The organism is Streptomyces sp. enrichment culture, assembly GCF_964272855.1.
Lineage (GTDB): Bacteria > Actinomycetota > Actinomycetes > Streptomycetales > Streptomycetaceae > Streptomyces.
In genome coordinates this window covers 6,824,663-6,880,745 of sequence record NZ_OZ186847.1, presented here as the reverse complement: position 1 = coordinate 6,880,745, position 56,083 = coordinate 6,824,663, and the positions used below count along the sequence as shown (strand labels likewise).

The 56,083-nt window shown below is 71.6% G+C and carries 54 protein-coding genes (1 of these 54 only partly in view); 13 read left to right on the top strand and 41 right to left on the bottom strand.

The window, feature by feature from the left end:
* Positions 1 to 43 precede the first annotated feature (43 nt).
* Entirely contained in the window at positions 44 to 694 is a 651-nt protein-coding gene (gene infC / locus ACSU6L_RS30490; RefSeq protein ID WP_241842694.1) for a translation initiation factor IF-3, read from the bottom strand.
* A 384-nt stretch (positions 695 to 1,078) separates the two neighbouring features.
* Between infC and ACSU6L_RS30485 the strand changes: the two genes are divergently transcribed.
* Entirely contained in the window at positions 1,079 to 1,426 is a 348-nt protein-coding gene (locus tag ACSU6L_RS30485; protein ID WP_073942415.1) for a DUF1844 domain-containing protein, read from the top strand.
* Positions 1,427 to 1,438: 12 nt separating this feature from the next.
* Here ACSU6L_RS30485 and ACSU6L_RS30480 read toward each other — a convergent pair whose 3' ends face one another.
* From ACSU6L_RS30480 to ACSU6L_RS30470, 3 genes are all read right to left on the bottom strand, one after another.
* Entirely contained in the window at positions 1,439 to 2,170 is a 732-nt protein-coding gene (locus ACSU6L_RS30480; RefSeq protein WP_073942416.1) for an SseB family protein, read from the bottom strand.
* Between the two features lie 78 nt (positions 2,171 to 2,248).
* Positions 2,249 to 3,421, bottom strand: coding sequence for a type VII secretion-associated serine protease mycosin (gene mycP, locus ACSU6L_RS30475; protein ID WP_437061966.1), 1,173 nt, complete (start codon positions 3,419 to 3,421; stop codon positions 2,249 to 2,251).
* A complete protein-coding gene (locus tag ACSU6L_RS30470; RefSeq protein WP_437061964.1) occupies positions 3,418 to 4,788 on the bottom strand; it encodes a hypothetical protein in 1,371 nt (456 codons plus the stop codon). The genes mycP and ACSU6L_RS30470 overlap by 4 nt, the downstream gene beginning before the upstream one ends.
* 241 nt (positions 4,789 to 5,029) lie before the next feature.
* Between ACSU6L_RS30470 and ACSU6L_RS30465 the strand changes: the two genes are divergently transcribed.
* Positions 5,030 to 6,232, top strand: a complete 1,203-nt coding sequence (locus ACSU6L_RS30465) for an amino acid deaminase/aldolase (RefSeq protein ID WP_437061962.1) — start codon at positions 5,030 to 5,032, stop codon at positions 6,230 to 6,232.
* A 37-nt stretch (positions 6,233 to 6,269) separates the two neighbouring features.
* Here the strand turns inward: ACSU6L_RS30465 and ACSU6L_RS30460 are convergent, their stop codons facing one another.
* Genes ACSU6L_RS30460 through ACSU6L_RS30445 form a run of 4 tightly spaced genes read right to left on the bottom strand, consistent with a single transcriptional unit; the run spans position 6,270 to position 10,774 of the window.
* Entirely contained in the window at positions 6,270 to 7,220 is a 951-nt protein-coding gene (locus ACSU6L_RS30460) for a DUF2510 domain-containing protein (protein ID WP_437065120.1), read from the bottom strand.
* A gap of 29 nt (positions 7,221 to 7,249) precedes the next feature.
* Positions 7,250 to 8,032 carry a 3-oxoacyl-ACP reductase gene (locus ACSU6L_RS30455; protein WP_073942028.1) on the bottom strand — a complete coding sequence of 261 codons (783 nt, stop codon included), beginning with the start codon at positions 8,030 to 8,032 and terminating at the stop codon, positions 7,250 to 7,252.
* The gene (locus ACSU6L_RS30450) at positions 8,029 to 9,396 is read right to left on the bottom strand and encodes an aldehyde dehydrogenase family protein (RefSeq protein ID WP_437061960.1); all 1,368 of its coding nucleotides are present in this window, start codon (positions 9,394 to 9,396) and stop codon (positions 8,029 to 8,031) included. Before ACSU6L_RS30450 ends, ACSU6L_RS30455 begins: the two co-directional genes overlap by 4 nt.
* Before the next feature lie 13 nt (positions 9,397 to 9,409).
* Entirely contained in the window at positions 9,410 to 10,774 is a 1,365-nt protein-coding gene (locus ACSU6L_RS30445; protein WP_437061958.1) for a glutamine synthetase family protein, read from the bottom strand.
* A gap of 77 nt (positions 10,775 to 10,851) precedes the next feature.
* On the opposite strand from ACSU6L_RS30445, the gene ACSU6L_RS30440 reads away from it, so the two are divergent.
* Positions 10,852 to 11,598, top strand: a complete 747-nt coding sequence (locus tag ACSU6L_RS30440; RefSeq protein WP_437061956.1) for a FadR/GntR family transcriptional regulator — start codon at positions 10,852 to 10,854, stop codon at positions 11,596 to 11,598.
* Between the two features lie 63 nt (positions 11,599 to 11,661).
* Positions 11,662 to 12,360, top strand: coding sequence for a gamma-glutamyl-gamma-aminobutyrate hydrolase family protein (locus ACSU6L_RS30435; RefSeq protein ID WP_437061954.1), 699 nt, complete (start codon positions 11,662 to 11,664; stop codon positions 12,358 to 12,360).
* Between the two features lie 19 nt (positions 12,361 to 12,379).
* Here the strand turns inward: ACSU6L_RS30435 and ACSU6L_RS30430 are convergent, their stop codons facing one another.
* The gene (locus tag ACSU6L_RS30430) at positions 12,380 to 13,327 is read right to left on the bottom strand and encodes a LysR family transcriptional regulator (protein ID WP_437061952.1); all 948 of its coding nucleotides are present in this window, start codon (positions 13,325 to 13,327) and stop codon (positions 12,380 to 12,382) included.
* A gap of 70 nt (positions 13,328 to 13,397) precedes the next feature.
* Here ACSU6L_RS30430 and ACSU6L_RS30425 point away from each other — a divergent pair, with 70 nt between their 5' ends.
* Complete coding sequence (locus ACSU6L_RS30425; protein WP_437061950.1) at positions 13,398 to 14,522, top strand: TDT family transporter; 1,125 nt, start codon at positions 13,398 to 13,400, stop codon at positions 14,520 to 14,522.
* Here ACSU6L_RS30425 and ACSU6L_RS30420 read toward each other — a convergent pair.
* From ACSU6L_RS30420 to ACSU6L_RS30405, 4 genes are all read right to left on the bottom strand, one after another.
* Positions 14,434 to 15,153, bottom strand: coding sequence for a helical backbone metal receptor (locus ACSU6L_RS30420; RefSeq protein WP_437061948.1), 720 nt, complete (start codon positions 15,151 to 15,153; stop codon positions 14,434 to 14,436). The two genes, ACSU6L_RS30425 and ACSU6L_RS30420, sit on opposite strands and share 89 nt — an antisense overlap.
* Positions 15,153 to 15,719, bottom strand: a complete 567-nt coding sequence (locus ACSU6L_RS30415; RefSeq protein ID WP_073942036.1) for a helix-turn-helix domain-containing protein — start codon at positions 15,717 to 15,719, stop codon at positions 15,153 to 15,155. The genes ACSU6L_RS30420 and ACSU6L_RS30415 overlap by 1 nt, the downstream gene beginning before the upstream one ends.
* Positions 15,720 to 16,239: 520 nt before the next feature.
* Positions 16,240 to 18,063 carry an ABC transporter permease/substrate binding protein gene (locus tag ACSU6L_RS30410; protein ID WP_437061946.1) on the bottom strand — a complete coding sequence of 608 codons (1,824 nt, stop codon included), beginning with the start codon at positions 18,061 to 18,063 and terminating at the stop codon, positions 16,240 to 16,242.
* The gene (locus ACSU6L_RS30405; RefSeq protein ID WP_437061944.1) at positions 18,056 to 19,132 is read right to left on the bottom strand and encodes a quaternary amine ABC transporter ATP-binding protein; all 1,077 of its coding nucleotides are present in this window, start codon (positions 19,130 to 19,132) and stop codon (positions 18,056 to 18,058) included. The genes ACSU6L_RS30410 and ACSU6L_RS30405 overlap by 8 nt, the downstream gene beginning before the upstream one ends.
* 192 nt (positions 19,133 to 19,324) lie before the next feature.
* Between ACSU6L_RS30405 and ACSU6L_RS30400 the strand changes: the two genes are divergently transcribed.
* From ACSU6L_RS30400 to ACSU6L_RS30390, 3 genes are all read left to right on the top strand, one after another.
* On the top strand, positions 19,325 to 20,269 hold the full coding sequence (locus ACSU6L_RS30400) for a 5'-3' exonuclease (protein WP_437061942.1): 945 nt from the start codon (positions 19,325 to 19,327) through the stop codon (positions 20,267 to 20,269).
* Between the two features lie 212 nt (positions 20,270 to 20,481).
* Positions 20,482 to 21,333, top strand: a complete 852-nt coding sequence (locus tag ACSU6L_RS30395; RefSeq protein ID WP_437061940.1) for a siderophore-interacting protein — start codon at positions 20,482 to 20,484, stop codon at positions 21,331 to 21,333.
* Positions 21,334 to 21,355: 22 nt separating this feature from the next.
* On the top strand, positions 21,356 to 22,285 hold the full coding sequence (locus tag ACSU6L_RS30390) for an RluA family pseudouridine synthase (protein ID WP_437061938.1): 930 nt from the start codon (positions 21,356 to 21,358) through the stop codon (positions 22,283 to 22,285).
* A 3-nt stretch (positions 22,286 to 22,288) separates the two neighbouring features.
* Here ACSU6L_RS30390 and ACSU6L_RS30385 read toward each other — a convergent pair whose 3' ends face one another.
* From ACSU6L_RS30385 to ACSU6L_RS30320, 14 genes are all read right to left on the bottom strand, one after another.
* Positions 22,289 to 23,767 carry a cytochrome P450 gene (locus tag ACSU6L_RS30385; RefSeq protein ID WP_437061936.1) on the bottom strand — a complete coding sequence of 493 codons (1,479 nt, stop codon included), beginning with the start codon at positions 23,765 to 23,767 and terminating at the stop codon, positions 22,289 to 22,291.
* Positions 23,768 to 23,801: 34 nt separating this feature from the next.
* Entirely contained in the window at positions 23,802 to 24,422 is a 621-nt protein-coding gene (locus ACSU6L_RS30380; protein ID WP_437061934.1) for a GTP-binding protein, read from the bottom strand.
* Positions 24,403 to 24,795, bottom strand: a complete 393-nt coding sequence (locus tag ACSU6L_RS30375) for a DUF742 domain-containing protein (protein WP_437061932.1) — start codon at positions 24,793 to 24,795, stop codon at positions 24,403 to 24,405. Before ACSU6L_RS30375 ends, ACSU6L_RS30380 begins: the two co-directional genes overlap by 20 nt.
* A complete protein-coding gene (locus ACSU6L_RS30370) occupies positions 24,792 to 25,202 on the bottom strand; it encodes a roadblock/LC7 domain-containing protein (RefSeq protein ID WP_073942045.1) in 411 nt (136 codons plus the stop codon). Before ACSU6L_RS30370 ends, ACSU6L_RS30375 begins: the two co-directional genes overlap by 4 nt.
* A complete protein-coding gene (locus tag ACSU6L_RS30365; RefSeq protein WP_437061929.1) occupies positions 25,199 to 26,869 on the bottom strand; it encodes an ATP-binding protein in 1,671 nt (556 codons plus the stop codon). Before ACSU6L_RS30365 ends, ACSU6L_RS30370 begins: the two co-directional genes overlap by 4 nt.
* Positions 26,870 to 27,203: 334 nt before the next feature.
* A complete protein-coding gene (locus ACSU6L_RS30360) occupies positions 27,204 to 30,056 on the bottom strand; it encodes a DEAD/DEAH box helicase (RefSeq protein ID WP_437061927.1) in 2,853 nt (950 codons plus the stop codon).
* A 40-nt stretch (positions 30,057 to 30,096) separates the two neighbouring features.
* Positions 30,097 to 30,987: a diacylglycerol kinase gene (locus ACSU6L_RS30355; protein ID WP_437061925.1), complete on the bottom strand. Its 891-nt coding sequence runs from the start codon at positions 30,985 to 30,987 to the stop codon at positions 30,097 to 30,099.
* Positions 30,988 to 31,017: 30 nt separating this feature from the next.
* A complete protein-coding gene (gene tatC / locus ACSU6L_RS30350) occupies positions 31,018 to 31,971 on the bottom strand; it encodes a twin-arginine translocase subunit TatC (protein ID WP_437061923.1) in 954 nt (317 codons plus the stop codon).
* Between the two features lie 47 nt (positions 31,972 to 32,018).
* Positions 32,019 to 32,303, bottom strand: a complete 285-nt coding sequence (tatA, locus tag ACSU6L_RS30345; protein ID WP_073942050.1) for a Sec-independent protein translocase subunit TatA — start codon at positions 32,301 to 32,303, stop codon at positions 32,019 to 32,021.
* 297 nt (positions 32,304 to 32,600) lie between these two features.
* On the bottom strand, positions 32,601 to 32,795 hold the full coding sequence (locus tag ACSU6L_RS30340) for a hypothetical protein (protein ID WP_437061921.1): 195 nt from the start codon (positions 32,793 to 32,795) through the stop codon (positions 32,601 to 32,603).
* Positions 32,796 to 32,815: 20 nt separating this feature from the next.
* Positions 32,816 to 33,106 (bottom strand): hypothetical protein, encoded by a 291-nt coding sequence (locus ACSU6L_RS30335; RefSeq protein ID WP_437061919.1) that lies wholly within the window; start codon positions 33,104 to 33,106, stop codon positions 32,816 to 32,818.
* Positions 33,103 to 34,134 carry a helix-turn-helix transcriptional regulator gene (locus tag ACSU6L_RS30330; RefSeq protein WP_437061917.1) on the bottom strand — a complete coding sequence of 344 codons (1,032 nt, stop codon included), beginning with the start codon at positions 34,132 to 34,134 and terminating at the stop codon, positions 33,103 to 33,105. The genes ACSU6L_RS30335 and ACSU6L_RS30330 overlap by 4 nt, the downstream gene beginning before the upstream one ends.
* Positions 34,135 to 34,152: 18 nt before the next feature.
* A complete protein-coding gene (locus ACSU6L_RS30325; RefSeq protein ID WP_437061915.1) occupies positions 34,153 to 35,130 on the bottom strand; it encodes a helix-turn-helix transcriptional regulator in 978 nt (325 codons plus the stop codon).
* Between the two features lie 210 nt (positions 35,131 to 35,340).
* The gene (locus ACSU6L_RS30320; RefSeq protein ID WP_437061913.1) at positions 35,341 to 35,712 is read right to left on the bottom strand and encodes an FKBP-type peptidyl-prolyl cis-trans isomerase; all 372 of its coding nucleotides are present in this window, start codon (positions 35,710 to 35,712) and stop codon (positions 35,341 to 35,343) included.
* Positions 35,713 to 35,839: 127 nt separating this feature from the next.
* Here ACSU6L_RS30320 and ACSU6L_RS30315 point away from each other — a divergent pair, with 127 nt between their 5' ends.
* Positions 35,840 to 36,184, top strand: a complete 345-nt coding sequence (locus ACSU6L_RS30315; RefSeq protein ID WP_437061911.1) for a hypothetical protein — start codon at positions 35,840 to 35,842, stop codon at positions 36,182 to 36,184.
* A 22-nt stretch (positions 36,185 to 36,206) separates the two neighbouring features.
* Here ACSU6L_RS30315 and ACSU6L_RS30310 read toward each other — a convergent pair whose 3' ends face one another.
* The 3 genes from ACSU6L_RS30310 to ACSU6L_RS30300 form a co-directional block, all read right to left on the bottom strand.
* Positions 36,207 to 37,208 (bottom strand): FKBP-type peptidyl-prolyl cis-trans isomerase, encoded by a 1,002-nt coding sequence (locus ACSU6L_RS30310; protein ID WP_437061909.1) that lies wholly within the window; start codon positions 37,206 to 37,208, stop codon positions 36,207 to 36,209.
* Positions 37,209 to 37,338: 130 nt separating this feature from the next.
* Positions 37,339 to 38,700 (bottom strand): Pup--protein ligase, encoded by a 1,362-nt coding sequence (gene pafA, locus ACSU6L_RS30305; RefSeq protein ID WP_073942056.1) that lies wholly within the window; start codon positions 38,698 to 38,700, stop codon positions 37,339 to 37,341.
* A 9-nt stretch (positions 38,701 to 38,709) separates the two neighbouring features.
* On the bottom strand, positions 38,710 to 39,969 hold the full coding sequence (locus ACSU6L_RS30300; protein WP_437061906.1) for an MFS transporter: 1,260 nt from the start codon (positions 39,967 to 39,969) through the stop codon (positions 38,710 to 38,712).
* Positions 39,970 to 40,087: 118 nt separating this feature from the next.
* On the opposite strand from ACSU6L_RS30300, the gene ACSU6L_RS30295 reads away from it, so the two are divergent.
* Positions 40,088 to 41,104 (top strand): LacI family DNA-binding transcriptional regulator, encoded by a 1,017-nt coding sequence (locus ACSU6L_RS30295; protein ID WP_437061904.1) that lies wholly within the window; start codon positions 40,088 to 40,090, stop codon positions 41,102 to 41,104.
* 67 nt (positions 41,105 to 41,171) lie between these two features.
* Here the strand turns inward: ACSU6L_RS30295 and prcA are convergent, their stop codons facing one another.
* The 6 genes from prcA to arc all read right to left on the bottom strand — a co-directional run bounded on the left by prcA (position 41,172) and on the right by arc (position 47,334).
* Complete coding sequence (gene prcA, locus ACSU6L_RS30290) at positions 41,172 to 41,930, bottom strand: proteasome subunit alpha (protein ID WP_437061902.1); 759 nt, start codon at positions 41,928 to 41,930, stop codon at positions 41,172 to 41,174.
* Between the two features lie 59 nt (positions 41,931 to 41,989).
* Complete coding sequence (gene prcB / locus ACSU6L_RS30285; protein ID WP_437061900.1) at positions 41,990 to 42,835, bottom strand: proteasome subunit beta; 846 nt, start codon at positions 42,833 to 42,835, stop codon at positions 41,990 to 41,992.
* Complete coding sequence (locus ACSU6L_RS30280; RefSeq protein WP_437061898.1) at positions 42,787 to 43,392, bottom strand: endonuclease VII domain-containing protein; 606 nt, start codon at positions 43,390 to 43,392, stop codon at positions 42,787 to 42,789. Before ACSU6L_RS30280 ends, prcB begins: the two co-directional genes overlap by 49 nt.
* Positions 43,393 to 43,434: 42 nt before the next feature.
* The gene (locus ACSU6L_RS30275) at positions 43,435 to 43,653 is read right to left on the bottom strand and encodes a ubiquitin-like protein Pup (RefSeq protein WP_031486664.1); all 219 of its coding nucleotides are present in this window, start codon (positions 43,651 to 43,653) and stop codon (positions 43,435 to 43,437) included.
* 169 nt (positions 43,654 to 43,822) lie between these two features.
* A complete protein-coding gene (dop, locus tag ACSU6L_RS30270) occupies positions 43,823 to 45,334 on the bottom strand; it encodes a depupylase/deamidase Dop (RefSeq protein ID WP_437061896.1) in 1,512 nt (503 codons plus the stop codon).
* Between the two features lie 233 nt (positions 45,335 to 45,567).
* Complete coding sequence (arc, locus tag ACSU6L_RS30265) at positions 45,568 to 47,334, bottom strand: proteasome ATPase (RefSeq protein WP_073942063.1); 1,767 nt, start codon at positions 47,332 to 47,334, stop codon at positions 45,568 to 45,570.
* Between the two features lie 245 nt (positions 47,335 to 47,579).
* On the opposite strand from arc, the gene ACSU6L_RS30260 reads away from it, so the two are divergent.
* The gene (locus ACSU6L_RS30260; protein WP_073942065.1) at positions 47,580 to 47,885 is read left to right on the top strand and encodes a ferredoxin; all 306 of its coding nucleotides are present in this window, start codon (positions 47,580 to 47,582) and stop codon (positions 47,883 to 47,885) included.
* A 58-nt stretch (positions 47,886 to 47,943) separates the two neighbouring features.
* Here the strand turns inward: ACSU6L_RS30260 and ACSU6L_RS30255 are convergent, their stop codons facing one another.
* From ACSU6L_RS30255 to ACSU6L_RS30245, 3 genes are all read right to left on the bottom strand, one after another.
* Positions 47,944 to 48,519 (bottom strand): hypothetical protein, encoded by a 576-nt coding sequence (locus tag ACSU6L_RS30255; protein ID WP_437061893.1) that lies wholly within the window; start codon positions 48,517 to 48,519, stop codon positions 47,944 to 47,946.
* 265 nt (positions 48,520 to 48,784) lie between these two features.
* Positions 48,785 to 49,687, bottom strand: coding sequence for a tRNA (adenine-N1)-methyltransferase (locus ACSU6L_RS30250; protein WP_073942067.1), 903 nt, complete (start codon positions 49,685 to 49,687; stop codon positions 48,785 to 48,787).
* Between the two features lie 59 nt (positions 49,688 to 49,746).
* Positions 49,747 to 51,384 (bottom strand): site-2 protease family protein, encoded by a 1,638-nt coding sequence (locus tag ACSU6L_RS30245; protein ID WP_437061891.1) that lies wholly within the window; start codon positions 51,382 to 51,384, stop codon positions 49,747 to 49,749.
* Between the two features lie 174 nt (positions 51,385 to 51,558).
* On the opposite strand from ACSU6L_RS30245, the gene ACSU6L_RS30240 reads away from it, so the two are divergent.
* Together ACSU6L_RS30240 and ACSU6L_RS30235 are read left to right on the top strand one after the other, a co-directional pair.
* On the top strand, positions 51,559 to 52,530 hold the full coding sequence (locus ACSU6L_RS30240) for a RecB family exonuclease (protein WP_437061889.1): 972 nt from the start codon (positions 51,559 to 51,561) through the stop codon (positions 52,528 to 52,530).
* A gap of 81 nt (positions 52,531 to 52,611) precedes the next feature.
* Positions 52,612 to 53,283 carry a response regulator gene (locus ACSU6L_RS30235; RefSeq protein WP_437061887.1) on the top strand — a complete coding sequence of 224 codons (672 nt, stop codon included), beginning with the start codon at positions 52,612 to 52,614 and terminating at the stop codon, positions 53,281 to 53,283.
* A 78-nt stretch (positions 53,284 to 53,361) separates the two neighbouring features.
* Here ACSU6L_RS30235 and ACSU6L_RS30230 read toward each other — a convergent pair whose 3' ends face one another.
* Positions 53,362 to 54,942: an ABC transporter substrate-binding protein gene (locus ACSU6L_RS30230; protein ID WP_437061885.1), complete on the bottom strand. Its 1,581-nt coding sequence runs from the start codon at positions 54,940 to 54,942 to the stop codon at positions 53,362 to 53,364.
* A gap of 66 nt (positions 54,943 to 55,008) precedes the next feature.
* Positions 55,009 to 56,083: the 3' portion of an ABC transporter substrate-binding protein gene (locus tag ACSU6L_RS30225; protein ID WP_437061883.1), read on the bottom strand. It continues 530 nt past the right edge of the window; only the last 1,075 of its 1,605 coding nucleotides appear in the window; its start codon lies off the right edge, out of view; it ends in the stop codon at positions 55,009 to 55,011.

Genomic DNA, 56,083 nt, shown 5'->3' with positions numbered 1-56,083 from the left:
GCTCTTGTTTCGGTTACTGCCTGGGACTCGGAAGTCCCCGGGATCACGCCTCGGCGGGTTCCTCGGCGGCAGCCTCGGGGGCGGCCTCGGCGTCGGCGGGGTTCTGCGAACGACCGGGGTTGGCCTTCGCCTCCGCCTTGCGGGCTTCCTGGGCCTGGCGAGCCTCGGCCATCGCCTCGGTCTTCTTCTTGTGCGGACCGAGGACCATGATCATGTTGCGGCCGTCCTGCTTCGGGTTCGACTCGACGAAACCAAGGTCCTGGACGTCCTCCGCGAGGCGCTGCAGCAGCCGGTAGCCCAGCTCGGGCCGGGACTGCTCGCGACCACGGAACATGATCGTGATCTTGACCTTGTCGCCCTGCTTGAGGAACCGGACGACGTGACCCTTCTTGGTGTCATAGTCGTGCGGGTCGATCTTCGGCCGGAGCTTCATCTCCTTGATGACCGTGTGCGCCTGGTTCTTGCGCGCCTCACGGGCCTTCATGGCCGACTCGTACTTGAACTTCCCGTAGTCCATGAGCTTGCACACGGGCGGACGGGCGTTCGCCGCGACCTCGACCAGGTCCAGGTCGTACTCCTGCGCAAGCTCCAGGGCCTTGGCAAGCGGCACGATGCCGACCTGCTCGCCACTGGGACCGACAAGTCGCACCTCGGGAACGCGAATCCGGTCGTTGATGCGGGGCTCGGCGCTGATGGATCCTCCTCGGTAGCACCACGCGACGGTCTGGCGGACAGCCGCGTAACGTCTGTGTTCGTTAGACCTAACCGCGCCGAAGCACAAAAAATGCCCCGGACGATCACAGGCGGGGCTCCTCGAACTACCGGAGCACCGCCGCGATCACCGCGGGGCGCGCATTCGGACGGATCGCCGCCTCGGGGACGGGACCGTCTGACCGGTGACCCGCCGCCCTGAGGGCGGTCGGGTGGGAGTTCGAAAGCCTCCACTTGTAGGCCGGACTCGACAGCCGTGAAGCGCACGTGTCCGACCGGTCGTTACACAAGGTTAGCAGCTCCGTCCAGGAACGGCTAACCGAGGCCAACTAGGGCCTGTTCCGTTCCTGCCCCTATGGTGAACGCCATGAGTGAAGAGACGCCCGACTTCAACGCCATGACCCGCGACATCGCGGAGGTCCCCGCGGTCGAGGTGATCGTGACGGTCGCCGTCAACCTGATGAGCGCCGCCGCCGTGAAGCTCGGTCTGACCGAGGAGGGCGACAAGTACAAGGACCTGGACGAGGCCCGCAAGCTGATCCACGCCCTGGCCGGCCTGCTGGACGGCAGCGCGACCGAGATCAGCTCCTTCCACGCGGCGCCGCTGCGTGACGGCCTGAAGTCGCTGCAGCTGGCGTTCCGCGAGGCGTCCGTGGTCCCGGACGAGCCGGGCCAGGGGCCGGGCGAGAAGTACACCGGCCCGGTCTACGGCTAGGTCCTCGGCACGTCACCCGCGCACGTACAAGGGCTCGCCCGGAGGCGTGGTCCCGGCCGGCAGCAGTGCCAGGTCGAGGCCGCGTACCAGGCGGGCCCGCAGTGTCTCGTCGGCGGCGAGGCGCCGGGCGATCACCCGGGCGGCCGCGGCGGGCTCGGCGGCCGGGTCCAGGACGAGCGCGAGCGTGCCGTCGGCCTGGCCGGGGCCGAGGTGGGCGCGCACCACGGCGGGCTCGGCGGCGACGGCGGCGCGCACCGCCTCCAGGACGGCCGGATCGGCGAGCGGGTCGGTCGTCGTACGGCCCTCCGCGAGCGCCAGCAGCGCGGGCCCGGTCAGCTCGAACGGCACGGGTCCGGCCAGGTCCAGCACGACCGTGTCGGCCTTCTCGTGGGCGGCGGCCTGGAGCGCCTGGTGCAGCGGTACGGCCACCGGGCGGGCCTGCGGGTCCCAGCGGGCCAGCGAGTCGGTGGAGGTGAACGCCGGGAGGGCGGTGCGGCCGCCCGCCTTGAGGGTGGGGACGGCCATGTCGCTGGTCTTCTCGCGGCGCAGCCCGTTCTCGTCCTCCTCGACCTCGCCGAGCACGGCGACGACGGGGACCAGCAGCCGGGCGCCCTTCAGTGCCTGGAGCACCGGCGCCAGGGCGGTGCGGTCCTCGGCCCAGGCCGCGAGCGCCGCGCTCAGCCGGGGGTCGGCGGAGCCGTCGTCGTCGGAGAAGCCGGGGTCGGGAATGTTCTTGTTCGCCACGGTCACCGACCCTATCGGGGGGATGGGGGCGGAACGCGGGCGGGCTTGCCCCCGGCCCCTTGAAGGATCGTCCTGCGGCTAGAGGATCGTCCTGCGGCCCCGCCACAGGACCACCGCCGCGACGAGCAGCACCCCGCCGGCGCTTCCGGCGAGGGCGCCCGCCCAGCCGGTGCCGTCGTCCTCGGGTTCGGCGGCGTCGGGGCCGGGGCCGAAGTACTCCTCGCCGTAGGCGGCCGAGCGCAGGCTCCCCGGCTTCAGGCGGCCGGCCTCCTCGATGGCGGCGGCCGGGTCGATGAAGCCGAAGCCGCGGGAGTCGTCGCGGCCGTCGGCCGGGGCGTTGCGGGCGGTGTCCTCCAGGAGGCGCTTGATCTGCGCCGGGGTCAGGCCGGGATGGGCCGCCTTGACCAGGGCGACGGCGCCGGAGACGAACGCGGCGGCGGCGCTGGTGCCCCAGCCCTCGTAGTACTTGCGGTCGGGGTCGGCGATGACGACGTCGACGCCGGGGGCGCTGACCGTGGCGTACCAGCGGCGGGTGGAGAAGGAGGCGCGGGTGCCGTACTTGTCGACGGCGGTCGCGGCGATCACGCCCGGGTAGGCGGCCGGGTAGGAGATATGGTCGCCCTTCTCCCCGCCGTTGCCGGCCGAGGCGACGACGACGGCGCCTTTCTTCAGGGCGTACTGGACGGCCTCGTCCTCGGCGGGTTCCGGGTGGGCGGAGGCCGAGTCGTCGCCGAGGGAGAGGTTGATGACGTCGGCGCCCTGGTCGGCGGCCCAGCGGATGCCGGAGGCGAGGGCGTTGCCGCGGGTCTTGCGGGCCTTGCTCCGGGCGGGGTCGCCGTCCTCCAGGATCACCCGGACGGGGAGGATCTTCGCGGCGGGCGCGATGCCCATGACGCCGTCGGTGCCGCCGTAGCCGTGTCCGTGGCCGGCGATGATCCCGGCCATGGCGGTGCCGTGCCGGGCCCAGGCGCGGTCGCCCCGGTCGGCGCCGAAGCCGACCATGTCCCTGCCGGTCAGGACGTTCCCGGCGAGGTCGGGGTGGGTGGCGTCGACGCCGGTGTCGAGGACGGCGACGGTGATGCCGGCGCCCTTGGTGGTCTGCCAGACCTGCCGGGTGTGCAGGGCGTCCAGGGCCCACTGCTTGGCGCGGATGCCGTCGGCGTGCGCGGCGGTGGGCGGGACGAGGGCGAGGGATGCGGCCAGGAGGGCGCTGAGCGCGGCGGCCCGGTGGGTCGTACGGCGGCGGGTCATGAGGGCTGCTCCGTGGCGGCGACGACGGACTTGCGCAGGCCCCGCTCGACTCGGTCGGCGAGGCCCTTCGCCTCGTGGCCGAGGCCTGCCTGGGCGGGGGCGGTGGTGGCGCCTGAGCGCATCGCGTCGGCGGCGGGCTGCGGCTCGTCCACGGCGCGGCCGTCGGCCCAGCCGGAGACGGCGTAGACGACGACGGGCGCGTCGGTGAGGACGGAGACGGTCCACGCGGCGCGCTGGGCGTCGCCGAAGCCGGCGGCGACGGTGCCCTTCGCGGCGTACGGGCGGGGCATCAGGTCGGTACGGCGGTGCAGGCCCTCGTCCTCGAACCGTGCCTGAAGGGCGCGCATGGCGGCCGCGTCGGCCTTGGTGAAGAGCAGGCCGACGGTGGTGACGTGGCTCTGGGTGGCGTCGGTGTAGGTGGCGCGCAGCAGGCGCTGGCAGCCGACGGGGGCGAGGGCCTTGCGCAGCAGCGGGTCGAAGGCGTCGGCGCAGCCGGTGTCGGGGGCGACGGCGATCCTGGTCCAGGTGCGGTCGGCCTCGCCGGGGCCGGCGCCGGTGCCCGTGACGGTGCGCGGGAACAGCTGGTCGACGGGCACGTTGTGCCAGAGTCCGGCGGCCGTGGCGAACGCGCCGCGCTCCCCCGCGTCCGTGGAGTCGCCGGCCAGCCAGCTGCCCGTGACGGCACCGCCGATGAGGCCGAGCCCGAGCACGACGCAGGCGGCGGCCGCGACGGTCTGCCGCCGCACCCGGCCGCCGGGCGGCGGAAGCGGACGGTCGTCGCCGAAGGCGTGGGGCATCGCGGTTCGGGGGGCGGGTGGGGCGCTCCAGGAGTGCGGGGGGTTCGGCGCCGGGGTCGCCGACGCCATCGAACCGGTCCCGGACGAGGTCGGGCTCTGCGGTCGGTGCGCCGGGGGGCGGCCGGGGTGGCGCGGCACGGACCCGGCCTGCGACCGGGCGGCGGGTACGCCTGTCCGGGGGCGGGGTTCCGGTGTCCCGGCGCGCGGGCGGGACGCCTGCGGTGTCGGGTGGTGTACCGATTCGGCCGGTGCGGGGGCGGCGGGATCGGCGGCGGGGTCCGGCGTCTCCGGCGGGACGGGGCGCAGGCGGGTGGTGCGTTCCGTGGCCGTCTCGGCGGGGGCGTCGGCGGAGCGGGGCGGCACGGGGCCGCGGGCCGCCGGGGGCGGCAGGTCCGGGAAGCGGGCCGAGGCGGCCGGCGGGGGCGGGGTGACGGAGGTGTCCGTCTGGGAACGCGGGGCCTGTGGGGGCCTGGTGCCGTCGGCGGGGGCCGTGGGGTTCGCGGCCGGTCGCTCGTCCGGTGGGGAGTCGGGGCGCGGTGGGATGGGAGCGTGCCGCGCTTCCGTGCTCATGCACCCCCCGTTTCCTCGTGCCCGGGCCCGTCTCCACGTACGCGGCTCGTCCTCACGTCGCACGCATACCCGCACGGATGGACCGCCATCCGGCGGGGGCATCCCCGCGGGGCCGTTCCGACATGCGTGCGCGTCACTCTACGGGTTGCCCGCGCCGATGCGGGAACCAGTCCACGACCGCGGGGCATCTGCCCGGAACATCCCCCTACCCTGCGGTAATCCTGTCTGGCAGGCTGCGCTCATGACTGCGCGTGCCGCCGACCGGGCCCGTTACGACCGGGCCACCGCCCATCTCGACGCTCCTGTGGCGATCGTGGACCTGGACGCCTTCGACGCCAACGCGGACGACCTGGTCCGCCGGGCCGGGGGCAAGCCGATCCGGGTGGCCAGCAAGTCCGTGCGCTGCCGGGCCCTGCTGGAACGCGTGCTGGCGAAGGACGGTTTCGCGGGCGTCATGTCCTTCACGCTCGCCGAGTCGCTGTGGCTGGCCCGTTCCGGCTTCGAGGACGTGCTGCTGGCCTATCCGTCCGCCGACCGCGCCGGTTTCGCCGAGCTGACGAGCGACCCGAAGCTGGCCGCCGCCGTGACCGTGATGGTCGACGATCCGGCGCAGCTGACGCTGATCGACCGGGCGCGGGACGGCGGGCGTGAAGTGGTGCGGGTCTGCCTGGAGTTGGACACCTCACTGCGGCTCCTCGGGGGCCGGGTGCGGGTCGGCGCGCGGCGCTCCCCGCTGCACTCCCCCGCCCAGGTCGCCGAGCTGGCGCGGGCGGTGGACCGGCGGCCGGGGTTCGAGGTCGTGGGGATCATGGCCTACGAGGGTCATGTCGCAGGGGTCGGGGACGCGGTGGCGGGGCGGCCGGTGCGCTCGCGTGCGGTGCGGCTGATGCAGGCGGCGGCCCGCCGGGAGCTGGCCGAGCGGCGGGCGGCGGTGGTGCGCGCTGTGCGGGCGGTCGTGCCGGGTCTGGAGTTCGTCAACGGCGGCGGCACGGGCAGCGTGCAGCACACGGCGGCGGAGGACGCGGTGACCGAGATCGCGGCCGGGTCGGGGCTGTACGTGCCGCGGCTGTTCGACAACTACACGTCGTTCAGCGGGCGTCCGGCGGCCCTGTTCGCGCAGCCGGTGGTGCGGCGGCCGGGGGTGGGTGTGGTGACGGTGCTCGGCGGGGGCTATCCGGCGTCCGGCGCGGCCGGGTGGGACCGGCTGCCGGTGCCGTGTCTGCCGGAGGGTCTGCGCTACGACCCGCAGGAGGGGCCCGGCGAGGTGCAGACGCCGCTGCTCGGTTCCCCGGCCGACGATCTGCTGATCGGCGACAAGGTGTGGTTCCGGCACGCCAAGGCCGGTGAGCTGTGCGAGCGGTTCGACTCGCTGCACCTGGTCGAGGGCGACCGGGTGACGGCCACCGTGCCGACGTACCGGGGCGAGGGCCGTACGTTCCTCTAGGAGTGACCGGCTGGAGAAGCCGGCTAGGAGGGGCCGGCTAGGAGGGGCCCACGCTGCTGCCGACGCCTCCGCTCCCGCCGGTGTCCCCGAGTACGCGGATGCCCTTGGTGATGAGGTCCATCTCGGCGAGCGGCGGGCCGTCCTCGCCCGCGTCGAAGACGTAGCGGACGATGACCGGCGACTCGGTGCCGACGCTGGACTGGAAGGCGAGGGACTGGACGTAGCCGCCGGGCCCGTCCGCGGTCCTGACCCGCCAGCGCACGAAGTACCCGGCGCGGCCGGCCACCGCGACCGGCCCGGAGTCGACCAGCTGGTGGGACTCGATGCCGCCGTAGGGGCGCCGGTCGAGGGCGTCGCGGTCGTAGGCCTCGTCGGCGGCGTCGGCTATGTCGCCCTCGGCCAGGGCCTTGGGCGAGGTCTCGTCGTTCTCGGTGACCGTGCGGGAGAAGACCATGCCGTGCCGGCAGACGCCGATGCCGCTGGGGCAGTCGTAGGTGCCGTCGGTGGTCATCACGACGTTCTCCTGGCTGACGTTCCGGGGACGGACCCAGCCGGCGGGCAGCGGGAAGGTGATGCCGTTGAGCTGGTCCTCGACGACGGCCGGGTCGTCGCCGGACGGCTCGGAGGCGGTGGGGGACGGTGCCGTGGACGGCTGCGAGGTGGTGCTCGGCACGAGTGTCGGGCCGGGGCCGGCGACCGGCCCGCCGTCGTCACCGTCGCCCGTCGCGTCTTCCTGCAGGAAGACGGCGCCCGTGACGATCGCCGCGACCAGCACGGCCCCGGCGACGGTGAGGGCCATGGCCCTCGACCGTGCGGAGCCGCCGCCCACGGTGGTGGGAGGCTGCGGCCAGGGGAGCGGCGGCGGGCCCGGCACCGGGTGCCCGGCGGGTTCGGGGGCCCGCTGGTGCTCGGTCCAGGCCGTGCCGTCCCACCATCGCTCGGCGTGCGGAGCCGTGGGGTCGCGATACCAGCCGGGCGGCGGTGTCATGCTCATATCCCGGCACTGTAGGCCCAGAACTACAGCGGTGTGACGTACGCCCCCGAGATCCCGCCGTCCACCAGGAAGTCGCTGGCGTTGACGAAGGAGGAGTCGTCGCTGGCGAGGAAGGCGACGGCGGCGGCGATCTCCTCGGCCTCGGCGAACCGGCCGAGCGGGATGTGGACGAGGCGGCGCGCGGCCCGCTCCGGGTCCTTGGCGAACAGCTCCTGCAGCAGCGGGGTGTTGACCGGCCCCGGGCACAGCGCGTTCACGCGGATGCCCTCGCGGGCGAACTGCACGCCCAGCTCCCGTGACATGGCGAGGACGCCGCCCTTGGACGCGGTGTACGAGATCTGGCTGGTTGCCGCTCCCATCCTCGCCACGAACGACGCCGTGTTGATGATGGAGCCCTTGCCCTGGCGCCGCATGTAGGGGATGGCGGCCTTGCAGCACAGGTAGACGGAGGTGAGGTTGACCTCCTGGACCCGCTTCCAGGCCTCCAGGCCGGTCTCCAGGATGGAGTCGTCGTCGGGCGGGGAGATCCCGGCGTTGTTGAAGGCGATGTCGACGCTGCCGTAGGTGTCGTACGCCGTTCTGAACAGCGCCTCGACCTGTTCGGGGTCGGTGACGTCGACCTTGACGAAGATGCCGCCGGTCTCCTCGGCGGCCGCCTTGCCGCGGGCCTCGTCGACGTCGCCGCAGACGACGTGCGCGCCCTCGGAGGCGAGCCGGCGGACGGTGGCGAGGCCGATGCCGCTGCCGGCTCCGGTGACGACGGCGGTGCGGCCGACCAGCCGGCGGCAGATGATCTCTTCGGTCACTGTGCGGGGCCCTCCGTACTGATGAAGACGTTCTTGGTCTCGGTGAAGGCGGTCAGGGCGTCGGGGCCGAGTTCACGGCCGACGCCGGACTGCTTGAAGCCGCCGAACGGGGTCCAGTAGCGGACGCTGGAGTGGGAGTTGACGGAGAGGTTGCCGGCCCGCACGGCCTGGGAGACGCGCAGGGCGCGGCCGACGTCGCGGGTCCAGACGGACCCGGAGAGGCCGTAGTCGGTGGCGTTGGCCAGGGTCACGGCCTCCGCCTCGTCGTCGAAGGGGAGGACGACGGCGACCGGGCCGAAGACCTCCTCCACGGCCACGCGTGCGCGCGGGTCGACGCCGGTGAGGACGGTGGGCGGGAACCAGAAGCCGGGGCCTTCGGGGGCCTTGCCGCGGATGCCGGGGGCGTCCGGGTCGACGTACGAGCGCACCCGGTCCAGCTGGCCGCGGGAGATGAGCGGGCCCATGTCCGTGCTCTCGTCGGCCGGGTCGCCGACGCGCACCGCCTCGATCGCGGGGGCCAGCAGCTCCAGGAAGCGGTCGTACGCGGTGCGCTGGACGAGGATGCGTGTCCGGGCGCAGCAGTCCTGGCCGGAGTTGTCGAGGAAGGACATGGGGGCGGCGGCCGCGGCGGCCTCCAGGTCGGCGTCGGCGAAGACGATGTTGGGGCTCTTGCCGCCGAGTTCGAGGGTGACGCGTTTGAGGTGGACGGAGCCCTTCGCCAGCACCTGCTTGCCGACGGCCGTGGACCCGGTGAACACGATCTTCGCCACGCCCGGGTGCCGGACGAGCGCGTCGCCCGCGACGGGGCCGTGGCCGGGCAGCACCTGGAACAGGTGCTCGGGCAGGCCCGCCTCCAGGGCGAGTTCGGCGAGCCGCAGCGCGGTGAGCGGGGTGGTCTCGGCGGGTTTGAGGAGCACCGCGTTGCCCGCCGCGAGGGCGGGGGCCGTGCCCCAGGCGGCGATCGGCATCGGGAAGTTCCAGGGCGCGATCACGCCGACCACGCCGAGCGGTTCGAGGATCGTGACGTCGAGGCCGCCGGGGACCGGGATCTGGCGGCCGGTGAGCCGCTCCACTCCCCCGGCCGCGTAGTCGAGCAGGTCGCGGACGTTGCCCGCCTCCCAGCGGGCGTTGCCGAGGACGTGACCGGCCTCCCGCACCTCCAGCCGGGCCAGTTCTTCGAGGTGGCCGTCGACGGTGACGGCGAACCGGCGCAGCAGCCGGGCCCGGTCGCCCGGGGGCAGCGCGGCCCACGCGGTCTGCGCCTTCGCCGCCCGTACGACCGCCTGGTCCACGTCCTCGGCCGTGGCTGCCGGGACGGTGGCGACGACCTCCTCGGTCGCGGGGTTGAGTACCTCGAGGGTCACGGTCACGGGGTCCTCACATCCGTTCGAAGGAGCGGCGCAGCTCCCAGTCGGTCACCGCGGCGTCGAAGGCGGCGAGTTCGACGCGCGCCATGTTGCGGTAGTGGTCGACGACCTCGTCGCCGAACGCGGCCTTGGCGACGGGGCTGGTCTCCCACAGCTCGGCGGCCTCGCGCAGGGTGGTCGGCACCTGCGCGTACCCGGCGGTGTAGGCGTTGCCCTCGCAGGCCTCCGGCAGCTCCAGCTCCTGCTCGACGCCGTACAGGCCGGCGGCGACCATCCCGGCGACCGCGAGGTGCGGGTTGACGTCGCCGCCGGGCAGCCGGTTCTCGAAGCGCAGGGAGCGGCCGTGGCCGACGACCCGCAGGGCGCAGGTGCGGTTGTCGTGGCCCCAGGCGACGGCGGTCGGGGCGAAGGAGCCGGGCTGGAACCGTTTGTAGGAGTTGATGTTGGGGGCGTACAGGAGGGAGAAGTCGCGCAGCGCCGCCAGCTGTCCGGCGAGGAAGTGCCGCATGAGCGGGGACATGCCGTGCGGGCCGTCCCCGGCGAAGGCGGGGCGCCCGTCGGTGTCCGTGAGGGACAGGTGGATGTGGCAGGAGTTGCCCTCGCGCTCGTTGTACTTCGCCATGAAGGTCAGGGACACGCCCTCCTGCGCGGCGATCTCCTTGGCGCCGGTCTTGTAGATCGCGTGCTGGTCGCAGGTGACCAGGGCCTCGTCGTAGCGGAAGGCGATCTCGTGCTGGCCCGGGTTGCACTCGCCCTTGGCCGACTCGACGGTCATCCCGGCGCCGGCCATCTCGTTGCGGATGCGGCGCAGCAGGGGTTCGACGCGGCCGGTGCCGAGCACCGAGTAGTCGACGTTGTACTGGTTGGCCGGGGTGAGGGCCTGGTAGTTGGTGTTCCAGGCCTGCTCGTAGGTGTCCTTGAAGACGATGAACTCCAGCTCGGTGCCGACCTGGGCGGTGAGGCCGAGTGCGGCGAGCCGGTCGAGCTGGCGGCGCAGGATCTGGCGGGGGGCGGCCGTCACCGGGGAGCCGTCCTCCCAGGCGAGGTCGGCGACGACGAGGGCGGTGCCGGGGTGCCAGGGGACCCGGCGCAGGGTGGCGAGGTCCGGGCGCATGGCGAAGTCGCCGTAGCCGCGGTCCCAGGAGGACATCGCGTAGCCGTCGACGGTGTTCATCTCGGCGTCGACGGCGAGGAGGTAGTTGCAGCCCTCGGTGCCGTGCCGGAGCACCTCGTCGAGGAAGAAGCGCGCGGCGAACCGCTTGCCCTGGAGGCGTCCCTGCATGTCCGGGAAGGCGAGGACGACGGTGTCGAGCTCGCCGCCCGCGACGAGGGCGTGCAGCTCCTCGACGCTGAGCGGGGGTGTGCGGTCTGCCACGGGGAGGGCCTCCTTCGGTCAGCCGGGAGCCCTAAGGTATGAGTGACGACCATTGGTTGGGAAGGGGGCACAGCCACATGCCACTGGATCCGGTGGAACCCGCCGGTGCCGCCGCCGGGGACCGGCTGGCCCGGGTGCTGCGTCCCGTGCGGGCGGGCAACGGCTTCGAGGAGGCGCTGGAGCAGATCCTCCAGGTGGTCCGGCTGGGACTGGTGCCGGGCGGCGGGCGGCTGCCCGCCGAGCGGGAGCTGGCGGAACGGCTGGGGATCAGCCGGGTGACGCTGCGCGAGGTGCTGAAGGTGCTCCAGGACCAGGGGCTGGTGGAGTCGCGGCGCGGCCGGTACGGCGGAACGTTTGTGCGCGAGCGGGCGGACGCCGTCGGCGAGGCCGAGCTGCGGCGCCGGGTCGCCGGCGTCGACCTGGAGGACGTGCTGCGCTTCCGGGAGGTGCTGGAGACCGGCGCGGCCGGGCTGTGTGCCGCGCACGGGCTGACGGACGCGCGGGCGGGGCGGCTGCGCGAGGCGCTGGCCGGTACCCGGGACGCCCCGCCGGCCGACTACCGCCGCCGGGACACCCTGCTCCACCTCACCCTCGCCGAGCTGTCCGGCTCCGCGACGCTGACCGCGCAGTACGCGGCGGTCCGGGCCACGGTGAACGACCTGCTCGACTGCATCCCGCTGCTGGTGCGCAACCTGGAGCACTCCCAGCGCCAGCACACCGCGCTGGTGGAGGCGGTGCTCGACGGGGACGCGGACGGGGCGCGGGAGATCATGCGGGAGCACTGCGCGGGCACGGCGGCGCTGCTGCGCGGGTTCCTCGGGTGAGCGTCTTGCCGTGCGCCCCGCACCTCGGCAATGGTACGGAGGGGATCCATTGAGGGAGGTCGGATGACGGACGGGCGGCCGCTGATCGGGGTCAGCACCTACCTGGAGGCCGGGGCGCGCTGGGGTGTGTGGGAGCTGGAGGCGGCGCTGCTGCCCGCCGGGTATCCGCGGCTGGTGCAGGAGGCGGGCGGGCTGGCCGCGCTGCTGCCGCCGGACGCGCCGGAACGGGCGGCGGCGGCCGTGGCCCGGCTGGACGGCCTGGTGATCGCGGGCGGCCCCGACGTGGAACCGGTGCGCTACGGCGCCGACCGCGACCCCCGCACCGGCCCTCCGGCGCGGGAGCGGGACGCCTGGGAACTCGCCCTGATCGAGGCGGCGTTGGCGGCCCGGCTGCCGCTGCTGGGGATCTGCCGGGGCATGCAGCTGCTGAACGTCGCCCTCGGCGGCACCCTGACCCAGCACGTCGACGGGCACGCCGAGGTGGTCGGCGTCTTCGGCCGCCACCCGGTCAAGCCGGTGCCGGGCACGCGGTACGCGGGGATCGTCGCGGAGGAGACGGCCGTACCGACGTACCACCACCAGGCCGTCGACCGTCTCGGCGCCGGTCTGCTGCCGTGTGCCCACGCGACGGACGGCACGGTCGAGGCGATCGAGCTGCCCGCCGCCGCCGGCTGGGTGCTCGGCGTCCAGTGGCATCCGGAGATGGGCGAGGACGTCCGCGTGATGCGCGCGCTGGTCGAGGCCGCCACGACAGCGCTCTGAACCCCGTCGGGCGCGGCGGCTACCTCCGGGTGAGCGACAGCAGGTCCCGCGCCGGTCCCGTCGGGCGGTGGCCGGTGCGCCAGACCGCGCGCAGGTCGCGGCGGAGGCGGACGCGGTCCACGGGGACGCTCACCAGGCGGCGGGTGGACAGTTCCTCGCGCACGGAGAGCTCGCTCAGCACGGCGGGGCCGGCGCCGGCGACGGCGGAGGCCTTCACCGCGGTCGTGGAGGACAGCTCGATCAGCGGGCGGGCCAGGCCGCCGAGGGCCGCGTCGAGGACCTGGCGGGTGCCGGAGCCCTTCTCGCGCAGCACGAGCGGGGTCGAGGCCAGTTCGTCCGGCGACAGCGGCAGCCGGCGGCGGGCCCAGGGGTGGCCTGGGGCGGTGACCACGATGAGCCGGTCGCGCGCGACGACCGCCGAGTCCAGGCCCGCCGGCACGGTCAGGCCCTCGACGAAGCCGAGGTCGGCCTCGTGCGCGAGGAGCCGTTCCGCCACGGCCGTCGAGTTGCCGGCGAGCAGCGACACCGCCGTGTCGGGCCGTTCGGCGCGCAGCGCGAGCAGCCAGCCGGGCAGCAGGTACTCGGCGATGGTCATGCTGGCCGCCACCCGCAGCCGTGAGTCACGCCGGTCCCGCAGCGCCTGCGCCCCCGCGTCGAAGGCCTCCGCCGCCTCCACGACCCGCCGGGCCCAGTCGGTGACCAGTGCCCCGGCGTCGGTGAGCCGGGAGCCGCGCGGGGAGCGGTCCACCAGGGCGACACCCAGCTGGCGTTCCATGGAGCGGATCCGGCTGCTGGCCGCGGGCTGGGTGATGCCGACCTCGCGGGCCGCCGCACCGAGGCTGCCCAGCCGCGCCACGGCCAGCAGCAGCTCCAGCGCCCCCAGGTCGGGCACCCGGTGTGCCAGCGACCCGGTCGGCGCGGCCCCCTCCGTACCGTTCCGCCCACTCGTGCCACCCGTGCTGCTCATAAGACCAGTTTATGCCCCCATAGAAAGATCATCCCTGGTGGGAGCCCTTCGAGCCCTGGACAGTGGGGGCATGGTCACCGCAGTACGCCACCTCGGCCCCAACTGGTACGCCTCCGTGATGGGGACCGCCGTCGTCGCCACGGCCGGCGCCACGCTCCCCCTGCCCGGCCGGGGTGCGCGCACCGCCTGCACCGCCGTGTGGGCTCTCGCCCTGGTCGTGCTGGTGACCCTGCTCGCCGCCCGCGCCCTGCACTGGATCCACCACCGCGACCAGGCGCGCGCCCACCTCCTCGACGCGGCCGCCGCCCCCTTCTACGGCTGCCTGGCCATGGCCCTGGTGTCGGTGGGCGGCGGCGCCCTGTCCCTCGGCCGGGACTGGATCGGCGCGACGGCGGCGGTCGCGCTCGGCGCCGCCCTGTACACGGCCGGTACGGCGGTGGGGCTGGCCTCGGCGGTCGCCGTCCCGTACCTGATGGCCGTACGGCATCGCGTGGAGCCCCACCAGGCGACGCCCGTGTGGCTGCTGCCGCTGGTCGCGCCGATGGTGTCGGCGGCGGTCGGGCCGCTGCTGGTGCCGCATCTGCCGCCCGGCCAGGCCCGGCAGACGCTGCTGTTCGCCTGTGTCGCGCTGTTCGGGCTGAGCATGCTCGCGACGCTGCTCATGCTGCCGCTGGTCTTCGCCCGGCTGATCACCGCCGGCCCGCTGCCCCTGGCGCTGACCCCGACCCTCTTCCTGGTGCTGGGGCCGCTGGGCCAGTCCACCACCGCGGTCGGCATGTTCGCCGACGTCGCCCCCGGTGTCGTCCCGGCCTCGTACGGCGACGGGTTCGCGGTGCTCGCCGTGCTGTACGGGGTGCCGGTCATGGGGTTCGCGCTGCTGTGGCTGGGGCTCGCCACCGCGCACGTGGTGCGGGCCCGGCGGCAGGGCATGGGTTTCTCCCTGACCTGGTGGGCGTTCACGTTCCCCGTCGGCACCTGTGTCACCGGCACCGAGTCGCTGGCCCGGCACACCGGGCTGGTCGTCTTCCAGGGGATCGCCGTCCTGCTGTACGGCCTGCTGGTCGCCGCCTGGACCACCGCCGCCGTACGCACGGCGCACGGGCTGCTCAGCGGACGGCTGCTCGCAGCGCCGCGCCCAGCACCCGCGGCGCCTCGGCGAGCGACGGCCCGTACCACGTCAGGTGCCGTCCGCTGACCAGTGCGCAGGGCAGTCCGGGGAAGGCCTCGGGGCCGTCGTCCGGGGTGAAGCGGTACGGCTCGTCGGGCAGCACGACCACGTCCGGGCGGGCCGCGACCAGCTCGTCCACGGGGACACGCGGGTAGCGGTCGGCGTGGCCGGCGTACAGGTGGTCGACGCCGAGCCGCGCGAGCACGTCGCCCGCGAAGGTGTCCCGGCCCAGCACCATCCAGGGCCGCCGCCAGACCGGCACGACGGCCGTCGTACGGCGCTCCGGTGCGGGCGGCGCCGACCAGGCCGCCTCCGCCTCGTCCAGCCAGCGGGGCCGGCCGGGCGCACCGCACGCGGCCAGCACCCGGGCCAGCTCCCGGAAGGCCCCCGGCACGTCCCGCACCTCGGTCACCAGCACCTCGACGCCCGCCGCGCGCAGGGCGTCCACGTCGGGGGCGCGGTTCTCCTCCTCGTTGGCGATCACCAGGTCCGGGGCGAGCGCGACGATCCGCTCGATCGCGGGGTTCTTGGTGCCACCGACGCGGGGCACGTCCAGGTCGGCCGGATGGCTGCACCAGTCGGTGGCGCCGGCCAGCACCCCGGGCACGGACACCGCCACCGCCTCGGTCAGCGACGGCACCAGCGAGACGACCCGCACTACCGGGGCCGGTCCTGGACGGCCTCGATGTGCTCGGCGACGGCGACGACGAGGACCCGGGTCTCCGGCACGGTGGCCCGCCAGCGGTGCCGCACCCCGCCGGTGAGGTACAGCGTGTCGCCCCGGCCGAGCCGGTACGCGCGGCCCTCCGCCTCGATCTCGACCGCGCCGTCCGCGACGTACATCAGCTGGTCGTTGCGGTGCTGGAACTCGCGCCCGGCGTCGTGGTCGCCGGTGAACTCGGAGGCGTGCATCTGGTGGTGGCCGCGGACCAGGGAGCGCACCTGCGGGTCGGGCGCCGGCTCGGTCTCCTCGGCGCGCACCACGTCGACGCTGCACGCCGGGTCGGCGGCGGCCAGGAGCTCGACCGCGGTGGTGCGCAGGGCGTCGGCGACCTTCTCCAGGGAGCTGCGACTGGGCCGCGCCCTGTCGTTCTCGACCTGGCTCAGGAAGGGCACCGACAGGCCGCTGCGTTCGGCCACGACGGCGAGGGTGAGCTCCAGGGCCCGGCGCCGCCGCCGGACGGCCGCGCCCACCCGAAGGGGCTGCTCTTTGTGGTCGCCCATCGCTCCGGCTCCCTCCTTCGCTCGTCGTCGCGGATCGTCTGCCCGGTCGTCCCGGCGCGTTCATGCCGATGAGTACTTCTCTGCACCCTACGCATGTTCGGCAAACCGTTTCATGCGCCCGTCGCATCGACGACACATCGCGCGGGGTGCGACCTCACAGTTCGCGCCAGTGGATCAGCTCCTGTGAACGCGCCGGGCCGGAGGCCTCCCCTCCGGGACGAAGAGGCTGCCCAGCGGGGGCGGGCGGCTCGTGGGGCGGTGATCGGCGCCGGGCCGCCGGGATGTGGCCGTGCTCCTGCCGGCTTCCGGGATCCCGCTCAGTTCAATGCGGGCCCGGGCCCCGATGTTCCCGCCGGCCGTACGTCCGGGCCTGGGCGAGGGCGTAGCGCTTCGTGGTTGTCCGGATCCTTTTCGTCGGCGCCTGCGCCGTGCGGCGTATCTCATGCCGCGAGGGGCGGGCCGCACCACACGGATCGTGTGGGTGGCCCGCCCCTCGTCCCGGCGGCCGGTGTCCGTCAGGTCACCCGGCCGCCTGGCTCTTGCCCTGGCCGTCGACCGGCGCCCACCGGTCCACCAGGCCGGGGTTCTGCTTCAGCCAGGCGCGGACGGCGTCCTGCTCCCCGCCCTTGCCGGCCTTCTGGATCCGCGCCTCCAGGCCGGTGAGCTGCTTCTCGGTCATCGAGAAGTCGTTCAGCCACCGGCCGACCTCGGGGTTCTCGTCGGCGAAGCCCTTGCGGGCCAGGGTGTGCACGCCGTCGCCCTCGCCCCAGGCACCCTTGGGGTCCTTCAGCTTCTTCAGGTCGTAGTCGCTGTACGCCCAGTGCGGTGACCACAGGGTGACGACGATCGGCTGCTTCTTGGCGTACGCGCGCTTCAGCTCGGCGAGCATCGCGGGCGTGGAGCCGTCGACGACGTCGTAGTCGCCCTCCAGGCCGTACTCCTCGAGTACCTTGTCCTTGAGCAGGCCCATCATTCCGGCGCTGGGTTCGATGCCGACGATCTTGCCGCCGAAGTCGTCGGCGTGCTTCTTGAGGTCGTCGAGGGTGTTGACGTCCTTCATGTACGCCGGGACGGTCAGTTCCAGGGAGGTCGGGCCGTACCACTTGCCGAGGTCGTCGAGCTGCTTGCCGTACTTCTTCCAGTACTCGGCGTGCGTCGTCGGCAGCCAGGAGTCGGTCTGGAAGTCGACCTGGCCGGTGGCGAGGCCGGTGTAGAGCGGGCCGGCCGCGTACTGGGTGGTCGTCACGTCGAAGCCGCGCTGCTCCAGGATCTCCTTCCAGAGGTACGTGGAGGCGATGCCCTCGTCCCACGGGATGTACCCGATGGTGATCTCCTTGCCCTTGCCGACGTCCGAGGCGGAGGCCTCGGCGGTGCCGGCGGAGGAGCCGAGGACGCCCATGCCGCCCGCGACCAGGGCGAGGACGGCCACGCCGACGACCGGGACGGCCGGGCGGGGACGGTAGGTCCACACCTTCTGGCGGCCCGCCGCCCGGGCCTTCGCGGCGGCGCGGCGGCCCAGCGGGGAGATCTGCGTGCCGAGGGCGCTGGTCATCCGGTCCAGGTAGATGGCGAGGACGACGATGGCGACGCCCGCCTCGAAGCCGTAGCCGATCTCCAGCTGGCCGATCGCCTCGTTGACCGCGCCGCCGAGGCCGCCGGTGCCGGCCATGCCGGCGATGACGACCATGGACAGACCCAGCATGATCACCTGGTTGACGCCCGCCATGATGGTCGGCAGGGCGAGCGGCAGCTGCACCCGCAGCAGGGTGTCACGCGGCGTGGTGCCGAAGGCCTCGGCGGCCTCGACCAGCTCCTTGTCGACCTGGCGGATGCCCAGCTCGGTCATCCGGACGCCGGGGGCTATCGCGAAGATCAGCGTGGCGATGACACCGGCGGCGGTGCCCAGTCCGAAGAAGAGGATGGCGGGAATCAGCAGCACCATCGACGGCATGGTCTGGAGCAGGTCCAGGACCGGCCGTACGATCGCGCTGACCCGCCGCGAACGGGCCGCCCAGATGCCCAGCGGGACGGCGATCACCAGGGCGATGACGGTCGCGACGAGGACCAGGGACAGGGTCGACATGGCCCGTTCCCACAGGCCGAGCGAGTCGACCAGGGCGAAGCCCGCGAAGGCGAGGACGCCCGCGACGAGACCGCGCAGCCACCAGGCCAGGACGGCGAGGATGCCGGCGAGCAGCAGCGGCTCGGGCGCGTTCAGGACGGCGTCGATGCCGTCGTACATGCCCTCGACCACCGTCTTGACGGCGTCGAAGAGCCACGAGACATGGGTCAGCAGCCAGTCGACACCGGAGTCGACCCAGTCGCCGAGACGCAGCCTAGGCATGGGCGGTCACCTTCCCGTCCGGGTTGTCGCAGGCCGCGGGGCCGGCCGTCTCGTCGCCGAGGAAGCCGAGCAGCCGCTGCCGCGGCACGACGCCGACGACCCGGTTCGCCTCGTCCACGACCGACACGCGGTGCGACAGCCGGGCGCTGATCGCGCACAGCTCCGCGAACGGCGTCTCGGGGGTCGCGGTCTCGCAGCGGCAGAGGGGGCCGTCGCCGGTGACGGAGGTGTCCATGATCGCGCCCGCGGTGAGCACCCGGGAGCGGTCGACGTCCTGGATGAAGGAGGCGACGTAGTCGTTCCCGGGGCGCAGCAGGATGTCCTCGGCGCTGCCGGTCTGCACGATCCGGCCGTCGCGCATCACGGCGATGCGGTCGCCGAGGCGCATGGCCTCGTTCAGGTCGTGGGTGATGAACACGATCGTCTTCTTCAGCGTCCGCTGCAGGGTGAGCAGCTGGTCCTGCATGTCACGGCGGATCAGCGGGTCCAGGGCACTGAAGGACTCGTCCATCAGGAGCAGGTCGGCGTCGGTGGCGAGCGCGCGGGCCAGGCCGACGCGCTGCTGCATGCCGCCGGACAGCTCGTCCGGCCAGGACTTCTCCCAGCCGGCCAGACCGCACAGAGCCAGCGCCTCGCCGGCGCGCTGCTCGCGCTCGGCGCGGGGCACGCCCTGCACGGCCAGGCCGTAGGCGGCGTTCTCGAGCACGCTGCGGTGCGGGAAGAGCGCGAAGTGCTGGAAGACCATGCTGATCTTGCGGGCGCGGACCTCGCGCAGCTCGCGGTCGCCGAGCGCGGTCAGGTCCTGGCCGTCGAAGCGGACGGCTCCGGCGGTCGGTTCGAGCAGCCCGTTGAGCATGCGCAGCAGGGTGGACTTGCCGGATCCGGAGAGGCCCATGACGACGAAGATCTGACCGGGCTCCACCGTGAAGGAGGCGTCGATCACGGCGGCGGTGGTGCCGTCGGCACGCAGTTCCTCGCGGTCCGCGCCGGCGCGGAGCCGGTCGACCGCCTGGTCCGGTCGTCTGCCGAACACCTTGTACAGATGCTCGGCCTCAAGCCTGGATGACACACGTACCTCTCGTCATGGACGGCGACAAAACAGAGCGATGGGGGCACACGTAACAGTTGAACGCGCAACCGGCATCGCTCAGGGGCGGCGCCTGCCCGGCTTCCCTCACCCCAAACTCGCAAGTGGCCCAGTTCACGGGGTAGGCGCAGGGCGCAACGCGTTGCCGCGTCGCCGGTACGGGCGGGGCTGTCGGTGGCGTACGGCATGATGCGAGGCGTGACCGGACGACTGATGCTCCTCGACACCGCCTCGCTCTACTTCCGCGCCTACTTCGGCGTCCCGGAGTCCGTGAAGGCCCCGGACGGCACGCCGGTGAACGCCGTGCGCGGACTGCTGGAATTCATCGACCGCCTGGTCCGGGACCACCGCCCCGAGCACCTCGTGGCCTGCATGGACGCCGACTGGCGCCCGAAGTGGCGGGTCGACCTGATCCCGTCCTACAAGGCGCACCGGGTCGCCGAGGAGCGCCCGGCGGGCCCGGACGAGGAGGAGGTGCCCGACACGCTGTCCCCGCAGGTGCCGGTCATCGAGGCGGTGCTCGACGCACTCGGCATCGCCCGCGTGGGCGTCGCGGAGTACGAGGCGGACGACGTCATCGGCACCTTCACCGCGCGCGCCACCGGCCCGGTCGACATCGTCACCGGCGACCGCGACCTGTACCAGCTGGTGGACGACGCGCGCGGGGTGCGGGTGCTGTACCCGCTCAAGGGCGTCGGCACCCTCCAGGTGACCGACGAGGCCTGGCTGCGCGAGAAGTACGGCGTCGACGGCAGCGGGTACGCCGATCTGGCACTGCTGCGCGGCGACCCCAGCGACGGCCTGCCCGGCGTGGCCGGCATCGGCGAGAAGACCGCCGCCAAGCTGCTCGCCGAGTTCGGCGACCTCGCCGGCATCCAGGCGGCGGCCGACGACCCGGGCGCCCGCCTCACCCCCACCCAGCGCAAGCGGCTGACCGAGGCCCGGCCGTACCTGGCGGTGGCCCCGAAGGTGGTCCGCGTGGCCACCGACGTCCCGTTGCCGGACGTCGACACCGCCCTCCCCCGCACCCCCCACGACCCGGCATCCCTCGACACCCTGGCCGACCGCTGGGGCCTGGGCGGCTCACTCCGGCGACTGCTGGGGACGCTCGGGGCGTGAGCGCCGGTCGGGGAGCGACCGGCGAGTGGGCTTGCGCCGTCGGCGGGAGGGCACTCGGGGCTCGCGGGTGGCCGCACGCGGCCGCCGCACAGGCATGCGCCGGGTGATCGTGGCGCGACACGCACACATAAAGACCGTAGGGAGTGGTGTCAGCCGAGCGGGGGAAGATGTTAACTTAGGTAAGCCTAAGTTCAGGGATCAGGGAGGCCGTCATGGCAGAACGTCCGGCCAGGAAGCCGCGGAGGGCCCACTCGGCCCAGGTCGTGCGCACCGAACGGCTCACCCCGCACATGCAGCGCGTGGTGCTCGGCGGTGAGGGCCTCTCGCAGTTCACCGCGGGCACCCACACCGATCATTACGTGAAGCTGCTGTTCCCGCCGAACGAGGGCATCACCTACCCGGAGCCGTTCGACCTTGAGCGGATCCGTGAGGAACTGCCCCGCGAGCAGTGGCCGGTGACCCGGACCTACACCGTGCGCGCCTGGGACCCGGAGGTGCGGGAACTGACCCTGGACTTCGTGCTGCACGGCGACGAGGGCCTGGCCGGCCCCTGGGCGATGCGCGTCCGGCCGGGCGACACCGTCCGCTTCATGGGCCCCGGCGGCGCCTACGCCCCCGACCCCGACGCCGACTGGCATCTGCTCGCCGGTGACGAGAGCGCCCTGCCCGCCATTGCCGCCGCGCTGGAGGCACTGCCCGACGGCGCCGACGTCCGGGCCTTCATCGAGGTCGCCGGCCCCGAGGAGGAGCAGAAGATCAACTCCGACGCGGAGGTCGTCTGGCTGCACCGCGGCGACCGGCCCGTCGGCGAGGCCCTGGTGGAGGCCGTCCGCGCGCTGCCCTTCCCGCAGGGCCGGGTGCACGCCTTCGTGCACGGCGAGGCCGCCTGCGTGAAGGAGCTGCGCCGGCTGCTGCGCATCGAGCACCAGGTCCCCCGCGAGGACCTGTCGATCTCCGGCTACTGGCGTCTCGGCCACAACGAGGACGGCTGGCAGGCCTCCAAGCGGGACTGGAACGCGCGGATCGAGGCCGAGCAGGAGGGTGCGGACGCGTCCGCCGCGTGACCGGCCCCTACGCTGGAGCGCGATGAGACGCAGGACCCGTATTCCGCCCGCCCCGCTCCCCCAGCGCCAGGGGGTCGACCCGGTGCGGGTGCGGCTGCCCGCCGACGGCCCCTGGGCCACCGTCCGCGACCATCTCGTGGAGCGGCTCTCGGGCGCGGGTCCCGGCGTCGTCGACGGGATGTTCGAGGCCGGCGGGATCGTCGGGGCGGACGGTGCCGCGGTCGCGGCGGACACCCCGTACGAGCCCGGCATGTTCGTGTGGTTCCACCGGCAGCTGCCCGAAGAGGTGCCGGTGCCGTTCCCGCTGCGGATCGTGCACCACGACGAGCACATCGTCGTCGTGGACAAGCCGCACTTCCTCGCCACCACCCCGCGCGGCAGCCATGTCACCGAGACCGCGCTGGCCCGGCTCCGCCGCGAGCTGGGCGTGCCCACGCTCGGCGCCGCGCACCGGCTGGACCGGCTCACCGCCGGGCTGGTGCTGTTCACCGTGCGCCCCGAGGAGCGGGGCGCGTACCAGACGCTGTTCCGGGACCGGCTGATACGCAAGGAGTACGAGGCGGTCGCCCCGTACGATCCGTCGCTCGCCCTGCCCCGGACCGTGCGCAGCCGGATCGTCAAGGAGCGCGGCTCACTGACCGCGGTCGAGGTCGAGGGCGAGCCGAACGCGGTCAGCCGGATCGAGCTGCTCGGACACCGGGCCGGTCTCGCCCGGTACCGGCTGGTGCCCGGCACCGGGCAGACGCATCAGCTGCGGGTGCACATGAACGCGCTCGGCGTGCCGATCCTCGGCGACCCCCTCTACCCGGTGGTGGCCGCCCCCGTCCCGCCCGGCGACTTCCGCAGCCCGCTGCAACTGCTCGCGCGGGAGCTGGAGTTCACCGATCCGGTGACGGGGGTGACGCACCGCTTCCGCAGTACGCGGACGCTCGCCGCCTGGCCCGGTCAGTAGCGGTCAGTAGCCGCCCCACCAGCGCCGGAACCGCTGCCAGAGGCCCTGCCTGGGAGCGGGTTCCGGCTCCGGCGCCGGTTCGGGCTCCGGCTGCGGCTGCGGCTGCGGCTCGGGCTGCGGGGCGGAGATCACCGGCTCCGGGAACGGCCGGTCCCATGTCTTCGGCGGGTTCGGCGTGTGGCTCGGCATCTGGTCCACGTCCTGCTGGAGCGTCGCCCCGAACCGCACCGGCAGCTGCACCAGATGGCGCGAGGCGATCGACTCCCGCCACTCCAGCTCGTCCTCCTCGCAATTGAGCCGCACGTCCGGCAGCCGCCGCAGCAGGGCGTCGACACCGACGTCGGCGATGGCACGGCCGATGTCCTGACCAGGGCACTCGTGCGGACCGCCACCGAAGGCGAGATGGGCGCGGTTGCCCATCATGTTGGCGCTCAGGTCGGGCCGGATCCGCGGGTCGACGTTGCCCGGCGCGGGCGCGAAGAGCAGTCCGTCGCCCTTGCGGATCTGCCGGCCGCCCAACTCGGTGTCCTGCTTGGCGAAGTAGGCGAAGACGGTGCTGAACGGCGGCTCGTCCCACAGGGACTGCTCGACGGCCTGGCCGACGGTCATCTGCCCGCCGTTCAGCTGGGCCCGGAAGCCCGGGTGGGTGAGCACCATGCGCAGCGCGTTGGAGAGCAGGTTGGCCGTGGCCTCGTAGGCGGCGATCAGCACCACCCGCAGGTGTTCCCTGACCTCGTCGTCGGTGAGCCCGGCCGGGTCGGCGACGAGGAGACCGGCGATGTCCTCGTCGGGCTCGGCCCGCCGGCGGGCGGTGAGCCGTCCCAGGGCCTCCATGATGTAGGCGTTGCTGGCGATCGCGGTCTCGGTGCCCTTGAGCATGTCGCGGGCGGCGTGCACGATCCGGTCGTTGTACTCCTGGGGCATGCCGAGCAGCTCGCACATCACGGCCATCGGCAGGTACTCGGCGTACTGGTGGACCAGGTCGGCCTCGCCGCGCTCGCAGAACTTGTTCACCAGTTCCTGGGCGTAGCGGTAGATGTGCTGGCGCAGGTGGCGGTGATTGATGGGCGCCATGGCGTTGGTGACCGCGCCGCGCAGCCGCCGGTGTTCGTCGCCCTCGGCGTGGGAGCAGATGGGCTGCCAGGCGATGTGCGGCATGAGCGGGTGGTCGGGTTTGACCCGGCCCTCCAGGAGCGGGGTCCAGATCCGGCTGTCCCGGCTGAAGACCGCGGGCGTGCCGACCAGCCGCAGGTTCTCGGCGTGGCCGAGGACGACCCAGATCGGCACGTCGTCGTGGAGCAGCGCGGGCGCCACCGGGCCGTGCTCCTCGCGCAGTTCCTCGTACAGGGAGCGCAGGTCGATCGGTTCGGGGCCGTAGAGCCGGTTCATTCCGCCGCGGCCGATGCCGTGCGCGGGGCACCCGGGGGGCGGGTCGAGGGTGAGGCCGTCCGTACCGGTGGTGGTGGGGATGTCAGACGTCACGGTGGGTCGCTTTCCAGGCTTTCGGGGAGGGGCGTCAGGTGAGCCGGCCGGTCAGGGCGAGGGAGTGCAGGAAGCGCATCAGGGTCATCAGGACGTCCCGGCTGGAGGCCCGGCGGCGGACGTCGCAGTCGATGATGGGGATCTCCGGGGCGAGGTCGAGTGCCTTGCGCAGTTCCTCGGCGGGGTAACGGGGCGCGTCGGGGAAGGAGTTGACGGCCACCACGAACGGCACGCCGCGCTCCTCCAGCCGCCCCATCACGTCGAAGCTGACCTCCAGGCGCCGGGTGTCGACGAGGACGACCGCACCGAGAGCGCCCTCGAACAGGCCGTTCCACAGGAACCAGAACCGCTCCTGGCCGGGGGTGCCGAACAGGTACAGCACGAGTTGCTCGGAGATGCTGATCCGGCCGAAGTCCATCGCCACGGTGGTGGCGGTCTTGGTGTCGGAGCCGAAGTTGTCGTCGACCCCGATACCGGCCTGCGTCATGGTCTCCTCGGTGGTCAGCGGCCGGATCTCGCTGACCGAGCCGACCATGGTGGTCTTGCCGACCCCGAAACCGCCGACGATCACGATCTTCACCGCGGCCTGTGCCGTGTGCGGCAGCTGGTCCTCGGCGCGTGGGCCGGGAATGGTGTCAGAGCTTTTGAAGTCCATGCATCACCGCTTCGAGGAGGGAACGGTCAGGGAGCGCCTGGCGGACGATCGGGGCGCGCGCCTGCACCAGTCCGGCCGCCAACAGGTCGGTCAGCAGGACGGAGACCACACTGAACGGCAGCTCGAGGTAGGCGGACAGCTCGGCCCCGGAGAGCGGGGCCTCGCACAGTCTGAGCAGCGCGGCCTGCTCGGGCGGCAGCGAGGTGGGCGGGGTGCCGCGCGCCACGATCAACGTGACCAGGTCCATCTCGGCGGGAGAGCCGCCCTCGCCGATCAGGTACAGCCGCTCGGGGTTCTTGCCCTCGCCTTCCTTGGGGGGTGCCGGGGCGGGTTCCTGCTGCGGGTGGCGCCTCTGGCGTTGCGGAGGCGTCATACGGACTGCCCGTTCCGCCGGGGCGGACTGGTCAGATGGGTGCCGAGCCGCAGGACCAGGTCACGCATCCGGCCGCTCATCAGCCCGGGGTCGGTCCGCACGTCGGCGAGCACGGCGAGATAGGCGTTGGCGCCGGCGGACATCAGGTAGAAGTAGCCGCCGTCCACCTCGATGACGAGCAGCCGCATCTCGCTCTTCTCGCTGGCCTGGATCTCGTCGGTGATGGCGTGGGCGAGGCTCTGCATGCCGGCGCAGGCGGCGGCGACACGGTCGGCGGCGTCGGGGTCGCCGCCGTAGCGCGCGATCCGCAGTCCGTCGGCGGACAGCACCACGATCATCTCGATGCCGATGGTCCCGTCGACGAGGTCCCGGAGCATCCAGTCGATGTTCCCTCGCTGCTGAATCACGTGAGGTCCCCCTCGTCGTCGGCCTCAGTGCGGGCCGTTTCGTCCTTGTCGTCCTTGTTCTCGTCGAGCAGGTGCAGATACGCGGTGGGGTTGCGGGTGAAGGCGGTCGGGTCACCCGGGTTGTTCTTCCGCAGGCCCGCCCAGAAGGACTCGACCCACAGGCCGGGAGGCGGCAGTTCCTTCTCGGGCTCCGGCTCCGGCTCGGGCTCGACCGGCGCCCACGGGTCCTGCCTGGCCCGTTCGGCGGCCCGCTCGGCCGCCTCCTTCACGGCCTGGTCGAACGCCGCCTCCTCCGCGATCCGCTGGCTGAGCGGGGTCTTGACCCGGCTGCGGCGCTGCGGCAGGCCTTGCTCGGTCCACTCGGTGACCACGGGGATGTCGTCCTCCATGGACACCGTGGCGGGGATGCGCGGGTTGGTGGGGCGGCGGATCTTGGGCTTGCGCGCGGGACCGGCGAGCGCGCCCTTCGGGCGATCCGCGACGGACTGGGCGCCGATGCCGTGCGGGACGAAGCCGAGCACGCCGGGTTCGTCGGTCATCATGTTCCGCGGCACTACGAGCACCGCGCGCAGACCGCCGTACGCCGAGGCGCGCAGGGAGATCTGCATGTTGTGTTCCTTGCACAGACGGCCGACGACGGCGAAGCCCAGCTGGGGAATGTCCGTGATCACCTCGAGGTCGGTGCCGTCCATGGCCTTCTCCAGCAGCCTCTCGAGCCGCAGCCTGGACTCCTCGTTGAGGTCGGGGCCGCAGTCCTCGATCTCGATGGCCACGCCGTACTGCACCTCGTGCGCGGTGACGTGCACCTGGGTGGTCGGCGGCGAGTAGCGGGTGGCGTTGTCGAGGATCTCCGCGCAGGCGTGGATGATCGGCTCGACCGCGGTGCCCTTGATGTTGACCTTGGCGATGGACTTCAGGTCGATGCGCTTGTACTCGAGGATGCGGGACATGGCGCCGCGCAGCACGCTGTAGAGCGCGACGGGCTGGGGCCACTGGCGTGCGGGGCGGCCGCCGCCGAGCACGGAGACGGTGTCGGCGAGACGGCCGATCAGGGCGTTGCCGTGGTCGATGCGCAGCAGGTCCTGGAAGACCTCGTGGTTGCGGCCGTGGTCCTCCTCCATCTCGCGGAGTTCCTTGGCCTGCTGGTGGACGATGGCCTGGACGCGCTGGGCGACGTGGACGAAGGAGCGCTGGGCTCCGTCGCGCATGACCGCCTCGCTGTCGACGGCCTTCAGCACCTGGCGCAGCAGTGAGGCGTGCAGCGCGCCGAGTTGGCGGAACGCCGGGACGTGCCGCTCCAGGCGGATGAACACCTCCCTGGGGGGCAGGCCCTTGCGCGTCATGTGCAGGGCGGTGGGCAGGATCTCCTCGGTGAGCACCACGAGGACCTGGTCCCGGTCGGCGAGGCGCTGTTCCAGTTGCGCGCTGCGCCGGGCGTGTTCGTCCTGCTGGGCGCGGAGCGCGCGACCCCGGCGGGCCGCCTCGGCCGCCGTCAGCACGACCAGCAGCGTGGCGATGCCGCCGCACAGGCCGACCGCGAGCCGCGCCGAGTGCGCCACCACGGCGACGGCGGCTCCGGTCGCCGCCGCCATCACTATGGCCGGTGGCAACAGCACACGTGCGTACGGGAGTTCACGGCGTCGGGGTGTGGGTTGAACACTCACCATGTGGGCCCTCTGAAACGAATCGGCTGGGTGTCGGGCGAGCTTGCGGGGGGAAGAGTCATGGAAATGTCTGGGTAATCAAGACGATTGGGAACAGACGCACGAATACACCGCAACTCGGTGCGCTGCGGGCGAGCTTAGTCCGACCGGATCATCGCCGTGTCATATTCAGCAACCGCCTGAAACGGGCCGCGGACACGGAGTACGCTCGTTTCCATTTACACGCCAGGAGATCACTCGCGCACCCTGCGTAACAGCGAACGGGCATACGAAAGCCGTTCACCCAGGAGGGTGAACGGCTTTCGTGAGACCCCTTCGGGGGCGCGGCGAACCGCGGTCAGCCCACCGACGAGTAGGCGACGACGCCCCGCAGCAGCCCGTCGACCGCCTTGCGCGCGGCCTTCGGCACGGTCGACCCCTCCGCGGGGGCCGCCGCCTGGATCTGCCCGAGCACGTCGATGACCTGCTTGCACCACCGCACGAAGTCACCGGCCGGCATCTCCGCCTCGCGCAGCACCTCGTCGAGGCCCTTGCCCGAGGCCCACATGTACGCGGCCCACGCGAACCCGAGGTCCGGCTCCCGCTGCCCGACGCCCTCGGTCTGGTTGATGCGGTACTCCTCCTCCAGGGCGTCCAGCCGCCCCCAGATCCGCACCATCTCGCCGAGCGCGGCCTTCGCGTTGCCGGACGGCAGCTTCGGGGCGAGCGCGTCGTCACCGACCCGCGCCTCGTACACCAGCGCCGAGACACACGCGGCGAGCTCGGCCGGGCCGAGCCCTTCCCAGACCCCGGCGCGCAGGCACTCGCTGGCCAGCAGGTCCAGCTCGCCGTAGAGCCGGGCGAGCCGCTTGCCGTGCTCGGTGACCTCGTTGTCGCGCAGATAGTCCAGCTCGGTCAGCAGCGCGACGATCCGGTCGAAGGTCCGGGCGATGGTGTTGGTGCGTCCCTCGATGCGGCGCTCCAGCTGCTTGGTGTCCCGCAGCAGCCGGTGGTACCGCTCGGCCCAGCGCGCGTGGTCCTCACGGTCGTTGCACCCGTGACACGGGTGCGCCCTGAGCGCCGCCCGCAGCCGCGCGATCTCCCGGTCGTCCGCGGCCTGCGAGCGGCGCTTGCGGTGCCGCTCGGGCGGGATGTGCCCGGCCTTGCTGCGCAGCGCGGACGCCAGGTCCCGTCGGGACTGCGGCGAGCGCGGGTTGAACGAGCGCGGGATCCGCATCCGGTCCAGCGGCTCCACCGGCACCGGGAAGTCCATCGACGCCAGCCGCTTGACCTGCCGTTCGGCGGTGAGCACCAGCGGGCGCGGCCCGTCGTGGTGCTCCAGGCCCCGGTGCCCGTTGGACCGCCCGGCCGGCAGCCCCGGGTCGAGCACCAGCGCCAGCCCGGCGTACTTGCCGGTCGGCACATGGATGACGTCGCCGGGCTTGAGCCGCTCCAGCGCGACGGCGGCCTCGGCGCGCCGCTGCGCCGCGCCCTGCCGGGCCAGCTCGGTCTCACGGTCCTTCAGCTCCCGGCGCAGTCGCGCGTACTCCTCGAAGTCGCCGAGGTGGCAGGTCATGGACTCCTTGTAGCCGTCCAGACCCTCCTCGTTGCGCTGCACCTGCCGGGAGATGCCGACGACCGACTTGTCGGCCTGGAACTGGGCGAACGACGTCTCCAGCAGCTCGCGCGAGCGGTGCCGCCCGAACTGCTCGACCAGGTTGACCGCCATGTTGTACGACGGCTTGAAGCTGGAGCGCAGCGGATACGTCCGGGTGCCCGCCAGGCCCGCCAGGTGCTCGGGGCTCATGCCGCGCTGCCACAGCACGACCGCGTGACCCTCGATGTCGATGCCGCGCCGCCCGGCGCGGCCGGTCAGCTGGGTGTACTCGCCCGGGGTGATGTCGGCGTGCTGCTCGCCGTTCCACTTGACCAGCTTCTCCAGCACCACCGACCGGGCGGGCATGTTGATGCCCAGCGCCAGCGTCTCGGTGGCGAAGACGGCCTTGACCAGCCCGCGGACGAACAGTTCCTCGACGACCTCCTTGAACGTCGGCAGCATGCCCGCGTGGTGGGCGGCGATACCGCGCTCCAGGCCCTCCAGCCACTCGTAGTACCCGAGGACGTGCAGGTCCTCCGGAGGGATCGACGAGGTGCGTTCCTCGACCAGCGACCGCACCTGTTCCCGTGCCGCCTCGTCGTTGAGCCGCAGTCCGGCGTACAGGCACTGCTGGACGGCGGCCTCGCAGGCGGCGCGGCTGAAGATGAAGGTGATCGCCGGGAGCAGCCCCTCGGCGTCCAGCCGCTCGATGACCTCGGGCCGGCTCGGCGTCCACACGCGCGAGCGCTGCCGCCGCTCCCGCTCCCGGTCGGCCTCGCGCATCGCCCGGCCGCGCCGGCGGTCCTGGAACGACGGCCGGGTGGCCTCCATGCGCGCCATGCGCGTGAGGTCGGGGTTGACGGCCTTGCGGTGGCCCTCGCCCTCCTCGAACAGGTCGTACATCCGGCGCCCGGCGAGGACGTGCTGGAACAGCGGGACGGGCCGGTGCTCGGAGACGATCACCTCGGTGTCGCCGCGGACGGTGTCCAGCCAGTCGCCGAACTCCTCCGCGTTGGACACGGTCGCCGACAGTGACACCAGCGTCACCGACTCGGGCAGGTGGATGATCACCTCTTCCCAGACCGCGCCACGGAAGCGGTCGGAGAGGTAGTGCACCTCGTCCATGACCACGTAGCCCAGGCCGAGGAGGGTCTGCGAGCCCGCGTACAGCATGTTCCGCAGCACCTCGGTGGTCATCACGACCACCGGGGCGCCGGAGTTGACGCTGTTGTCGCCGGTGAGCAGGCCGACCTTCTCCGTGCCGTAGCGGCGGCACAGGTCGTTGTACTTCTGGTTCGACAGCGCCTTGATAGGCGTTGTGTAGAAGCACTTCTTGCCCTGTCGCAGGGCGAGGTGGACGGCGAACTCGCCCACGATCGTCTTGCCCGAGCCGGTGGGAGCGGCCACCAGTACGCCCTTGCCCGCCTCCAGGGCCTGGCAGGCCTCGATCTGGAAGGGGTCGAGACCGAAGTCGTACATCTCGCGGAAGGACGCGAGCGCGGTGGCCTGCTCGGCTGCCCGCCTGCGGGCTGCCGCGTACCGCTCGGCCGGTGAGAGGTCCTGTGTCATCGTGCTTTCGAGCGTACCGGGCCGCACTGACAACAGGACGATCATTATCGGGATCCGGTCCTGTGAATCCGGCGATAGCCCCAGCTCAGGGGCCCGCGACCCGGACCGCGCCGGGCACGCAGCGCGCGGTCAGCGGCAGCGGTCCCAGCGGTTCGCCGTCGGCGTACCCGGTGATCCCCTCGGCCGCCAGCTCGACCGTCGCCGCGCGGTGCACGGTGACCTTGGGGTGGTCGACGTGCCCGCCCCGATAGACCGTCGGGAAGACCCGCAGCAGCGTGCGCCGGGAGCAGTCCCCGACGACGGTGACGTCGAACAGCCCGTCGGCGAGGTCGGCACCGGGGCAGATGCGCATCCCGCCGCCGTACGACGATCCGTTGCCGACCGCGACCAGGGTCGCCTCGACCTCGCGCGCGGCTCCGTCGTCGAGGGTGATCCGGTACCGGAACGGCCGGAAGGCGGCCATTTCGGCGAGCATCGCGAGGTCGTACTTGAGGCGGCCGGCGGGCCATCGCATGCGGTTGCCCCGGTCGTTGACGCGGGAGTCGAAGCCGGAGGCCAGCACGGTGCCGAACCAGCGGTCCCCGGCCCGGCCGAGGTCGATGTCGCGCAGCCGGTCCTCTTTGAGGGCGTCCGCGATCAGCCGGCCCGCGGCGGCCGGGTCCCGCACCGGCAGACCGAGGGCGCGGGCGAAGTCGTTGCCGGTGCCGACGGCGACCAGGCCGAGCGGGGTGCGGGTGCCGGCGACGGCCTGCAAGGCCAGGTTGACCATGCCGTCCCCGCCGACGGCGATCAGGGCACCGGTGCCGCCGGCCACGGCGGCCCGCGCGCGGGCGAGGGCGTCCCGGGCGTCCTCCCCGAGGACCGTCCGGACCGAGAAACCGGCCGCCCGCAACGCGGAAGCGGCCGGCTGCGCCGCGTGGGCGCCCCGGCCGCGGCCCGCGGTGGGGTTGACGAAGAGAGTGATCTCGCTGGTCACGCAGTGACCTTACGAGGTGCGTCCCGCTCCTCAGGTCACGTCGTCATAACCGTTGACCCGGTCCCTGGTCGCCTGTTCGGGCAGCGCGGGGGCGGCGGCGACCGCCTCGATCTCGCCGATGTCCTCGGGGGTCAGGTCCAGCTCGGAGGCCTCGTCGTCGGCGGGGCCCAGGGCCTCACGGCGGCTGCGGCGGCGGTCGTTGACGAGCGAGACGACCACGGCGCCGAAGTACAGGATCCAGATCGGCCCGGCGAGCGCCAGCATGGTCAGCGGGTCGGTGCTGGGCGTGGCGATGGCCGCGAAGACCGTGATGCCCATGATCATGCCGCGCCACCAGCCGAGCATCCGCTTGCCGGAGATGGCGCCGGTGAAGTTGAGCATGACCAGCAGCAGCGGCAGCTCGAAGGAGAGGCCGAAGACGATGACCATCCGGGTCACCAGGTCGAGCAGGTCGTCCAGCGGCAGCAGGTTGTCGACGCCGAACGGCGTGAACTCGATCAGGACCTTCGCCGTGGTGGGCAGCACCTTGTAGGCGAAGAAGGCGCCGCCGAGGAAGAGCGGGAAACCGGTGCCGACGAACGCGTAGGCGTACTTCTTCTCGTGCTTGTGCAGACCGGGCGCGACGAAGGCCCACAGCTGGTACAGCCAGACCGGTGCGGCCAGCACGACACCGGCCATCAGGGACACCTTCAGCGCCAGTGTGAACGGGGTGAGCAGACCGTTGATCGTGATCTGCGCGCACGGGTCCTTGGCGTCCTCGGGCAGCCTCGCCAGCTCCTCGAAGGACTCCTTGCAGCCGACCGACTTCAGGATCGGCTCGGTGAAGAAGTTGATGATGTCGTTGTAGAAGAAGGCGGCGACGACCGTGACGACGACGATCGCCAGCAACGCCTTCGCGAGCCGGTTGCGTAGCTCACGAAGGTGCTCCGCGAGGGGCATCCGCCCCTCGGGATCCTTCTCCTGCTTGCGGGCAGACTTCAGCAACCCACGTTCCCATCTCGTGCGGCGGGCCGGAGGTCACCGGCCCTGCGTCAGCGCTTGGTCGTGTCCGTCGGCTCGGTGACCGGGCGGGAGCTGGTCACGTCGCCGGGGGCGGCCTGGATGACGCGCTGCGCGGGCTGCTCGTCGGAGTTGTTCGGCGGGTCGGCCGGGGCCGAGGACTTGCCGTCCTCCTTCATCGCCTTGGCCTCGCTCTTGAGGATGCGCGCGGACTTGCCGAGCGAGCGGGCCATGTCCGGAAGCTTCTTCGCGCCGAACAGCAGGATGATGACGACGAGGATGAGAATGATCTCGGGGGCTCCGAGCTTCCCGAACATAAGCTTTTACCTTCTCACCGAGGCGGGTGGGTGGGCGGCTGTCCGACCGGTCGGACAGGTGTCCGAACGACCGTGCTGGCAGCGATCGTAACGCTCAGGGGTAAACGTCCGGCAATCCCCGTGCGTACTCCCGGTTCGCGATCCGGGCCTCGTTTTCCGGACCGCGACCAGCAGCGTACCTGGCAGGTGGGCCGACTCGACAGGGCGAAGCGGCCCAAAGCACATGAACTCACCGGACTCACAGGGGCCGCACAGCGCGACCCGCGACGCGGCTCACAGCGCGGCTCCCGGTGCGGCTCACAGCGCGTCCGCGGAGCGGGCCGCGCTGACGGCGGCGCGCTCCAGGTCCTCGGCGGCGCGGTTGATGCGGCGCGCGGAGTCGGCGACCTGCAGGCCGAGGCGCCGCGCCTCCACGAAGACCCGCACGGCGAGCACACCGAGAACGGCAAGACCCAGGAAACCCACAGCAACCGCGAACATCGGCCAGAACATGACGCCGAGCCTAGACCGTCCTAGACCGTCGAGTGGAGCCGCAGGGTCCGCACGCCGCCGCCGGTGAGCAGTTCGACGATCCGCTCCCCCGCGGGCTTGCGGACGGCCGCCCCGCACTCGGGGCAGGTGAACGAGTAGAACGTCGTACGGCTGCTGGCGCCGATGGCCAGCCGCAGGGCGCTCGCAGCGAGTTCGAAGCGGCCCCGGCAGTCCGGGCAGCCGGCCTTGAACACCACCGGGGTGGCGCTGCGCATCCCGGCGAACGCCGAGGCCACCGACACACCGCGGACGCCGGACGCCGACTCGCTCACAGTCCCTGCTCCTGCCTGTCGAACAGCTCGTCGTGAACGGGGTTTTCGAGACCGTCGTACGCGGCCAGCGCCTCGCGGGCGACCCGGCGGGCGCTCTCGGCCAGTTCGGCCGGGGCGACGATCCGTCCGTCCCGGCCGAGGCGCAGCGCGAGGCGGCGCAGCGAGGCCGGGTCGGGGGTGCGCAGGGTGATCCGCAGACCGCCGTCCGGGAGTTCCTCGGCGCTGTCGTGCGGGTAGTACTCGGCGACCCACCGGCCGCCGGGGCCGACCTCGACGATCACCTCGGGGTCCTCGGCCGCGGGCTGCACCAGCCCCTCGGACAGGTCCCGCAGCTCGATCTCGGGCGGCGCGGAGGGCTCGTCGAGGATGCGGATCTCGGCGACCCGGTCGAGCCGGAAGGTGCGGCGCGCCTCGGAGCGGCGGCACCACGCCTCGACATAGGTGTGGCCGACGCTGACCAGCCGGATGGGGTCGATCTCGCGCTCGGTGACCTCGTCGCGGGCCGGCGAGTAGTAGCGGATCCACAGCCGGCGGCGCTCGGAGATCGCCCGGTCGACGTCGGCGAAGACCCCGCCCTCCGACTCGAAGGTCACCGACAGCCGGGAGCTGGCGCCCGCCGCCTCGCCCGCCGCGGTCTCCACCTTGGCGGTGGCCCGCAGCAGGGCCTGCCGGTCGCTCTCGCGCAGCCCGGGCAGGGTGGCCACCGCGCGGGCGGCCACCAGCAGAGCGGTCGCCTCGTCGGCGGCGAGCCGCAGCGGCTCGGCCGCCTCCGCACCGAGGGCGGCCGGGTTGTGCCACCAGATGCGCTCGCCGTCGGTGTCGATGTCCAGCAGGTCGCCGCCGCGGAAGCTGGTGCCGCACATGGGCAGCACGTCGAGGTCGGAGACCAGCTCCTCCTCGGTGATGCCGAAGGCGCGGGCGACGTCCTCGATCCGGGCGCCGGGGCGCTCCTTGAGATACGTCACCAGGGAGAGCATCCGCCGCGTCTGGTCGATCGCGTTCACGGGCCTGACCGGTCTGCCTGCCACTGTCCGTCCCCCTCCCCCTCAGCCCTTGGCGACGGCGCGCAGCCGGTCCACCACGTCGGCCCGCAGCTCCGCGGGCTCCAGCACCACCACGTCCGGCCCGAACTCCACCAGCCAGGCGTCCAGCCCGTGCCCGTACGGAATCTCCAACTCGTCCCAGCCGTCGTCGAGTTCCCGGACCGCGGTGGCCTTCGCCCGCAAGGGGTACCCGGCGCCGGCGCGCAGCCGGATGCGCGCGCTGCGGTCGGCGGTCTCGCCCGCCCAGCCGGCGACGGTCTCGCGCACGGTGACCACGTCGGGCACCGGCGCGGTGAAGCGGGCGCCACGCGAGCGCACCTTGCCGGTGATCCGGGACAGCCGGAACACCCGCTCCGCGCCCCGGTCGCGGTCCCAGCCCGCGAGGTACCAGTGGCCGCGCCAGCACTCCAGCGCCCACGGCTCGACGTGCCGGGCCTCGGGCTGCGCGGCGTTGGCCTTGCGGTACTCGAAGACGACGGGACGGCGGTCGCGGCAGGCCAGCATCAGCGGCTCGAAGGCGGCCTCGTGCACGGGGATGCGCGGCTCCAGGGCGCCGTGGGCCTCGTAGGGGTCCACGTCCTCCGGCAGTCCGGCCGCGCGCAGCTTCTGCAGGGCGCCGCTGGCCGCGCCGGCCAGTCGGGCCTGCTGCCACACCTTGGCGGCCAGGCCCAGGGCGGCGGCCTCCTCGGCGTCGAGGGTGATGGGCGGGAGGCGGTTGCTGTCGCGGCGGGCCAGGTAGCCGACCTCGCCTTCCAGGTTCTCGACGGTCTCGATGACGAGCCCCAGCTCACGCAGGTCGTCCTTGTCCCGCTCGAACATCCGGTTGAAGGAGTCGTCGGAACCGGGCACGCCCCTGTCCGGCCCGAAGGCCTCCATGTAGGCCTCGATGGACTCGCGCAGCTCGCGCTTGCTGAGCGGACGCCGCGTCCCCAACAGACACAGCGCCAGGTTCATCAGCCGCTCGGCCTTGGCAATGGCCATCGACGCCCTTCGCCTTCCCTATGGTGCTTCCGACCGTTGACCGTACCGCTCCGGGGTGCCGTGACAAAAGCCGAGGGCCCACGCCTGGACAGGCATGGGCCCCGGATGATCGGAACCGGTCGGCTCCCGTACGCGCCTCGCACGAGGATCGGAACGTCTTCTGATCGTTCCCGACCCCCGTACGACGATCAGGCGGCGATCGGACTGCGATCAGACGCCGAGCAGGTCGACGACGAAGATCAGCGTCTCGCCGGGCTTGATCGCCGGGGTCGGGCTCTGGTTGCCGTAGGCGAGGTGGGCCGGGATGGTCAGCTGGCGGCGGCCGCCGACCTTCATGCCCTGCACGCCCAGGTCCCAGCCCTTGATGACCCGGCCGCCGCCCAGCGGGAAGCGGAACGGGGTGCCCCGGTTCCAGCTCGCGTCGAACTCCTCACCCGTGCTGAAGGCGACACCCACGTAGTGGACGGTGACGGTCTGGCCCTCCTGCGCCACCGGGCCGTCGCCCTCCCAGATGTCCTTGATCTCGAGGTCCGCCGGGGGCTCGCCGCCCGGAAAGTCGATCTCGGGCTTATCGATGCTCACGTCTTCGCTCCTGCGTGTGTACGACAAGTAACGCGGCCAGTCTTTCATCCCACCCGGCCCACCCGTGACCAGCCACTCCATCGAAGGCGGAGGTTGCCGACCCGGCCGGCTCCGGTATGTTCGCCGCGTGAACCACAGAGTGGCCCTGGTGGCGTGCTTCCTCATACCGGCTCTCTGGGGAGCCGGAAGCCTCCTGAGTGCCCTGACGGCCTCGGCGGAAGTGGTCTGCCCCGGGGAGAACGCCGGCGAGGACGGGGAGGAACGCCCCGGACCGATGCGGCCCGGGGACACCCGGTGCGCCGTGCTGGACGGAACGCTCGGCGTGGGGACCCGGAACTACGAGCAGCAGCGGCTCGCCCAGTCCCTGGAGCGGCGCGAGGACGCGAGGAACGGCGTCCTGCTCCTGGCCTACGGCACCGGCGGGACGCTCCTGGCGTGGCGCGCCACCAGGCCCGGCTCCCGCGCGGACTGAGCCCCGCCGGTGACCGGCCGCCTCACATCTTGGCGAGGATGTCCACCGTGAACACCAGCGTCGCGCCCTTGGCGATGCCGCTGCCCTCCGGCGGGTTGTCGCCGTAGCCCAGGTCCGGCGGGATCACGATCAGTACGCGGCTGCCGACCTTCTTGCCGGTCAGCCCCTGGGACCAGCCCTTGACGACCTGCTGGAGCGAGAAGGACGTCAGCGCCTTGCGGCTGTACGTGGAGTCGAACTCCTTGCCGTTGTCCCACTGCACGCCCTTGTACTGCACGAGCACGCTGTCCTCGGCGCCGACCGCCGCGCCGTCGCCCTCGAGGATGTAGTTCGCGACCAGCTTCCCGGGCGGGTCCGTCTTCGGGACCTCGACGGACGGCGCCTTGCCGTCCGTGTTGGTGCCGACCTCGGGCAGGTCGGCGTCGTCCTGGTCGACCTCGGTGCCCTTGGCCGAGCTCTTGGCGTTGAAGGTGGCCTGCAGGTCCACGACGAAGACCAGCGTGTCGGTGCCCTTGATGCCCGCCTGGGACTGGCCCTGCTCGCCGTAACCCCAGGTCGGGGGCACCGAGAACTGGACCCGGCTGTCGGTCTTCTTGCCGGTCAGCGCATACCGCCAGCCGTCGATGATGCTGCCCTGCGCGAGCTGGATCACCAGCGGCGTCTCACGGTCGTAGGAGTTGTCGAAGACCTTCGCGGTGGCCCAGATCTGACCCAGGTAGTTCGCCTGGACGTAGTCGCCCTCCGCGACGGTCTGACCGCCTCCCGCGATGACCGTCTTCACCGCGAGGTCCTTCGACGGGTCACCGCTGCCCTTGGCGACCGTCGGCTTCTCGTCGAACTTCGTGCCCGCGGTGATCGCCGGCAGCGGACCGTCGACGATCTTCGGCGACGGCGCGGCGGACGCGTCCGGCGCCGAGGGCGAGGCGCCGTCGGTGGCCTTGCTCGAATCGGCCTTGTCCTCGCCGCATCCGGCGAGCGTGACCAGTCCAGCGGGAACGGCAATCATCAGTGAGCGTCGGCGCACGGTGGGGGCCTCGTAATCGATCGATCGTGTTGATGGCGTGCGCGCAACTCTACGGCGTGAGAAGGGCGCCGTACGGGTAACGTACGGCGCCCGTGTGGCGTTCCGGCATTCAGCCCGGAAACCCGCCGACTCACATTCCGGCGATCAGCTTCTCCACCCGGTCGTCCACCGAACGGAACGGGTCCTTGCACAACACGGTGCGCTGCGCCTGGTCGTTGAGCTTCAGATGCACCCAGTCGACCGTGAAGTCCCGGCGCTGCTCCTGCGCCCGCCGGATGAAGTCACCGCGCAGCCGCGCCCGAGTCGTCTGCGGCGGAACCGACTTTCCCTCGAAGATCTTCAAGTCGTTGCAGATCCGCGCGGCTTGACCCTTCTTCTCCAGCAGGTAGTACAGGCCCCGACGACGGTGGATGTCGTGGTACGCGAGGTCTATCTGCGCGACCCGCGGATGCGACATCGTCATGTTGTGCTTGGCCCGGTACCGCTCGATGAGCTTGTACTTCATGACCCAGTCGATCTCGGTGTCGATCCGGTCGAGGTCCTCCGTCTCGATCGCGTCGAGCGTGCGGCCCCACAGCTCCAGGACCTGCTCCACCGTGCCGGTGCGGATGCCGCGCCGCTCGCAGAAGTCCAGCGCCTTCTCGTAGTACTCGCGCTGCACCTCCAGAGCCGACGCCTCCCGGCCGCTGGCCAGGCGCACCTTGCGGCGACCCGTGATGTCGTGGCTGACCTCACGGATCGCCCGGATCGGGTTCTCCAGGGTCAGGTCACGCATCACCGTGCCCGCCTCGATCATGCGCAGCACCAGGTCCGTGGCGCCCACCTTCAGCAGCATGGTCGTCTCGGACATGTTCGAGTCGCCCACGATGACGTGCAGGCGGCGGTAGCGCTCGGCGTCCGCGTGCGGCTCGTCGCGCGTGTTGATGATCGGCCGGGAACGGGTCGTCGCCGACGAGACGCCCTCCCAGATGTGCTCGGCCCGCTGGCTCACGCAGTACACCGCACCGCGCGGCGTCTGCAGCACCTTCCCCGCGCCGCACAGCAGCTGCCGGGTGACCAGGAACGGGATGAGGATGTCCGCGAGCCGCGAGAACTCCCCGTGCCGGGCCACCAGATAGTTCTCGTGGCAGCCGTAGGAGTTGCCCGCCGAGTCGGTGTTGTTCTTGAAGAGGTAGACGTCGCCCGCGATTCCCTCCTCGTGCAGGCGTCGCTCCGCGTCCACCAGGAGTCCTTCGAGAATGCGCTCGCCGGCCTTGTCGTGGGTGACCAGTTCGATCACATTGTCGCATTCGGGTGTGGCATATTCCGGATGCGATCCCACGTCGAGATAGAGGCGGGCGCCGTTCCGCAGAAAGACATTGCTGCTTCGGCCCCATGACACGACACGGCGGAAGAGGTACCGCGCCACCTCGTCAGGCGACAGACGGCGCTGTCCCCTGAACGTGCACGTGACGCCGTACTCGTTCTCCAGCCCGAAAATGCGGCGGTCCATGAGTGAACATTACGCCCGATCCCCTGAACTGAAACGGGGTTCGACAGCACGATTTGGATCATTTTCCGATGAAGACGCAACGACCGCGGTCCGCGCGGGAGCTGCGAGTACCCGACCCGTGGCCAGAAGAACCAGCAGCGACACACCCCCGGCGGCACCCGGCAGGGCGAATCCCCACAGCGCCCCGCCCCACTCCACGACCGGACCCGCCAGGCCCGTACCGACCGACGCACCCACCGTGAACGTCGTCACCAGCCACGAGAACGCCTCCGTCACCGTCCCCCTCGGCGCGTGCCGGTCCACGATGACGAACGCGCACGCGATCGCGGGCGCCAGGAACACCCCGGAGAGGGCCGTCAGCGCCGTCATCGCCACCGCGCCCGGCATCAGCATCAGCGGCAGGTAACACACCGCCAGAAGACCCACCAGCACCCGCAGTCGCCGCTCCGGCGCACCGGCCCACTGCCGCGCCCCGTACACCGCGCCACCGACCAGCGCGCCCAGCCCCAGGGCCGCCATCAGCCAGCCGTAGACCGCGTCACCGCCGTGGTCGTCCGCGTACGACACCGCCGCGACCGTGATCGAACCGAGCGCCACACCCACGAAGAGGAACGCGCCGAGCAGGGCGATCAGTCCCGGCGAGCGCAGCGCGCCCAGCCAGTGCGCCTCGCGCGGAGCCGACCGCCACGCGCGCGAGGGCGGCGACACCACGACGGACAGGGCACCGAGCACACCGATCACGTTCAGCACCAGCAGGGCCGCCTGCGCGGACCACAGGGCCGTGCAGAGGGTGACCAGCAGCGGGCCGACCGTGAACATCACCTCCTGCGCCACCGCGTCCATCGCGTACGCGGTGTGCACCTGGCCCTCCTTGCGCAGCACCGACGGCCACAGGGCCCGCAGACCGCCCTCCAGCGGCGGGGTGAACAGCCCGGCCGCGGCCACGGCGGCGTACGACAGCGCCGGCGGCTCGGTGCCCGCGAGCGCGAAGACGGCCATCGCCAGCGCCGACAGGACGGCCGCGGGCAGCTGCACACGCGGCTGGCCGTGCAGGTCCACCAGGCGGCCGAGCAGCGGCTGCCCCACCGCGTTGGCGACGCCGTACACGGCGGCCAGCGCCCCGGCGAGGCTGTACGAACCGCCCTCCGCGCGGACGAACAGCACGATCGCGATCGCGGCCGTGGCGTTCGGCAGCCGGCCCACCAGCGTGCCCACCAGCAGGCGGGCGGCGTGCCTCGCCCTGAGGATCTCCAGGTACCCCGCGGCCATGTGCCCCGCCCTCCGGCTTGAGGTTTTACGTATAACTTCCTCCGTCATACGTACCATGTGCGCTGTTCACCCGTCCAGGCCGAGCCCGGGCGCGACCCCGACCGAGGAGCAGCCGCCGGTGGCACGAGCCAGCACCCGCCCCACGAGCCGCGACGTCGCCGAAGCCGCCGGCGTCTCCCAGGCCGCCGTGTCGCTGGTGCTCGGCGAGAAGTGGCGCGGCCGCGTCTCCGAGACCACCGCCGAACGCGTCCGCCGCGCCGCACGCGACCTCGGCTACCGGCCCAACCTCGCCGCCCGCAACCTCCGCCTCGGCCGCACCCGCACCGTACTGCTCGTCGTCCCCGCCCTGACCACCGAGTTCTTCGCCGGCGTCTACACCGGCGCCGCCCGCGTCGCCGCCGCCCACGGCTTCGGCGTCGTCCTCTACCCCTCCCCCGAAGGCATCGGCCCCGCCCGCGACCCCTTCGCCTCCGCCCAGGCCGCCCTCGACGGCGTCATCGCCTCCTCCATGGCCGCCGACGCCCTCACCGCCATCCGCGGCGACCAGCTCCCCCTCGTGATGCTCGACAGCGACCCCGACGGCAGCCTCGGCGCCGCCACCGTCAACCTCGACATCGCCGACGGCATCCGACAGATCACCGAACACCTGCTCGACCTCGGCCACCGCCGCTTCCTGCACCTGGCCGCCGACGTCCCCTCCTGGACCTTCGAGGTACGCGCCCGCGAACTCGCCGCACGGCTCGGCACCGTCCCCGGCACGACCCTGCGCACCGCACCCGCGCCCATCCACATCGACGACGCCCTGACCGCCGCCGAGACCGCGCTCACCGGCCCCGGCCCCCGCCCCACCGCGATCATCTGCGACGACGACAAACTCGCCGCCGGCGCCTACAAGGCCGCCCGGCGACTCGGCCTGCGCATCCCCGACGACATCTCCGTCACCGGCCTCGACGACCTCGCCCTGGCCACCGCCATCGACCCCGAACTCACCACCGTGCGACTCGACGCCGAGCTCTTCGGCGAGCGCGGCATGAAGGCCCTGCTGGCCGTCCTGGAGGGCCGCACGCCCGCCCGCGGCGACATCCCGGTCGAGTTGGTCGTACGGGGCTCCACGGCGCCGCCACCGGCCCCCTGAACGCCGCGTGCCCCGGACCTCGAAAGGCCGGGGCACACTCACGGAGACAAGGCGGAGCCGGAGGCGACTACTCCTCCTCGGAGCCCTCGGCCGACTCGGCCGACTCGCCCTCCGACCTCGCGGCGGCGTCGTCCGCCAGCAGCCGCGACAGCTGCCGGCTGGTGATCCGCTTGAACTTGCGCTTCTGCGGACGCGTACGGTCCAGCACCGCGACCTCCAGGCGCTCGGCGGGGATCTCCCGCTGCGTGCCGTTCGACTCGCGGGACAACGCCTGCACGGCCAGCTTCAACGCCTCCGAGAGGGTCATACCGTCCTGATGACGCTGATCCAGATAGTTGCTGATCAGCTCCGCGTTGCCACCCACCGCGACCGAACCGTGCTCGTCCACGATCGAACCGTCGTGCGGCAGCCGATAGATCTGGTCGGACTCCGGCGTCTCACCGACCTCGGCGACCACCAGCTCCACCTCGTACGGCTTCTCACCGACACTCGAGAAGATCGTGCCCAGCGTCTGCGCGTACACGTTCGCCAGACCCCGCGCGGTGACATCGCCCCGGTCGTACGTGTAGCCACGCAGATCGGCGTAGCGCACGCCGCCGATCCGCAGGTTCTCGTACTCGTTGTACTTGCCGGCCGCCGCGAAACCGATCCGGTCGTAGATCTCGCTGAACTTGTGCAGCGCGCGGGACGGGTTCTCACCGACGAACACGATGCCGTCGGCGTACTGCAGCACGACCAGACTCCGGCCGCGCGCGATGCCCTTGCGGGCGTACTCGGCCCGGTCGGCCATGGCCTGCTGAGGTGAGACATAGAACGGCGTCGACACCGGTTATCCGTCCCTTTCTGTGGAAGTCACTGGATCACCTACAACAACAGCGCCCGCGCTCAGAGCAGCGCGGCCCGCGGACCGTCGGGCTGCTCCAGACGCCGCTCCAGCACCGAGCGGGCGATCTGCGAGGACTCGTCCTCGGTGAGCCGGCGGAAGCCGTCCTCGGTGATCACGGTGACGATCGGGTAGATCCGGCGGGCGACATCGGGACCACCGGTCGCCGAGTCGTCGTCTGCCGCGTCGTACAGAGCCTGCACCACGAGCGTCGTGGCCTGCTCCTCGGTCAGGTCCTCACGGAAGAGCTTCTTCATCGCACCGCGCGCGAAGATCGAACCGGAGCCGGTGGCCGCGTACCCCTGCTCCTCGGAACGGCCGCCCGTCACGTCGTACGAGAAGATGCGGCCCTTGTCGCGGTCCAGGTCGTAACCGGCGAAGAGCGGCACCACGGCCAGACCCTGCATGGCCATGCCCAGGTTCGAACGGATCATCGTCGACAACCGGTTCGCCTTGCCCTCCAGTGAGAGCTGGGCACCCTCCACCTTCTCGAAGTGCTCCAGCTCCAGCTGGAACAGCTTCACCATCTCGACGGCCAGACCGGCCGTGCCGGCGATGCCGACGGCCGAGTACTCGTCCGCCGGGAAGACCTTCTCGATGTCCCGCTGCGCGATGACGTTGCCCATCGTGGCCCGGCGGTCACCGGCGAGCACGACACCGCCGGGGAACGTCACGGCCACGATCGTCGTGCCGTGCGGGGCCTCGACCACGCCCTGCGTGGGCGGGAGTTGCCGGTTGCCGGGCAGCAGCTCGGGCTGGTGGTCCGACAGGAAGTCCATGAAAGAAGAAGATCCAGGCGTCAGGAAGGCAGCTGGTAGACGCCCGGTGCTACGAGTGTTGGCTTCCACGCGATTCCTTCCACGTAAGCAGCAGCCCGCCTTATGGCATCGGGCCGATCCTTGAACTGCCCCAGCGCGGCGTTGCAGCTGAAGCACAGTACGCCACGGACCCTACCCGTCTCATGGCAGTGATCCACATGCGCGGCGGGGGCGGAAAGACATATGCAGCAGATGCCCCCTTGGCTGTCGATCAGCGCGTCGCGTTCGGCTTCGGTGATGCCGTACTGACGCTTCAGATGATCTTGCCGCCCTTGCACCGCCCGGCAGGTCTTGCAGCGGGTCGGCAGGCCGTCCGATGCGGACGCGTTGCGGTGCCACTCGCTGTGCGGCTTGACTTCGCCGCATGAGCGGCAGAGCTTGTGGCCGGGCGGCACATCGACCTTCGTACGGACCGGCTTGCCCATGGCCTCCCGGCGGCGCCGGTAGTGCGCTGCGCTGTACTGCGCCACGCACTCCCGGCACCGCACCTGAAGGCCGTCGCTCCGGTTCCTGTCCCGTGCGAACGCGGTCGGCTGCAAACACCGCCCGCAGCCCGTGCACCGTTTCCCGGGCGTCTCCTCACCCATCCCCCGTACCTTCACTTCAAAGGCAAGTGAGTCCGAGCGCCTTTACTCGCCACCCTTTTGCACGAAGGAGCGCACGAAATCCTCGGCGTTTTCCTCGAGTACGTCGTCGATCTCGTCCAGAACCGAGTCCACGTCGTCGCTCAGCTTCTCGTGACGCTCCTTGAGGTCCTCCGAAGCCTGCGCCTCCGCCGCCTGCTCCTCGACCTCCTCGGTCGACCGGGTGGCCTTCTGCTGTCCGCCGCCGGTGTCCTTGGTCGCCATAACCCTCACCCCGCTCGGTTCGCCCGACACAGTTGCTCGGTCAAGATCAGACCCTACTCGCCGGGTCTGACAATGGCCCCGCAGTTTCTCCAACGTACGGGGCCCACCTCGATGATTCCCGGACACGGTGGTTTCCACCCTGCCCGGGCGGCACTTCCCGGGTACCCGCTCAGCCGCCGGAGAGCACCCTGACCAGGTCCTCGGCGGTGCGGCAGCGGTCCAGGAGCTCCTTGACGTGATTACGCGTTCCGCGAAGCGGTTCCAGGGTTGGGACGCGCTGCAGCGAGTCCCGGCCCGGGAGGTCGAAGATCACCGAGTCCCAGGAGGCCGCCGCGACGTCGTCCGCGTACTGCTCCAGGCAGCGCCCGCGGAAGTAGGCGCGGGTGTCCTCCGGCGGCTTCTGCTTGGCCCGCTCGACCTCCGCGTCGTCCAGCAGCCGCTTCATGCGCCCGCGGGCCGCGAGGCGGTTGTAGAGGCCCTTCTCGGGGCGTACGTCGGCGTACTGGAGGTCGACGAGGTGGAGCCTCGCGGCGTCCCAGTCGAGGTTGTCGCGGCGGCGGTAGCCCTCCATGAGCTCGCGCTTGGCGACCCAGTCCAGTTCGCCGGCCAGGCTCATGGGGTCGTGTTCGAGCCGGTTGAGGGTGTCCTCCCAGCGGGACAGGACGTCCTTGGTCTGCGCGTCGGCGTCGGCTCCGAAGCGTTCCTCCACGTATTTGCGCGACAGCTCGTAGTACTCCATCTGGAGCTGGACCGCGGTGAGCGTGCGGCCGCTGCGGAGCGTGATGAGGCGCTTGAGGGAGGGGTCGTGCGACACCTGGTGCAGGGTGCGGACGGGCTGGTCCACGGCCAGGTCCACCGCGATGAAGCCGTCCTCGATCATGGACAGGACCAGGGCGGTGGTGCCCAGCTTGAGGTACGTCGAGATCTCGGAGAGGTTCGCGTCGCCGATGATCACGTGGAGGCGGCGGTATTTCTCCGCGTCCGCGTGCGGCTCGTCGCGGGTGTTGATGATGGGGCGCTTGAGGGTGGTCTCGAGGCCGACCTCGACCTCGAAGTAGTCCGCGCGCTGGCTGAGCTGGAAACCGTGTTCGTGGCCGTCCTGGCCGATGCCGACGCGGCCGGCGCCGGCGAAGACCTGGCGGGAGACGAAGAAGGGCGTCAGGTGGCGCACGATGTCCGAGAAGGGGGTCTCCCGCTTCATCAGGTAGTTCTCGTGCGTGCCGTAGGAGGCGCCCTTGTTGTCGGTGTTGTTCTTGTAGAGGTGGATGGGCTGGGCCCCGGGCAGCTGAGCGGCCCGTTCGGCGGCCTCGGCCATGATCCGCTCGCCGGCCTTGTCCCAGAGGACGGCGTCGCGGGGGTTGGTGACCTCGGGCGCGCTGTACTCCGGGTGTGCGTGGTCGACGTAGAGCCGTGCGCCGTTGGTGAGGATGACATTGGCGAGGCCGATGTCCTCGTCGGTGAGCTGGCTGGAGTCGGCGGCCTCGCGGGCGAGGTCGAAGCCCCGCGCGTCGCGCAGCGGATTCTCCTCCTCGAAGTCCCAGCGGGCCCGGCGGGCCCGGTGCATCGCCGCCGCGTAGGCGTTGACGATCTGGGACGAGGTGAGCATGGCATTGGCGTTGGGGTGGCCGGGGACGGAGATCCCGTACTCCGTCTCGATGCCCATTACTCGCCGTACGGTCATGCGGCCCTCCTTGCCCGGCGTAGCCCTCGGTCGTGGGCTCCGCTCAGATACCGCTGGTGCTCTGTCGCGTGTGCGGTGCCCGTCCCCGCACTGCGCGACTCGGCGGTACGGAAGAGCCTAGAACGCCTTTGCGCCGGTGTGGAGATCATTTGCGTCATTGCCTGCTCCAGCCGTGGCCGGAAAAACAGTCGGCTGCGGGTACCCGGAAAGGGCACCCGCAGCCGCCCTGTGTTTTACAGGTACTGTCCGGTGTTCGCCACCGTGTCGATGGAGCGTCCGGTGTCCGCGCCCTGCTTTCCGGTGATGAGGGTGCGGATGTAGACGATCCGCTCGCCCTTCTTTCCGGAGATCCGGGCCCAGTCGTCCGGGTTGGTGGTGTTCGGCAGGTCCTCGTTCTCCTTGAACTCGTCCACGCATGCCTGGAGGAGGTGGGAGACGCGGAGGCCCTTTTGGTTGTGCTCGAGGAAGTCCTTGATCGCCATTTTCTTGGCGCGGCCGACGATGTTCTCGATCATGGCGCCGGAGTTGAAGTCCTTGAAGTAGAGGACTTCCTTGTCGCCGTTGGCGTAGGTGACCTCGAGGAAGCGGTTCTCCTCGGATTCGGCGTACATGTGTTCCACTGCCGTCTGGATCATGGCCTGGACGCATGCGGCCTTGTCGCTGCCGTGCTCGCCGAGGTCCTCGGCGTGCAGCGGGAGGCGTTCTGTGAGGTACTTGCCGAAGATGTCCTTGGCCGCTTCGGCGTCCGGACGTTCGATCTTGATCTTGACGTCGAGCCGGCCGGGTCGCAGGATCGCGGGGTCGATCATGTCCTCGCGGTTGGAGGCGCCGATCACGACCACGTTCTGCAGGCCTTCCACGCCGTCGATCTCGGCGAGCAGCTGCGGGACGATGGTGTTCTCCACGTCCGAGCTGACGCCGGAGCCGCGGGTGCGGAAGAGGGATTCCATCTCGTCGAAGAAGACGATGACGGGGGTGCCCTCGCTGGCCTTCTCGCGGGCTCGCTGGAAGACCAGGCGGATCTGCCGCTCGGTCTCGCCGACGTACTTGTTGAGAAGCTCGGGACCCTTGATGTTGAGGAAGAAGCTCTTGCCGGCGGCCTGGCCGGTGACCTCGGCGACCTTCTTGGCCAGCGAGTTGGCGACGGCCTTGGCGATGAGCGTCTTGCCGCATCCGGGGGGCCCGTAGAGCAGGACGCCCTTGGGCGGCCGCAGTTCGTGCTCCTTGAACAGGTCGGGGTAGAGGTACGGGAGCTCGACCGCGTCGCGGATGGCTTCGATCTGGTTGCCGAGGCCGCCGATCTGCTCGTAGCCGATGTCGGGGACCTCTTCGAGGACGAGTTCCTCGACCTCGCTCTTGGGGACGACCTCGTAGACGTAGCCGGAGCGGGGTTCGAGCAGGAGGGCGTCGCCGGGGCGGATGGTGACGTCCAGCAGCGGCTCGGCGAGCCGTACCACCCGTTCCTCGTCGGTGTGCCCGAGCACCAGGGCGCGCTCGCCGTCCTCGAGGATCTCCTTGAGGGTGACGATGTCCCCGACGCGCTCGAACTCCATGGCTTCGACCACGTTGAGCGCTTCGTTGAGCATTACTTCCTGGCCGCGCCGGAGTTCTTCGACCTCGACGCTGGGGCTGACGTTCACGCGGAGTTTGCGGCCTCCGGTGAAGATGTCGGCCGTGCCGTCCTCGTTCGCCGCGAGGAAGACACCGAAGCCGGCCGGCGGCTGTGCGAGCCGGTCGACCTCTTCCTTGAGGGCCACGATCTGGTCGCGGGCCTCACGGAGCGTGTTGGCAAGTCGCTCGTTCTGGGCGGACACGCCGGCCAGGTTGGTCTGCAGCTCGACGATCCGCTCTTCGAGAATCCTCGTGTGTCGCGGAGAGTCGGCGAGCTTGCGTCGCAGGACGGCGATCTCCTGCTCAAGGTAGGCGATCTGCCCGGCCGGGTCGTCGGACCCGCGTCCCGGGCGGATGCCGCGGTTCATGTCGTCGTCGTGGGCTGCCACGGTCCTCACCTCCTCCAAGGGGAGCTGGACGCTTCCAGACCCTACCTGGGTGGGTGTCGATTGAAACCCCTAGATCACAAAGACTGTCGGGGTGTGTCCGATCTTCACCCTTGCGCTCTCCCTCACGCCAGGGGAATACCCACCGAACGCGATTGGAAAGCGACCAGAGGTAGGGTCGAAGCGTTCAACACCCGCCAGAGCTGGCCGGATTCCCGTATGGCTCGGCGCAGAAAACGGCAGGAGAGATGACCGTGCAGCAGGAGGCCGGAGTCGTCGGCGAGGCGCTGGAGGTCTGGATCGATCAGGATCTCTGTACCGGCGACGGCATCTGCGCTCAGTACGCGCCCGAGGTGTTCGAGCTGGACATCGACGGTCTGGCCTATGTGAAGGGCGCCGACGAGGAGCTGCTTCAGGCGCCGGGCGCCACAACGCCCGTGCCGCTGCCGCTCCTCACGGATGTGATCGACTCGGCGAAGGAGTGTCCCGGCGAGTGCATCCACGTACGTCGGGTTTCGGACAGCGTCGAGGTCTATGGACCGGACGCAGAGTGACTGAATAAGCACCCTGCGTTACGACTGTCTGATTTCTCACACCATTTGGTGGCGTGCGTCAGACGCTGCGGGCCTCCACGGGTGACGAGCGGACGAACGAGCCGTTCTTCCACCGCCACTTCGCGTTCTCCTCGACGTCCGGGCAGCAGGTGGGCACGTCGGGGGTCGAGTAGCCGAGCAGGGTCGTGAGGACTTCGCCGTCGCGTACGGCGAAGTCCTTGACCGTGTAGCGGTCCTTGGGGTCGACGAGGGTGGCCACCACGCGCGTGTGGGCGTCGTCCGCGCCGCGGGTGAGGACGTACACGCCGTCGGGCGGGGTGCTGATACCGGCGTCGCAGTGCACCACGGCGACCGTCTCCGGCCGGCCGTCGCCGTCGAGGTCCCCGGTCGCCTCGCGTTCCACGACGGCTTGCACGGGCCCGCATTCGAGGGGGAACTTCACGCCGTCCGTGGCGGGCGCGGCGGCCACGGGGGCCGACTGCGTGCCGAGGCCCGGTTTCTGGGCGGCGGTGGCGGCGTCCGGCTGGAGGAACGAGGAGAGGGCCACGACACCGGCGAGCGCGGTGGCGGTGGCCAGCCAGTGGATGGGACGGGTGCGGGTGTGTGCCAGTTCCGGGACCGCGGATTGCTGCACTAGGAGTGTCTCCTGTGAGAGCTGTGCCGGTGGGGTGGCCTGCATGCTGCCACACCTCACAGGGCGGGGGAACCGCGGGGTCCGGGCCTGGTGGCGGTCGTCGCGGGACCAGGGGCTCTGCGGGGCCCCGGGGGCGCTGAAAAGCGCCGAGGGGCGTCAACAGCGCGGCGCCGTGGCCGAGTTCCGCGCGGGGCGCGGGAACTCGGGCACGGCGCCGGGACGTTGTACGCGGCACGGGGCCGCCCGGGCGGCCGGTGCCCGCGCGTCAGCGGCCGATGCCGCCGTCGGCGTTGGGGCCGGTGTAGTCCTCGCCGTAGGCGCCCTTGGCGGGGCGGCGGCGGCGCATGGGCGGCTCGACGCCGTCCGCGAGGCGGCGGGCGGTGAGGAGGAAGCCGGTGTGGCCGATCATCCGGTGGTCCGGGCGCACCGCCAGGCCCTCGATGTGCCAGTTGCGGATCATCGTCTCCCAGGCGGTCGGCTCGTTGAAGCAGCCGATCTCGCGGATGGACTCCACGGTCCGGGCGAGCTGGGTGGTGGTCGCGACGTAGCAGCACAGGATGCCGCCCGGGACCAGTGCCTTGGAGACGGCCTCCAGGCACTCCCAGGGGGCGAGCATGTCGAGGATGACGCGGTCGACGTCGGTGTCGCTCAGGTTGTCCTGGAGGTCGCCGACGGTGAGCTGCCAGGCGGGGTGCGGGCCGCCGAAGTAGCGCTCCACGTTCTGCTTGGCGATCTCGGCGAAGTCCTCGCGGCGCTCGTAGGAGTGCAGCATGCCCTGGTCGCCGATGGCCCGCAGCAGGAAGCTGCTGAGCGAGCCGGAGCCGACGCCGGCCTCCACGACGCGGGCGCCGGGGAAGATGTCGGCGAAGGCGAGGATCTGCCCCGCGTCCTTCGGGTAGACGACTGCTGCCCCGCGGGGCATGGAGAGGACGTAGTCGGGGAGCAGGGGGCGCAGCGCGAGATAGGCGACGTTCCCCGTCGTACGGACAACGCTGCCCTCGGGAGCGCCGATCAGCTCGTCGTGCGGGAAGGAACCCTTGTGGGTGTGGAAGTTCTTCCCGGCCTCGAGCGTGAACGTGTAGTGGCGGCCCTTGGGGTCGGTCAGCTGTACCTGGTCCCCGACCTTGAAGGGCCCGCGGCGGCGGGCGGCACCGGTCGGTTCGGACATGTGAACAGACTACCGGGGTTTGCGGGGGGCGCGGACCACGAGGTGGGCCCGGCCGTCGGCTAGGAGGGCCTGGCCATGGCCTTGACGAAGGCGCGCTCGACGTCGGCGGCGGAGAGGACGCCGTAGATCTCGCCGGTCCCCTCGACCACCAGGTACTCGGTGGCCGGGTGGGCGCGCAGTGCCTCCAGCAGGTCCTCGCCGGCCAGCTCGGCGGAGACCCGCATGCCGTCGGTGAGTTCCTGGGCGAGGCCGCTGACGGCGACCCAGGGGCGGCGGTGCTCGGGGACGCCGACGATGGCGGCCTCGCGGACCAGGGAGATCGGGGTGCCGTCGGCGTCGACGACGACCAGGGCGCGGGCGCCGGCCTCGTTGGCGCGGCGCAGGGCCTCGGAGAGGGGGGTGTCGGTCGGGACGGGCACCGCGCGGCGGGTGAGGGTGCGGGCGCGCAGTTCGGGGAGGTGTTCGCGGAGCCGGGCGACGCGGAGGCTGTTGCCGGCGCCGGTCCAGATGATCGCGGCGAGGATCGCGGCGAGCAGGGCGTCCATGACGGTGTCCATGCCGACGTTGTCGACGGCGTCGGAGCCGAGGAGGCCGGACTGGGTGAGCAGCGGCAGGCCGATCAGGACGGAGACGGCGAGGGCGCGGCCGACCCAGGCGGCGGCGATGGTGCCGCTCATCGGTCTGCCGGTGATCTTCCAGACGACGGCGCGGAGCATCCGGCCGCCGTCCAGGGGGAGGCCGGGCAGGAGGTTGAAGACGGCCACGATGAGGTTGGAGATCATCAGGCCGGCCAGCAGGACGCCGGGGACCGTGCCGGGTTCGACGGCCAGCATGGCGACGTAGAAGACGCCGGCGAGGACCAGGGAGAGCAGTGGGCCGACGAAGGCGAGCACGAACTCCCGGCCGGGGGTCTCGGCCTCCTTCTCGATCTCCGAGACGCCGCCGAAGAACTGGAGCTGGATGCGGCGGACCGGGAGTTTGAAGCGGATCGCGGCGACCGTGTGGGCCAGCTCGTGGACGAGGACGGAGGCGTAGAAGGCGACCGCGAAGAACAGGGAGACCAGGTAGCGGGCGGCGCCGAGCTCGGGCAGGACGCGGTCCAGCTGGCCGCCGAAGACCCAGGTGATCAGGGCGGCGACGAGGAACCAGCTGGGCGCGACGTACACCGGGACGCCGAACAGCCGGCCCATGAGCAGCCCGCCGCCGGGCTCGGGGCGCTCGGGTGCGGGGCCGTGGGCGCCGGAGTGGGCGTGGGCGCGCTCGTGGTCGTCGGCGGGTGCGGGGGCCTTGGCGAAGTCGGGGCCGCCGACGGGGAGGTCTTCGTGGCGCGCGCCGCCGGTCGCCTGGTCGCGGACGGCGGGCGCACGCTGCTCGGTATCGGCGTCGGCGTCGGTGTCGGGAGCGGCGTCGGCGTCGGCGTCGGGAGCTGTGGCGCCGGTGCCCGCTTCCCGGGCGGCGTCGTCGGAGGCGTCGGCGGGCTCCTCGGCGGAGCCGGAAGCCGGACCGGCGGTCGCGGCCTCGGGCTCCTCGTGCTTCTCGGTGCCGGGCTTCTCGGTGCCGGGGTGGGGCGGCTCGGCCGTGGGGTGCTGTCGCGGCGGTGTCGTCGCGTCGGAGGCCGGGTTCGTCGGTGCTGCGTGGTGTCCGGCCGGGTTGTCGTCGCCCGACCGCGGCTGCCCGCTCCCGCCGCTCTCGTCCACGGTGTCCCCTCGTTCGAAGCGTCGCCCCCCGCCTGCCGGGCGGAAGGTCTCGGGTCGATGGTATGCGTCCGCCGGGACACCTTCCGCCCCGGCACCCCACTGTTGCCCCGGCGGTCGAGGGTCACACGACCGGGAGGGGGTCACTGTCAGTGGTGGGCCGTAAGGTCTGTTGGCATGGAGACGAGCACCGAGGGCGCGACGGAGGCCCGCAGCGACGGTACGGCCGAGGCCACGATCGTGGCGGGCGAGGCGGTGACCGCGACGGCGACGACGGCCACGGCGGTGACCGCACCGGAGACCGAGGCCACCGCGACCGCGGCCATACCGCCCGCCTCGCTCTCCCCCTCGCGTGCGGGTGACTTCATGCAGTGTCCGCTGCTGTACCGGTTCCGGGTGATCGACCGGCTGCCCGAGAAGCCCAGCGAGGCGGCGACGAAGGGCACCCTGGTCCACGCGGTGCTGGAGCGTCTGTTCGACGCGCCGGCCGGGGAGCGGACCGCGCCGCGGGCCAAGTCGCTGATCCCGGGCCAGTGGGACCGGCTGCGGGAGTCGAAGCCGGAGCTGGCCGGGCTGTTCGCCGACGACCCGGAGGGCGCCCGCCTGGCGCGCTGGCTCGGGGAGGCGGAGCAGCTGGTGGAGCGTTGGTTCACGCTGGAGGACCCGAGCCGGCTGGAGCCGGCCGAGCGGGAGCTGTTCGTCGAGGCGGAGCTGGACTCGGGGCTGCGGCTGCGCGGGATCATCGACCGGGTCGACGTCGCGCCGACCGGCGAGGTGCGGATCGTCGACTACAAGACGGGCAAGGCGCCGCGTCCCGAGTACGCCGAGGGCGCGCTGTTCCAGATGAAGTTCTACGCGCTGGTCGTGTGGCGGCTGAAGGGGGTCGTCCCGCGCCGCCTCCAGCTGGTCTATCTGGGCAGCGGTGACGTGCTGACGTACGACCCGGTCCTCGCCGACCTGGAGCGCGTGGAGCGCAAGCTGCTCGCGCTGTGGGACGCGATCCGGCTGGCGACGGAGACGGGTGACTGGCGGCCGCGTCCCACCAAGCTGTGCGGCTGGTGTGATCACCAGGCGCACTGCCCGGAGTTCGGCGGCACTCCCCCGCCGTATCCGCTGGCGGTGAAGGCGTCCGGTTCCGGCGAGGGGTGAGCCGCCGTCCGGGGCGCCCCGGACGCGGAGCGGTGCGCAGGCGCAGGGCAGAATGGACCCGGACTAGCGAAGGAGACTTACGTGGCCATCCGCGTCCTACTGGTCGACGACCAGCCGCTGCTGCGTACGGGCTTCCGGATGATCCTGGAGGCGGAGCAGGACATCGCGGTCGTCGGCGAGGCCGGGGACGGCCTCCAGGCACTCGACCAGGTGCGGGCCCTGCAACCCGATGTGGTCCTGATGGACATCCGCATGCCGCGGATGGACGGCGTGGAGGCCACCCGGCAGATCACCGGTCCCGGGCGGGACGGCCCGGCGAAGGTGCTGGTGCTGACGACCTTCGACCTCGACGAGTACGTGGTGGAGGCGCTGCGGGCGGGGGCGAGCGGTTTCCTGCTGAAGGACGCGCCCGCGCACGAACTGGTGCAGGCGATCCGGGTGGTGGCCGGCGGTGAGGCCATGCTTGCCCCGAGCATCACGCGTCGGCTGCTCGACAAGTACGCCACGCACCTGCCGTCGGGCGACGAGCCGGTGCCGGACACGCTGAACACCCTCACCGACCGTGAGGTGGAGGTGCTGAAGCTGGTCGCGCGCGGTCTGTCGAACGCCGAGATCGCCGCCGACCTGTTCGTCAGCGAGACGACCGTGAAGACGCATGTCGGCCATGTCCTGACGAAGCTGGGGCTGCGCGACCGGGTGCAGGCCGCGGTGTACGCGTACGAGAGCGGGCTGGTGCGCCCGGGCGCGCAGTAGGGCCTGACGGAACGGCACAAGGGGCGGTCCCTCCTTCCCCGTGGGGTGAGGAGGGGCCGCCCCTCGTCGTGTCGGGGGTCAGCTCTTGCTGAGCTCCCAGAACCGGAACACCGTGGAGGCGTCCAGGCAGTACTCCAGGCCGTACACGCCCTCGCGGGCGACCGCGTACTGCTTGGCCTGCCAGACGGGCAGCATGGGCAGTTCCTCGGCGACGATGTCCTGCAGCCGGCCGTAGTCGTTGTCCGTCACCGCACGGTCGGACTCGGCGGCGGTTCGCGGGATGAGCGTGCCGGTGATGGTGTTGTTGGCGTAGTTGTTGCCGAGCACGTTGCCCTCGCCGAAGAACGGGGCGGTGAAGTTGTCGGCGTCGGGGTAGTCGGGGACCCAGCCCTTGACGTAGACGCCGTACTTGCCGGCCTCGATGTCCTTCTCGTACTGGTCGAAGGCGACGGACTTCACCCGGGCGTCGAACAGGCCGCTGGCGTTGAGCTGGCCGGCGATGGCCTGCAACTCCTGGTCGGTGGCGGGGCCGTAGCGGGACGGCGTCGACCAGAGGGTGAGCTTCACCTTGCCGTCGATGCCGTCGGCGCGCAGCGCGGCGGCGGCCTTGGCCTTGGAGGGGCTGGCGCCGTAGGTGTCGAAGAACGCCGTGTTGTGGCCGGTGATGCCGGCCGGGATGATCGAGTACAGCGGGGTCGCGGTGCCCTGGTAGACCTCGTCGATGAGGGCGTCGCGGTCGATGAGGTGGGCGATGGCCTTGCGGACCGAGAGCTTTCCGGCGACCGGGTCGTCCATGTTGAAGACGAGGTGCTGGACTTCGGCGCTGGTGCCCTCGACGACCTCGACTCCCGCGTCGGAGTCGGCCTTTTCGATGTCGGTGATGTCGCCGGCGCTCAGGCCTCGGTAGGCGATGTCTATCTCGTCGTCGAGCAGGGCCTGCTTCAGCGCGGTGCGGTCGCCGTGGAAGAACTTGAGGGTGACGCCGGAGTTGCTGACCTCGGCGTTGCCCTGGTAGTGCTCGTTGACGGAGAAGACGGCCTGGCTGTCGTCGAAGGAGTCCAGCTTGTAGGGGCCGGAGCCGACCGCTTCGCCGTCCTCGCGGAGCCCGGCGGCGTCGTAGGAGCGGTGGTTGACGATGGAGCCGGCGCCGGAGGCGATCTTGCTCGGGAAGGTGGCGTCGGCGACCTTGAGCTTGAAGACCACGGTCTTGTCGTCCGGCGTCTCGACCGAGTCGAGCATCGGGAACATGATCGCCGGGCCGTCGGCGTCGTTGATCTTCAGCATGCGGTCGAAGGAGAACTTGACGTCCTTCGAGGTGAGCGAGTCACCGTTGCTGAACTTCAGGCCGTCCTTGAGCGTGCACTTGTACGTCTTGGTCGAGGTGTCGGTGAAGGTGCATTCCTCCGCCGCCTCGGGCTGCGGCTCGGTGCCTCCGTTGGGGAAGCCGAGCAGTGACTGGAAGACGTTGTTGAACAACAGCCAGGAGCCGGGGTCGTAGCCGGAGGCGGGGTCCGTGGCCAGGACGTCGTCGGACATCCCCATGACGACGGAGGAGCCGCTCTCCCCGGCGTCACCGTCTTCCGACCCGCATCCGGTCAGCAGGCCGGAGGCCAGACCTGCGGCGAGGGGCAGGACCGGCCACTGCTTGCGCATGTTCACTGCGTGTGCCTTACGTCGTTCTCTGGTTCCTGGGCGACCGTGCGGCGCCCGACGAGTGAAGTGGTGTCAGCCGCTCACACCGCGACCGAGCTCCCAGAGCTGGAGGGTCGAGGAGGAGTTGAGCGCGTAGGCGGTCCCGGTGATGTCGTCGCGGGCGGCGACGTACTGCTTGCCCTGCCACAGCGGCAGCACGGGGACGTCCTCGGCGACGATGTCCTGGATCTGCGTCAGGCTGTCGGCGGCGGAGAGCCGGTCGGCCTCGCGGCGGGACTGCGGGATCAGGCTGTTGCGGATCTGGCTGTTGGCGTACGGCGAGCCGAGGAAGTTGTCCTTGTCGAGGAACGGCGCGAGGTAGTTGTCGGCGTCCGGGAAGTCCGGGAACCAGCCCATGCCGTAGACGTCGTACTCGCCCTTCTGCTCGGCGGGGCGGAACGTCGACCAGGGCGTGCCCTTGATGTCGACGTCGAACAGGCCGCTGTCGTTGAGCTGCTCGCGCAACAGCTCGAACTCCTTCTTCGTGGCCGAGCCGTAGTGGTCGGTCGTGTAGTGCAGGGTCAGCTTCACCGGGGTGGTGATGTCGGCCTTGGCGAGGATGCCGCGGGCCTTGGCGACGCTGGGGTCCTGGTAGCGGTTGAAGAACGAGTTGGAGTGGCCGGTGATGGTGGCCGGGACCAGCGAGTACAGCGGTTCGGCCTGGGAGCCGTAGACCTCGGAGACGATCTCACCGCGGTTGACGAGCTGGGCCATGGCCTGGCGGACGGCCTTGGTGCGGACGGCCGGGGCGTCGGTGTTGAAGGCCAGGTAGCGGATCTCCAGGCCGGGCATGTCGACGAGGTCGACGCCCTCGGGGGCGTCGGCGGCCAGCTGCTCGATCTGCTCGGGCGTCATGGTGCGCGTCATCAGGTCGATGTCGCCCTGTTCGACGGCGTCGGCCATGTCGGCGGCGTCCGTGTAGGAGACCAGCTCGACCTTGTCGTTGTTCACCGTCAAGGTGCCCTTGTAGTCGGGGTTCTTGGTGAACACGGCCTTGACCAGCTCGCCGTCCTTCTCCTCGGCCTGCAGGGTGTACGGGCCGGAGCCGTCCACGGCGAAGCCGTCGCGCAGCTTGTCCTTGGCGTAGTCGTCGGGGTTGACGATGCCG

Bases quoted from the DNA above. Each gene is read 5' to 3' on its own strand.
- ACSU6L_RS30485 (WP_073942415.1), top strand. From the start codon at position 1,079: ATGAGTGAAGAGACGCCCGACTTCAACGCCATGACCCGCGACATCGCG.
- mycP (WP_437061966.1), bottom strand. From the start codon at position 3,421: ATGACCCGCCGCCGTACGACCCACCGGGCCGCCGCGCTCAGCGCCCTC.
- ACSU6L_RS30470 (WP_437061964.1), bottom strand. From the start codon at position 4,788: ATGAGCACGGAAGCGCGGCACGCTCCCATCCCACCGCGCCCCGACTCC.
- ACSU6L_RS30465 (WP_437061962.1), top strand. From the start codon at position 5,030: ATGACTGCGCGTGCCGCCGACCGGGCCCGTTACGACCGGGCCACCGCC.
- ACSU6L_RS30460 (WP_437065120.1), bottom strand. From the start codon at position 7,220: ATGACACCGCCGCCCGGCTGGTATCGCGACCCCACGGCTCCGCACGCC.
- ACSU6L_RS30440 (WP_437061956.1), top strand. From the start codon at position 10,852: ATGCCACTGGATCCGGTGGAACCCGCCGGTGCCGCCGCCGGGGACCGG.
- ACSU6L_RS30435 (WP_437061954.1), top strand. From the start codon at position 11,662: ATGACGGACGGGCGGCCGCTGATCGGGGTCAGCACCTACCTGGAGGCC.
- ACSU6L_RS30430 (WP_437061952.1), bottom strand. From the start codon at position 13,327: ATGAGCAGCACGGGTGGCACGAGTGGGCGGAACGGTACGGAGGGGGCC.
- ACSU6L_RS30425 (WP_437061950.1), top strand. From the start codon at position 13,398: ATGGTCACCGCAGTACGCCACCTCGGCCCCAACTGGTACGCCTCCGTG.
- ACSU6L_RS30415 (WP_073942036.1), bottom strand. From the start codon at position 15,719: ATGGGCGACCACAAAGAGCAGCCCCTTCGGGTGGGCGCGGCCGTCCGG.
- ACSU6L_RS30410 (WP_437061946.1), bottom strand. From the start codon at position 18,063: ATGCCTAGGCTGCGTCTCGGCGACTGGGTCGACTCCGGTGTCGACTGG.
- ACSU6L_RS30395 (WP_437061940.1), top strand. From the start codon at position 20,482: ATGGCAGAACGTCCGGCCAGGAAGCCGCGGAGGGCCCACTCGGCCCAG.
- ACSU6L_RS30390 (WP_437061938.1), top strand. From the start codon at position 21,356: ATGAGACGCAGGACCCGTATTCCGCCCGCCCCGCTCCCCCAGCGCCAG.
- ACSU6L_RS30380 (WP_437061934.1), bottom strand. From the start codon at position 24,422: ATGGACTTCAAAAGCTCTGACACCATTCCCGGCCCACGCGCCGAGGAC.
- ACSU6L_RS30375 (WP_437061932.1), bottom strand. From the start codon at position 24,795: ATGACGCCTCCGCAACGCCAGAGGCGCCACCCGCAGCAGGAACCCGCC.
- ACSU6L_RS30365 (WP_437061929.1), bottom strand. From the start codon at position 26,869: ATGGTGAGTGTTCAACCCACACCCCGACGCCGTGAACTCCCGTACGCA.
- ACSU6L_RS30360 (WP_437061927.1), bottom strand. From the start codon at position 30,056: ATGATCGTCCTGTTGTCAGTGCGGCCCGGTACGCTCGAAAGCACGATG.
- tatA (WP_073942050.1), bottom strand. From the start codon at position 32,303: ATGTTCGGGAAGCTCGGAGCCCCCGAGATCATTCTCATCCTCGTCGTC.
- ACSU6L_RS30340 (WP_437061921.1), bottom strand. From the start codon at position 32,795: ATGTTCTGGCCGATGTTCGCGGTTGCTGTGGGTTTCCTGGGTCTTGCC.
- ACSU6L_RS30325 (WP_437061915.1), bottom strand. From the start codon at position 35,130: ATGGCCATTGCCAAGGCCGAGCGGCTGATGAACCTGGCGCTGTGTCTG.
- pafA (WP_073942056.1), bottom strand. From the start codon at position 38,700: ATGGACCGCCGCATTTTCGGGCTGGAGAACGAGTACGGCGTCACGTGC.
- ACSU6L_RS30300 (WP_437061906.1), bottom strand. From the start codon at position 39,969: ATGGCCGCGGGGTACCTGGAGATCCTCAGGGCGAGGCACGCCGCCCGC.
- ACSU6L_RS30280 (WP_437061898.1), bottom strand. From the start codon at position 43,392: ATGGGTGAGGAGACGCCCGGGAAACGGTGCACGGGCTGCGGGCGGTGT.
- ACSU6L_RS30275 (WP_031486664.1), bottom strand. From the start codon at position 43,653: ATGGCGACCAAGGACACCGGCGGCGGACAGCAGAAGGCCACCCGGTCG.
- dop (WP_437061896.1), bottom strand. From the start codon at position 45,334: ATGACCGTACGGCGAGTAATGGGCATCGAGACGGAGTACGGGATCTCC.
- ACSU6L_RS30260 (WP_073942065.1), top strand. From the start codon at position 47,580: ATGACCGTGCAGCAGGAGGCCGGAGTCGTCGGCGAGGCGCTGGAGGTC.
- ACSU6L_RS30250 (WP_073942067.1), bottom strand. From the start codon at position 49,687: ATGTCCGAACCGACCGGTGCCGCCCGCCGCCGCGGGCCCTTCAAGGTC.
- ACSU6L_RS30240 (WP_437061889.1), top strand. From the start codon at position 51,559: ATGGAGACGAGCACCGAGGGCGCGACGGAGGCCCGCAGCGACGGTACG.